Origin of the sequence: Priestia megaterium (assembly GCF_041941685.1) — a bacterium.
Classification (GTDB): domain Bacteria; phylum Bacillota; class Bacilli; order Bacillales; family Bacillaceae_H; genus Priestia; species Priestia megaterium_C.
The window spans coordinates 40001-92500 of record NZ_CP130958.1 but is presented as its reverse complement, the minus strand read 5'-3'; the positions used below and the strand labels follow the sequence as shown (position 1 = coordinate 92500).

The following is a 52500-nucleotide window of genomic DNA, read 5'->3' as shown; positions in this document are numbered from 1 at the left end:
CTCCGCCTTATCAGCTTAACCTTGCATGGGATCGTAACTCGCCGGTTCATTCTACAAAAGGCACGCCATCACCCGTTAACGGGCTCTGACTACTTGTAGGCACACGGTTTCAGGATCTCTTTCACTCCCCTTCCGGGGTGCTTTTCACCTTTCCCTCACGGTACTGGTTCACTATCGGTCACTAGGTAGTATTTAGCCTTGGGAGATGGTCCTCCCAGATTCCGACGGAATTTCACGTGTTCCGCCGTACTCAGGATCCACTCAAGAGGGAACGAAGTTTCAACTACAGGGTTGTTACCTTCTTCGACGGACCTTTCCAGGTCGCTTCATTTACTTCGTTCCTTTGTAACTCCGTATAGAGTGTCCTACAACCCCAAGAGGCAAGCCTCTTGGTTTGGGCTAATTCCGTTTCGCTCGCCGCTACTCAGGAAATCGCATTTGCTTTCTCTTCCTCCGGGTACTTAGATGTTTCAGTTCCCCGGGTCTGCCTTCAATATCCTATGTATTCAGATAAAGATACTGTTCCATTACGAACAGTGGGTTTCCCCATTCGGAAATCTCCGGATCAAAGCTCACTTACAGCTCCCCGAAGCATATCGGTGTTAGTCCCGTCCTTCATCGGCTCCTAGTGCCAAGGCATTCACCGTGCGCCCTTTCTAACTTAACCATTAGCGAATAAATGGTACAACATAATGTTGTGTTATTTATTGGTTTGATTAAAGAAAAGTTTCACTTTTCCTCAGCAATTACTGTTATCTAGTTTTCAAAGAACAATCGCAACCAAAATTCTTCTTATTAGATAAGAAGAAAGTAGTGTGCTTTCTATAATTGAGAGATTGAACTCTCAAAACTGAACAAAGTGTCAAAACGTACGTCATGTAAAAATCCTTAGAAAGGAGGTGATCCAGCCGCACCTTCCGATACGGCTACCTTGTTACGACTTCACCCCAATCATCTGTCCCACCTTAGGCGGCTAGCTCCTTACGGTTACTCCACCGACTTCGGGTGTTACAAACTCTCGTGGTGTGACGGGCGGTGTGTACAAGGCCCGGGAACGTATTCACCGCGGCATGCTGATCCGCGATTACTAGCGATTCCAGCTTCATGTAGGCGAGTTGCAGCCTACAATCCGAACTGAGAATGGTTTTATGGGATTGGCTTGACCTCGCGGTCTTGCAGCCCTTTGTACCATCCATTGTAGCACGTGTGTAGCCCAGGTCATAAGGGGCATGATGATTTGACGTCATCCCCACCTTCCTCCGGTTTGTCACCGGCAGTCACCTTAGAGTGCCCAACTTAATGCTGGCAACTAAGATCAAGGGTTGCGCTCGTTGCGGGACTTAACCCAACATCTCACGACACGAGCTGACGACAACCATGCACCACCTGTCACTCTGTCCCCCGAAGGGGAACGCTCTATCTCTAGAGTTGTCAGAGGATGTCAAGACCTGGTAAGGTTCTTCGCGTTGCTTCGAATTAAACCACATGCTCCACCGCTTGTGCGGGCCCCCGTCAATTCCTTTGAGTTTCAGTCTTGCGACCGTACTCCCCAGGCGGAGTGCTTAATGCGTTAGCTGCAGCACTAAAGGGCGGAAACCCTCTAACACTTAGCACTCATCGTTTACGGCGTGGACTACCAGGGTATCTAATCCTGTTTGCTCCCCACGCTTTCGCGCCTCAGCGTCAGTTACAGACCAAAAAGCCGCCTTCGCCACTGGTGTTCCTCCACATCTCTACGCATTTCACCGCTACACGTGGAATTCCGCTTTTCTCTTCTGCACTCAAGTTCCCCAGTTTCCAATGACCTTCCACGGTTGAGCCGTGGGCTTTCACATCAGACTTAAGAAACCGCCTGCGCGCGCTTTACGCCCAATAATTCCGGATAACGCTTGCCACCTACGTATTACCGCGGCTGCTGGCACGTAGTTAGCCGTGGCTTTCTGGTTAGGTACCGTCAAGGTACGAGCAGTTACTCTCGTACTTGTTCTTCCCTAACAACAGAGTTTTACGACCCGAAAGCCTTCATCACTCACGCGGCGTTGCTCCGTCAGACTTTCGTCCATTGCGGAAGATTCCCTACTGCTGCCTCCCGTAGGAGTCTGGGCCGTGTCTCAGTCCCAGTGTGGCCGATCACCCTCTCAGGTCGGCTATGCATCGTTGCCTTGGTGAGCCGTTACCTCACCAACTAGCTAATGCACCGCGGGCCCATCTGTAAGTGATAGCCGAAACCATCTTTCAATCATCTCCCATGAAGGAGAAGATCCTATCCGGTATTAGCTTCGGTTTCCCGAAGTTATCCCAGTCTTACAGGCAGGTTGCCCACGTGTTACTCACCCGTCCGCCGCTAACGTCATAGAAGCAAGCTTCTAATCAGTTCGCTCGACTTGCATGTATTAGGCACGCCGCCAGCGTTCATCCTGAGCCAGGATCAAACTCTCCGAAGAAATGTTTGATTTGCTCAATTAAAAAATAAAAATTAACGTTGACGTTTGTCGCTTTGTTCAGTTTTCAAAGTTCAACCGCCGCTCTTAAGCGACTTTACTATCTTATCAAGTTATCAACGTAATGTCAACAACTTTTTTATTTTTTTGTTGTTTTCGCTTGTCTGCGTTAGCAACAGATATAAATATACCAAATCAATTTCATAAAAACAAGAGGTAAATTAAAAGTTTAAATTTTCTAATATTATTAACTAAAAAAGATGGCCGTAGCCATCTTTTTTTAGCGTTGACGCATATGTGGGAATAATAGTACATCACGGATTGACGGTGCATTTGTTAGTAACATAACAAGGCGGTCAATACCGATTCCTAGACCACCTGTAGGTGGCATACCATATTCTAATGCCTCAATGAAGTCATCATCCATCTCATGCGCTTCATCGTTTCCTTGTTCTTTCTCTTTCAACTGAGCTTCAAAGCGCTCACGTTGGTCAATTGGATCATTTAGCTCTGTAAATGCATTCGCGTGTTCACGCGCAACGATAAACAGCTCAAAACGGTCAGTAAAACGCGGATCTTCCGCATTTTTCTTAGCCAATGGAGAGATTTCTACAGGATGTCCGTAAATGAACGTTGGTTGAATTAACTGCTCTTCTACTTTTTGTTCAAAGAATTCATTTACAATATGTCCATATTGCATATGTTCAGTGATTTCTACCCCGTGTTCTTTCGCTAAAGCACGAGCTTCTTCAACAGATGTCTCTCCCCAGAAGTCTACGCCCGTATATTGTTTAATAGCATCGACCATATGAAGTCTTGTCCACTCTGGAGTTAAATCTACCTCTTGATCGCCATACTGAATCTTTGTTGTGCCAAGTACTTCTTGCGCAATGTGTGCAATTAAGTTCTCTGTCAAAGCCATGATATCTTTGTAGTCCGCATACGCTTCGTACAATTCGATCATTGTAAATTCAGGATTGTGACGTGTAGATACACCTTCATTACGGAATACACGGCCAATTTCATATACTTTTTCTAATCCACCTACGATTAAACGTTTTAAATGAAGTTCAATCGCAATACGCATATAAAGTTCCATATCAAGCGCATTGTGGTGTGTCACAAACGGACGAGCTGCTGCTCCACCTGCGATTGAATGCATCATCGGTGTTTCAACTTCTAAATATCCATGATTATCTAAGTAACGGCGCATCGATTGAATAATGCGGCTTCTTGAGATAAATGTTTGTTTACTTTCTGGGTTTGTAATTAAATCTAAGTAACGTTGACGGTAGCGCTGTTCAATATCTTTTAAACCATGATATTTATCTGGAAGTGGACGAAGCGCTTTTGTTAGTAACGTAAAATCTTTTACTTTAATAGAAAGTTCGCCAACTTTTGTTTTGAATAAAACACCTTCAACCCCTACCAAGTCACCGATATCTACGCTGCTGAAGATTTCGTACTGTTCTTCGCCAATTGCATCTTTACGTACATAAAGCTGAATTTGTCCTGTTAAATCTTGAACGTGAGCGAAACCTGCTTTTCCTTTTCCACGCTTTGTCATAATACGACCAGCTAATGACACAGGCACTTCATTTTCTTCTAACTGTTCTTTTGTTAACTCGTCATACTCACTAATTAATTGCTGTGATGTATGTGTACGTTCAAAACGTTGACCAAACGGATCAATACCTTGATCTCGTAGGTTGCTCATTTTTTCGCGACGAACGAGAAATTGATCATTTAATTCTTCATGACTCATCGTTTACTCATCTCCATCGTATAATTAAGTTTTCCGAAACAGAAAAAAGGCCAGCATGTTTACTGGCAACTACTACGTTTCTTTAAAATTATTATAGGTTCAGTCGTTTCTCTATGTCAAATCGCTTTATTCTTGCTGCGCTTCCCTTTTTCTTCGATTTCTCTAACAAGCTACCGAATAAACCACCAACCTGCGAACCCAAATCTCAAAGTTTTCACTATGAACTCTACTTTACGCCAATATAAAAATGAATCAACTAATAAGATTCAATTTCACTTATGTAAATCATTACTATTATTTTCGAACATATCTAGTATGCCGGTTGTTTGCTTTCGAAATAATTTTACATCTTTTAAATCCGATAAACGTGTTGTGATGATTTCAACTTTTTCTTCTGCTACAGGGAGAATAAAAGATGGAGCTAGTTCGTTTAGAGGAACCATCACAAACGCTCGTTCAAACATTCGGGGATGAGGGACGCTCAGTCTATCCGTATGAATGATTTCATTACTATAAAGTAAGATATCTAAATCAAGGGTTCTAGGTCCCCATACAATCTCTCTTTTTCGACCTGCCGCTTGTTCAATGACTTGCAAACAATCTAAAAGGTGCTCTGACGAATACGTTGTTTGTATTTTTACTACCATGTTTAAAAAGCTTGCTTGATTCGTATACCCGACCGGGGCCGTTTCATAAATAGATGAAACGGCCACTACCTTAATCTCAGAGTGTTTCATCAAGCCAGTAACTCCTGACTTCAAATGTTCCATTCGATTTTCAATATTTGATCCTAATGCAATATATGCTTCTGTTGTCATTCAACGGCTCCTTTTAATTTCAATAGCTACCGATTGATAATAACCGGGAATTGGCGGATCGGGCTTATATACCTTTACTGTACAAGCCTGCACGAGTTCGTAATTAGCAAGCAATTCAGATGCAATCGTTTCGGCCACCGTTTCAACTAACTTGAACGTGCGCTTCTCTACAACTTCCTGGCATGTTTGATATAAATCTGCATAGCTCACCGAGTATTCTAAATTGTCCGTAGTACCAGCTTGTTTTAAATCCAGTTCTACAGCTAAATCCACATGAAAACGCTGCCCTAATTTATTTTCTTCCGGAAATACACCATGATATCCATAGAAACGCATATCATTCACATAAATTTTATCCATCTTTAGCCTCTCCTTTCGCTTTTATACATGTAGCTCGTGTCGACTCATTAGCGACATCGTGTAAGAGCGATACTCTTTTTGCAACTGAGCTGTCAACGTATGGTCTCCTACTGAAAACTGCTTATCCTTTATACTTCGAAGAGGTACGATTTCTTGAATGGAATTTGTAACGAAAACTTCATCACCCTCCAAGAGCTGTTCTACCGTAAATAAGCCTTCTACAACCTCTATGTTTTTCTTTTGTAAAAGCGTAAAGATAAACTGTCTCGTAATTCCATTTAAGATACCTGTTTCAAGAGACGGCGTATATACACAATCATCTTTTACAAAAAATAAATTTGACACAATGCCTTCGGCTAAGAACCCTTCTTTTGTTAAAAAGATACCCTCTTTATTTAAGTCTGAACCAACTTCTCGCTTAGCTAGTACATTATTTAAATAATGATGAGACTTTAACCTCATGGTTCCTTCAGGCGTATTTCGTTTCGTCTCAAGAATAAGCCCCTCTTTTACAAGGGGGCTCGATGGATGAGGCATTGATTTCATATATACGATTGTAGATGGCTTGTCGTATTCTTCCACCTGCAAGCCAATTCCGCCATTTCCTGCTGAGACATTTAATCGAACATACGCATTTCTCTCATTGTTTTTCATTAACAGACTATTAATGATTCCCAACACGTCCTGTGTAGAGTAGTCCCATACAATATTTAATTCACGTAAGCTGCTACGCAGTCGATCCAGATGGTCTTCCACTAAAAATGGATGACCTTCATAAACTCGTAACGTTTCAAACAGCCCTAGGCCGTACATATATCCGTGATCAAACGGAGAAATAGTGGCTTCAGACGCAGGCTTTACTTCGCCATTTACGTATATATACATATCATTACACTCGCTTTTTTTCGTAAGTTTCAATAAAATTCTTCAGCATTTCTTTACCGTAAGAAGTCATGATAGATTCAGGATGGAACTGTACTCCTTCAATAGGTAATGATTTATGGCGAATCGCCATAATTTCATCTTCTGCTGTCCACGCTGAAATCTCAAAGCAATCCGGCAGTGAACTTTTTTCTACAATCAAAGAATGATATCGCGTTGCCGTGAACGGATTATCAAGACCTTTAAAGATAGTACGGCCATCATGATGCATTTCAGATGTTTTACCGTGCATTAATTTATCCGCACGAATCACATTCCCTCCAAAAGCTTGCCCAATCGACTGATGCCCTAAGCATACGCCGAATATTGGAATCTTACCTGCAAAATACTCGATGGCTTCTAGACTGATTCCCGCTTCGTTAGGACTGCATGGTCCCGGGGAGATCATCAAGAAATCTGGATTTAGCACTTCAATTTCAGAAAGTGTAATTTCATCATTTCTTTTTACAAGAAGCTCATGCCCTAGCTCACCTAAATACTGTACTAAATTAAACGTAAAAGAATCATAATTATCAATCATTAATATCATCTTTACTCACCCTCACTCAGCTCATTTTCGCTCTGCTCTTTTGCTTTCCATAGTGCAATTGCTTTTTTCAGTGATTCTTTGTATTCGTGTTTCGGATTTGAATCAATCACAACGCCCGCACCAGCCTGCACATAAGCTTGGTCGTCTTGAATAATCATAGTGCGAATCGCAATATTTAATTCCATATCTCCATTAAACCCAATCCAACCAATCGATCCTGTATAAATTCCTCGTCGAACTGGTTCAAGTTCTTCAATGATTTCCATTGTACGAACTTTAGGTGCTCCAGTAATCGTTCCTCCAGGAAAGACCGCATCTACGATATCTACAAAATCTTTGTTGCGCGCGAGCTTGCCTTTTACATTAGACACAATATGCATGACATGTGAATATTTTTCAATAACCATAAACTCGTCAACATGCACGGTACCATATTCGCTTACTCTACCAAGATCATTACGCTCCAAGTCAACAAGCATCACGTGCTCTGCACGCTCTTTTTCGTTATGAATAAGCTCATCCGCTAACTGTTGGTCTTCTTGATCATCCTTACCTCGAGAGCGCGTTCCCGCAATCGGTCTCGTACTGATTTCATCACCGGCTTTTTTCACTAATAGTTCTGGTGAACAGCTCACAATGTGAAATTCTTCTGTCTGCATATAAGACATGTAAGGAGACGGGTTGATTTTTCGTACCTGTTCGTAGATATGCATAGGATGAGTTTGAAGCCGTTGAGACTGTCGAACAGATAAGTTCACTTGAAACACATCGCCTTGCCCGATGTACTCATGTACGCGAGTTGTGGCATCTGAAAAAGCAGCTTCAGACATCGAAACCTCACTCTTTTCGGCAACACGATGAATCCGCTCATATGAGAGTCCTTCAGCACTTGCCTCCATCCAGTCCTTTTTGTATTGATCAATACGCTTATGTGCCTGCTCTTTACAATCTGCTTCGTCATTAACGATAATCCAGAGCTTTTCCTTTTCTTGATCGTATACAAATACGTCATCGAAAATAAGGAAATAAACGTCCGGCGTTTTCAATGAATCTTCAGCAAGGTCAGGTATGGTTTCTACATAGCGGATATAATCATAGCTAATAAAGCCAATTGCTCCACCTTGAAAAGGAGGAAGATCTGGATTCACCTCTGCTTCAAACTTCTTCATCCAGTCTCGCATAAGATGAAGCGGATTACCTTTTTGAACAGTAACTTGGCCATCCGTTTTGATATGAAGCTCGTTTTGTTCGCCTCGCAAAATGGCTACAGGTTTTAATCCCATCATTTGAAACTTTCCGCCTCGACCGCTTTCAAGCAGGATATGATTCGGTTCCTCTTTTGACAACTCTTGATATTTTTTGAACCATTGGTTTTTAGAGATAGAAATAGATTCGCCCCAAGTCATTCTTTGCTGCATTTGTTCACTCTCCTAAAAATAAATCACCTGCTTTCATTTTACATGATTCTTAGATGAAAAAAAACAGCTTCATATAGAAGCTGTTTTTTTATCGTTTTTATGCTTGTGTTTGTTCCTCGAATTGGAACAATGGAGTACTTAGGTAACGCTCACCGTTACTTGGAATAATCGCTAACACTTTTTTACCTTTCCCAAGCTGTTTTGCAGCTTTTAACGCAGCATAAATCGCAGCCCCAGAAGAGATACCTACTAGTACACCTTCTGTTTTTGCTACTTTACGGGCATATTCAAAAGCTTGGTCGTTTTGAACAGCGACAACTTCGTCATATACTTCCGTGTTAAGCGTATCCGGAACAAAGTTTGCACCAATTCCTTGAATTTTATGAGGTCCTGGTTGACCACCGCTTAAAATCGGAGAATCAGCTGGCTCTACCGCATAAATTTTGATATTTGGGTACTTTTCTTTTAACACTTCACCAGCACCTGTAATAGTACCGCCAGTACCGATACCTGCCACAAATCCATCTAGCTGATCGCCAAACTGCTCGATAATTTCTTTAGCCGTTGTTTGACGGTGCACTTCTGGGTTCGCCTCGTTTTGGAACTGCTGAGGAATAAAGTAGCCGTGCTCTTTTGCAAGCTCAGTTGCTTTATTAACCGCCCCTTTCATTCCTTCTGGACCTGGTGTTAACACTAACTCTGCACCGTACGCACGAAGCAGATTACGACGCTCAATACTCATCGTTTCAGGCATTGTTAAAATAGCACGGTATCCTTTTGCTGCAGCTACCATTGCTAAGCCAATTCCTGTGTTACCACTTGTTGGTTCAATGATTGTGTCGCCAGGTTTTAACACACCTTTTGCTTCCGCATCTTCAATCATTGCTAATGCGATACGATCTTTTACGCTGCTTCCTGGGTTCATAAATTCTAATTTTAAATATACATCCGCCATATCTTCTTCAACTAGACGGTTTAGTTTTACGATTGGTGTTTGACCAATTAACTCTGTAATTGAATTTGCAATACGTGCCATATGACCACTCCTAATACCAACTAATTTTATTGATTTTGTATACAATTTATCAGATGTTTTCTAAATTGTCAATCATTTTGTCTTTTTATTTACCTAATTTTGTTATATTTTTAGATCAATATATACAGAAATAGAACTTAATATCTATAAAAAAAGGCGCTCATTTATAAAATGACGCCTTTTAAGAATCTTTTATTTCATTTAGATTGCTTGTTCTTTCATTTCTTCAAGCTGCTTTTTATCAAAACGATATGTCTCATTACAGAAATGACACTGGGCTTCAGCTTGGCCGTCTTCCTCAATCATCGATTGAATCTCTTCTTGTCCTAAGCTGATAATAGCATTGGCAATTCTTTCTTCTGAGCACTGACATTTGAACTCTACAGGCATTGTCTCCAGAAACTTTACATTTTCTTTTCCAAGAACTTCTTCTAAGATTTCCTCAGGAGAAAGACCTTTTTGAATCAGTTTTGAAATTGGCTCAATCGTCTGTAATCGTTGTTCAATAGCTGTAATCGTTTTATCATCTGTTCCTGGCAGAAGCTGAATGATAAATCCGCCCGCAGCTAAGATCGTGTTATCAGGGTTAACAAGTACACCTACACCTACTGAAGATGGGACTTGTTCAGATGTCACAAAATAATACGTGAAATCCTCTCCTAATTCTCCCGATACAATAGGTACTTGTCCGTTAAATTGATCACGCATTCCGATATCTTTTACGACACTTAGTGTGCCATCTGTACCTACAGCACGTGCTACATCTAATTTCCCATGCTGATTTAAATCGAAGTGCGTTTGTGGATTCGTTACATATCCACGCACTTCCCCTTTAGCATTGCTGTCTACTAAAATAACGCCAATTGGGCCGCGGCCTTCAATTTTAATTGTTAGCTTTTGCTCACCCTTTAGCATAGCCCCCATCATGACTCCCGCAGTCATTGAACGTCCCAATGCTGCAGAGGCTGTAGGCCATGTATAGTGACGGCGCTGCGCTTCTCCAACTGTATCCGTTGTTTTTACTGCATAAGCGCGAACTTGACTATTGTAAGCTAGTGCTTTTACTAAATAGTCACCCATAATATACACCTCTTACTCCATATTTTTTGTATAAATTATTTGCAATCCTTTTAAAGTCAAAAATGGATCCACAATATCAATAATATCCGACTCTTTAGCAATCAATGTTGCGAGTCCTCCAGTAGCAATAACTTTAGGATTTACTGTTGCTTGCTCTTTCATTCTTGCTACAATTCCTTCTACTTGTCCAACGTATCCATATAAAATACCTGCTTGCATCGCAGATACTGTATTTTTCCCCACAATGCTATTTGGTCGCGCAATTTCAATTCGCGGAAGCTTAGATGCTCTTGAATAAAGAGCTTCTGTCGAAATATTAATACCAGGGGCAATCGCACCACCCATATATTGCTTATTTTCATCAATATAGCAATACGTGGTTGCGGTACCAAAATCAACGATAATTAAAGGGCTTCCGTATAGCTGAATTCCAGCAACAGCATTTACAATACGGTCTGCTCCCACTTCACGCGGATTTTCATATTTAATATTTAAACCCGTCTTAATTCCAGGACCCACAACAAGCGGCTTTAAATGAAAATACTTTTGACACATTCTCTCCAATGCAAACATAATAGGAGGAACAACAGAGGAAATAATAATACCATGAATATCTTTAAAAGATAAACTAACGTGCTCAAGCAAGGCTTTGATTGTCATGCCATACTCGTCTTCTGTTTTATTACGGCTTGTTTCTACACGCCAGTGATACTTTAATTCATCTCCATCGTATACACCTAATACCGTATTCGTATTTCCAACATCTAATACAAAAATCATTTCAATCACCACTTTATATAAATTCAGTATTCACACTGAAACCATCATACCATAACTGGTAAATAGACGTGTATATTCTAGATAAAATAGGAATATAATGAGACGATTCTCTAGTGGATATCCTACTTATCCACCATATATACGAAAACCTTTTACCAAACCTAACTTTTGCCCATTAAAAAATCAGTGGAAAATATCTCCACTGATTTTTATTGTCTTATGCTTTTGGCTCTTCATCGTCTGTCTTTGTTTGGATGTTTACTTTAACATCTTTATCTGTTACGTGACTAGAACGATCTGGAAGAGTTCCATGATCTACTAAGTGGTTGATTTGCTCAGCGTCTAACGTTTCTACTTCTAACAATGTTTGAGCTACAAGCTCTAACTTGTCACGGTTTTCCGTTAAGATCTGCTTAGCACGCTCATAGCTTTCTTTAATGAAACGTTGGATTTCATTATCAATTTCATGAGCAATCGCATCACTGTAGTTTTGTTCACTGTGTAAATCACGACCTAAGAATACTTGGCCTTGTTGTGACTGACCGAATTGCATTGGTCCTAACTTTTCACTCATACCGTATTCTGTTACCATTTTACGAGCGATGCTTGTTGCACGCTGGAAGTCATTGTGAGCACCTGTACTCACTTCGCCGAAAATAATTTCCTCAGCTACGCGACCACCAAGCAATCCAACAATTTTATCCAGCAGCTCTGGCTTCGTCATAAAGTAGCGATCTTCTTTTGGTAACATAACAGCATATCCACCAGCTTGCCCACGTGGAACAATGGTTACTTTATGTACCATATCAGCTTCGTCTAATACGACACCGATAATTGTATGTCCTGCTTCATGATAAGCAACAATATTGCGTTCTTTTTTAGAAATAACTCGACTTTTCTTAGCTGGACCTGCAATTACGCGGTCTGTTGCTTCGTCAATGTCAACCATTTCAATTTTCTTTTTGTCCTGTCTAGCAGCTACTAAGGCAGCTTCGTTTAACAAGTTTTCGAGATCTGCACCTGAGAAACCTGGCGTACGCATAGCAATTGCTTTTAAGTTTACTGATTCATCTAAAGGCTTATTGCGAGCATGTACTTTAAGCACTGCTTCACGGCCATTTACATCTGGACGATCTACCGTAATTTGACGGTCGAAGCGGCCTGGACGTAATAACGCTGGATCTAAGATATCCGGGCGGTTTGTTGCTGCAATGATAATGATACCTTCGTTAGCACCAAAACCATCCATCTCAACAAGCAATTGGTTCAATGTTTGTTCACGCTCATCGTGTCCGCCACCAAGACCTGCGCCACGTTGGCGACCTACAGCATCGATTTCATCAATAAAGATAATACATGGAGCATTCTTCTTCGCATTTTCGAATAAATCACGAACACGAGAAGCACCGACCCCAACAAACATTTCAACAAAGTCTGAACCACTGATAGAGAAGAAAGGAACGCCTGCTTCACCAGCAACAGCTCTTGCTAATAATGTTTTACCAGTACCAGGAGGTCCCACAAGTAAGACACCCTTCGGAATTCTTGCACCTAGCTCTGCGAATTTACGAGGATCTTTTAAGAACTCAACAACTTCCACAAGTTCTTGCTTTTCTTCGTCTGCACCAGCTACGTCTTTAAATTTAACCTTTTTCTTTTCTTCACTGTAAAGCTTAGCCTTACTTTTACCAAAGTTCATAACGCGGCTTCCGCCACCTTGAGCTTGGTTCAGTAAGAAGAAGAATAGGATGAAAATAATAACAAACGGAATGATTGACGTAAAGAACGTTACCCAGCCGCTTGTTTCATCAGCAGGTTTAAAATCAACTTCTACTTGATTATTTTCTGAAGCAGCGTCAATACGATCAAGTGCTTTGTCACCATCTACGATGTAAGTTTGGAACGTTTGATCCTTTTTATAAGAATCTAACTTCCCTTGCACAACATACACGCCTCTTTCAGGCTTCATAGAGAGTGATTTCACATCACCTTTGTCTAAGTGTTGAACAAATGTATCGTATCTCATTGGTTCTGCTTTTTGATTAGAGCCACTAAAGAAGCTTACCACGCCAATAATGACTAAAAATATAAGTAAATAAAAGATGGTATTACGGAAGATCCGATTCATTTCTTACCTCCTCCCACGATAAACAAATACTGTATTCAATACTAACATAGAACATTTATCCTATCCAATAAATTGCACTTGGATATGTGCTTATTAATTGCTGTATACTTGCGGTTTAAGAACCCCAATATACGGCAGGTTACGATATTTTTCTTGATAATCTAATCCATACCCTACTACGAATGCATCAGGTACTTCAAATCCAACGTAATCTGCTTTAATAGATGCTTTACGACCTGTTGGTTTGTCTAAGAGTGTGACAATCTTAATTGACTTAGCTTTACGGTACTTGAATAACTCTACAAGATAGCTAAGCGTTAAGCCGCTGTCGATAATATCCTCTAAGATAAGAATGTCTCGACCTTCAACTGATGTATCTAAATCTTTTAGGATTTTTACTTCACCAGAAGAAACCATCGCATTGCCATAACTTGATACATCCATAAAATCCATTTCTAAATATGTATCAACACGCTTAATTAGATCAGACATAAAAGGCATAGCGCCTTTCAATACACCGATTACCAAAGGAAAACGGTCAGCGTATTCCTCAGATAATAGCTTACCCAATTCTTTTACTTTCTGTTGTATTTCTTCTTCTGAAATCAAAATTTCTTGAATATCCTGCTTCATTCCTTACTTGCCTCCTAGAAGTTTTCGCTACTTATAGTATAAAATAACATATCTGGACTTATGTGTATGCAGTTCATAAGCAGATTTTTTCAAACCAGGTAGCCACAAAATAGTTCCTTGGCTATCTTCCACTACCGGCCAATGATCTCTGAATTGTAAAGGAATTTTTTCATCGATAAAAATATCCTTTACTTTTTTATGTCCCTTCATGCCCTTTACTCGCATTTTATCGCCATTTTTTCGTGTCCTTACCTTTAATGATTGTAAATCATGAGCTTCATCTAAAAGAAAAACATCGTTTCCTTTTATATCTTCGACTTTATTATGTATTTCACAAATAAGCTGGTGACCATTTGGAAGCTCGACGACCCCTGGAATCGGAACAATAAATTCATATGGCTCGATGTTCCCCTCATTAAAGGTGAAAAGACAGTCGTTGTAAGATCGGATAATGCGCAAACCATTTGGAAAGTCAAGCGTACCAGACGGTTTTTTACTTTCACAAAATCCTACTAACATGTCAACATGCGCTGAGGAAAGGGTTGGAGGAATTTCTTTATAGAGATAGTTTAATATTAGTTGAATACCACGCCTTTGTAAAGGCTTGCGTATCCTTAGAAAACAATCTCTATCAATGAGAATTTCATTTTGCAATTTCTTTCTCATTACTTTATTCATCACATCGGTCGTTAATTCCTCTAAGTATGCTTGATCTTCATGCAAGTTCTCGCTAAATTGTTGAAATTTTTCATGTACAGCGGCGTTTTCTTGCTTTAAAAATGGCAAAACGTAATGACGAAACCGATTTCTCGTGTACGAATCTTTCTCATTACTCGGGTCAATCCGAGGGGTAAGCCCATGTAGCTTACAGTAGCGATTGATTTCTTCTTTCGTTACGGCTAGGAACGGCCTAATAATAAATCCATCCCCATATGGCCGCTTGGGCTGCATCCCTGCGTATCCATTCATCGTACTGCCTCGAACCATTCGCATTAACATCGTTTCAATCTGATCATCTCCGTGATGTCCTAATGCAAGAAGATTTGCTTTGTGCTTCTTCATAACATGAGTAAAAAATGTATAGCGGCATTCTCTGGCTGCTACTTGAGAAGATAACTTTCTTTCCTTCTGATAGGCAGTAACATCAATCTGCTTCGCCTCACATTTAATATTCAATTGTTTGCAGTAGTTCTGCACATATTCCATATCCTGCTGTGACTCTTTGCCCCGGAACATATGATCAACATGAGCAGCAATAATCGTGAGAGATTTTTGCTCTTTCAGACTCCATAAGAAATGCAGCAGTGCTAAAGAATCAGGACCACCAGAAATACCTACAACCACCGTAGAGCCTGCGGATAATAACTGATGTTTTTTCATAAAATTGTTCACTTGCTTTTCCATAGGAATGACTCATCCTTATAATGTACACGCAATAATGTATCATTAATTTACTTTATACGAATGACTATAAGGAAAGTTTCACAATTTCTCCAAACTTTATAGCACTTGAATAAATAGATACAAAATATAAATCAACATTACAGACGTACAAAGTAGTAGCGTCTCTAACACGTGAGAACGCTTCTTCTTTACTTTAACACGAGGGGCAGACGGTTGACGAACGTTTTGAGGCTTTGTTCCTTTACTTTTTGCCCCTCTTCTTTTTTCGACCGATAACACCTCTGTTTTCATTTCTTTAGCTGACTTATACTTTCCCGTAACCGCTTGATACAAAACGTCCCCGAAAGGTTCCAACTGCTTTGTTGTTAATATAAATTGTTTTAATTGTTCAGCCGGTTTGTCTGTTTTATTAATTCGCTTGCCATAAGCTGCGTGAATCAAAACCATAGATACAGCAAACAAATCATAGGTTGGTTCTGCTTTTCGGGAGCCAAGCCCCCAGTGCGCTCGATCATAAAAGTCGGTAAATTCTTTTATTGACCGCCCTTGCAGAGTTGTTCCTCCGACGTCAATCCATCGAACTTTTACGGGGTTAGATGTTACGACCAGGTTTTCTGGTTTTAAATCACCAAATACCCACCCTTCTTCGTGAAGGTTTTCCAAGTCTGTTAAGAGCTGACTTGCAAATACTTGCAGCCATTCTGTCCCTCTTGTGGAGATAAAGGAAAGGAGAGGCTGCCCTTTCACATACTCCATTACATAGAAAGAAAGAGCGTGAGAACCATAGCTCCAATCATCTACATCAAGTAAGCGCGGTCCTAGCACTTTGTCTTTGACTTGAGAGAGCTTTTTTAATACATTCACTTCTGCTGTAACGGACATGTTGGAAAAGCTTATTTTTAACGCCGCTAGCGTTCCGTTCACTAATTGAACTAAATAGACAACTCCAGTTGCCCCCACGCCTAATTTCTCAAGAATTTTATAATGGACGTGATGCCATTTTCCTTGAATTTCTGTTCCCGGAGATAGGTTACATACCTGATTCTTCAATGTATTGTTCATTATTTTTTAACAACCCTCTCAATGAGCGCTTTTTGGTGAAATAATGAGTAGCCTCTTTGATAGCCGGTCCAGTAGGCGTAATACCTCCTGCTGTTAGTTTCGGAAAAATCGTTGAAAGCGACTCTAACCTTGGATTCCAGTCCATTAGCTTCTCTACATCTTTCTTTTTCCCAGGAAATAAAAAGATTGAAAATTGATTATGCCCCATGCGAGCATTCAAGCTTAACGATAAATCTAACAGCGACTCCTTTACAGTAGGAAGCTTATTTTTCATACTTCCGCTCATGTCAACTAAAATAAGAATCTCTAAGTCAACCGTTTCCCCAAGTTCATCAACAACTTCCATGATTTCTCCTCGCTTCTCAGGAGATAACTCTTCTAATCTTGAATTAGACGAACCTAGAATGTGCTGAAGTTCTTTATTTACAACGCCTTGAAGTGTTTGCGTCATTGCTTGCCTTGTAACCATTTGAACAGTTTGAGACAGCTGTTTTACGTAAACAATTTGACTCACGCCACCGCCTGACATGGCAATGCCCTCTATTTCATTCGTGCTTTGCTCATCAATTGTATCCTCTTCCATCACACCAATAACGTTTACACTAATCCCTTGTTCTTTAGCTAGTGCTGCCATTGCTACCGGATCTTCACCTGTATTCGAACCACCGTCCGTAATGACCAACATCTGTTTCAATGTACCTTTTTTCATAAAAAAATCCCCTCCTCATTATCAGTATTAACATGATAGACGAGGAGGAGATAAAATATACTTCTATCTAACTATTGTGCTTTTTTACGATAAGCGTAAGAAGGGATCGATGACCATTTCGGGGTATTGTGCTGAAGTTTTGCCACAACTACCGTCATATCATCTTCAATTAAACCTGATTTTGTTCGAATAACTTCTTCCATAATTAAGTCTGCAATTTCTTGTGGATCGTTTGTTTGAAGCTCACCAATTTTTCGCTTCATCCACATTTCGTAGTTCTCAACGTGTCTCGGTCCTTCAAATACGCCGTCACTCATCATAATTAATAAGTCTTCCGCCTTCATTTGTTCATTCACAACATCCACTTCAAATTCTTCAATAATGCCCATTGGCAAATTGCTTGCCTGTATTTTAATAACCTTATCTCCACGTTTGATGAAGCTTGGCGTAGAACCGATTTTCAAGAAGTTTACATTGGCATCTTGTAAGTCGATCATCGCTAAATCTAACGTAGAAAAGATCTCATCGTTTGTACGCAGCGATAAAATAGAGTTAATCGATTTAATTGCAATTGTCTCTTCTATTCCTGTTTGTAAAATTTGCTTTAATAGCTGAAGCGTTTCGCTGCTTTCATAGTGGGCACGCTCTCCATTCCCCATACCATCGCTAATAGCTAGTGCATACTTACCAGCGTTTAGCTCAATCATGGAGTAGCTGTCACCGGATACAAACCCTCCGCCTTTAGCAGCATGTGCTACGCCTGTATCAACAACGTACGCTTTTGTACAGCCAAATGAAACGTGGCAATAGCCTTGAGGATATTTAGCACATTCTTCGTTCTTTACTACAATACTTTCACCTAAAATATCTGTAAGCATTGGCGCAATAATCTTCTCGCATTCTCCTCTTCCGTGACAATATGGCACCCACATTTCAATATCTACATTTCCAGGTTCTAAGCTATAAATTTCAATTTGATTGATTTCCATCCCAAAGTTACGAAGAGCTTCTAAAATCTGTTCTTCTTGTACATTTAAATTTTCGCGCTCTCGCTTAATTTCTTTTGCAAAATTCCCCATGACTTCAGAAACACCGTGAAGCTGTTCTGCTACAATCCTTCTACTTTCTTGAATTTGGGCTTTTAAGTGCTGATTGGCTTTAAAATACGTAAGTTCATGCTCAATCACATCGATGACTTTTTTCGATTTCACACAATGTTTGTCCATTTCTCGAATTAGTCTTGGGTTTTGTTCAAGAGTGCCATTATCAACTTCAAGCATAATTTCCTTCATATATTCATAGGTTGTATCAAACTGCTGTGCCCAACATTGTTCTTTTTTAAAACAAAATTGGCACGTTCTTTCGGTAACGCTGCTTAAGAAATAATCAACTTCTTTATCCGCGCTTGGCTTTTCATCATAAAACCCATTTTGCGTAAAGCTTTTGGAAAGTGCTTGAAAAACATTTGAGAACTGTTCTACGCGATTCGCTGTTACATCTCGGATCTTGCGCACGTACTGCTGTTGTTCAAGCATGTTTTCAGATGTCCCTGGTACGAGTTTACTTAAGTTTTTCAAAACAAAAGATGGGGTTAATAAAAATAGGACAACGGCCGTCAGTGATTCATACAAATTAGTCGTCAATCCTTGATCTGCCTGAGCATATAGGCCAATTAGCAATGAACCAACAACCAGCCCAAGAGCTGCCCCTAGCTTTTTGCCGTCTTTTAAAAGTCCTCCAAGCAAGCCGGAAAAAGCGAGTAAACTCATTTCGTACAAACTAGAAACATTCGCGAAACTTAAAATTAAACCGGTTACGACCCCTACCGTAGCTCCTATCGTGGGGCCAGATACAAACGCAAAAACTAATACTAAGTAACGAGATAATATATGTTCAGCCGAAAGCCCGTAAATCATCCACCCTATTGTCCCCGTCATAACAGATGCCAACAAAATAATTAGAGAAATCACTTCTTCTGTTTTTAATGATTGTTTTCGCTTTCGGTATGAAATTAAAGGCACGCTTTGTAAGAAAATCATTGTTAAGATAAAGCTCAACCCTGCTTCTACTGCCACAAATGTAAAATCATACATGGTGAATTCCTTGGTAAACACATAAAAAATAGTTAGTTTTGTAAGTAACATCGCGCTAAATACAGTGAACGGCAGCTTCTTTAACGGATCCATTGTCAGTATGCCGCTAAATCGATGAATTAGTAAGAAAACAAATAGTGTAGCAAATACGGTACCTCCATTTTGAATGGAAACACTAAATGCCCCTGCCAATACGGCTAAACTTGCTAGCGGTGCTTTTTCTTTCTTTATAGCCATTACAGCTGCAAAGAATGGCAAAGCAAATGGCATGATTTTCATTAAAATTAACGCTCGTCCTAATAAAAAACCTACGACTAGCAGCAACAATCCCCATTGAAATAACACCTTTTCCGTTTTCATACCCGCCTTTGTAAACACACGGGACATTTCTAATCTAGTTCGGTTAAATACCGCCTCTGTTGTTGGACTTGCAAAATCTCTTTCCGTCTTTTGCATTCTCCCACCACCCGCTAATTATACTTATTCGTTATTATATCGCGGCGAAAGGTGAAATTTTGTCAAACGGACTAGCAAAATACCTATAATCGTTCGACTATTTTCTAGTATTATATTGAAAACTATACAAAAAGATGTACAATCTTACATGGCAATTTAAAAAATATCAGAGATACTGTTTGCCTCAGAGAAAGCCTATGCTCATCATTCTTTTTTAAAAGCAAATAAAAGTCTATAAAAATAACAAAAAGTTATTGACAATAACCCTGCTTTTTTATATTATTATAAATGTCTTTTAGAGAACGTATAATGGCGGTGTAGCTCAGCTGGCTAGAGCGTACGGTTCATACCCGTGAGGTCGGGGGTTCGATCCCCTCCGCCGCTACTCGAATAACGGCCCGTTGGTCAAGCGGTTAAGACACCGCCCTTTCACGGCGGTAACACGGGTTCGAATCCCGTACGGGTCATCAAAAAGCATGTACAACAGTACATGCTTTTTTTCTACTCTTTTTTATATATAAAAAAAGCACCTTTTAGATAAAAGGTACTTTTCAAAAACTCGCTATCTATTTGATATAAGCAGCAAGTTAACCGCGTTTTGCACCGCGTCCACCGCGTTTTGATTCGGTATGGCGTTTTAGGGAAGATAAACGTTCTTCACTGTCTTTTAAGAAACGATTCATTTTTTGTTCGAATGTTTCTTTTGTACGGAAATCATTACCGCCACCACGATTGTTATTACGTTGTGGGCGTGAATCACGTGGACGGTCTGAGCGTGGCGCTCTTGCAGGACGCTCTGGTCTTTCTGGACGTTCTGGTTTGTCTACCGCTTTCTTAATTGAAAGACCAATTTTACCATCTTTCTCAACGTTAATTACTTTGACTTCAACTTCGTCACCCACTTTTAAATGGTCGTTAATGTCCTTTACGTAATTATCAGCTACTTCACTGATATGAACCAAGCCTGTTGAACCTCCTGGTAACTCAACAAAAGCTCCAAAGTTCGTAATACCTGTTACCTTTCCCTGTAACTTGCTGCCTACTTCGATTGACATAAAAAAAATGCTCCTCCTTAAATGATAAAAGAAATCAATTTATTATATTATACAAAAAGCAAAAATACACTGTCAACGAACCATACGTTTAGTCTTTTTTTACATTAAAGATAATTTCCCCGTCTTCTGATAAAAAATAATCTCTGCGGGCAATCTTTTTAATATAATCATCGTCATTTAACTTGACGATTTCACCTTTTAACTGTTTTTGCTTGCTTTGTAATTTTGTCAGCTGTTGTTCTAATTTCACCTTCTCAGCTTTTTTGTTCTCAATAGCTGAGGTTTGCGTAATTAAAGCTGATACCATCAATCCACCAATGATTAAGGCCAACACTCCGAAAACAGTCAAACGCCTAATTAAACCGATACGCTTTCGATCTGTATTTTGTTTAATTTGCTCTTGTTTATGGCTATAATCAGTATTTAACTTCGCGACCTTTTTTTTCGTACCGCACTCATTGAATTAGTCGTCCCCCTTGTTTTTTAAAGTGTTCACCCATGCAACGATTCTCATTATCATATTCTTTGCACGATTGTAAATTCCTTCTATATACCGAAAACCCATATGTAAAAATCGTTTTACAGGTTTAGGCATCATTCTCCAAAATACGAAAAGAACCCACCTGGTCGGTACGTAAATAAGCTTTAGACAGAATACGAGCAGCTTATGAACAGCTCGGTAGATCCCTAAAGCGACTACAACTAAAATATGAATAAAGAAGCGGATAGGCTTGACCAAAAAAATATTACTAAGCGTTAAAACACCTCGATATAAACTTAATACGCTCGAGACAGTAAATGTTAATACTTTTAAATACAGTGATTGAAATAAGCTTTGATACGCGGCAAAGCCGCAAAACAAAGCAAGAAACGCATACAAACGCAGTTCTCCTTCATTCACTAAAAACAACACATAAAAAATGAGAAGAGCTTGCACCATCCAAAACAATACGTCATTCACAAATACAAACCAGGGGCGTGATTTAGAGCGATTAACAAAGTAACGATAAGTATCGAGAGAAGCACCTAAACCGCTTCCCATCGATACCATCGCAAGCATTGTATAGAGCTGAATGTTTAAACTCATCGAAACAACTTACTAAAGAATCCTTTAGCCTTCTCCGATTGGTTCTCATCTAAGTAAACTATATCAAAGATTTTTCCTTTTATCGATACAATTCCTTGATCAACGTCTAAATTTTTCATTTGCAGATTTTGCCCTCTAACTGACAAGAAACCCATCACTGTTTCAAGTAAAAATTCCTCATTGTCAAAGCTCTCTACCTGCTTCACACCCGTGATATCTAAGAGACGCCGACCCTTCATCACTAAATCATGATTTGGAGTATGGTCTTTGTTTGAATTGCTTGTTTCGTAAAATTGGCTCATATCTTCATCCCCACCTCATTCATTAAGAGCATTCGCTCTTGTTATCTGTTGTTTAAAACATATGAATGAGAAAGGTGATTTAGAACAAGCCTTCATCAGTTATACTTCAGATGAAATACGTTCTTCTTTGACAATTGAGTACAAATTAGCTGCTTCTTCTTTTTTAGCTGCTTCTTGAAGAGCCTCTATTTTAACGGTAATTTTCTTCGTGCCAAATGTGATCGCTAATTCATCTCCTACTTTCACATTTGTGCTTGCTTTTGCAACGATACCATTAATGGTAATACGGCCCTTGTCTGATACTTCTTTTGCTAATGTACGGCGCTTAATTAAACGTGATACTTTTAAAAATTTATCTAACCTCATAATTCCCTCACCTTTCTGTTTTACAAACCTGTTTTTTTAGCTTCTTCCCAAAATTCATCTAACTCTTCTAACGAAAAAGATTCAAATGGTTTTTCAGAAGCTCTCACTTTTTCTTCAATATATTGAAATCGATTTAAAAATTTTGTATTCGTTTTAGCTAATGCAGCTTCAGAGTCGATTTTATAGAATCTTGCAATATTCACTAAAGCAAATAAAATATCTCCAAATTCATCGCTCATTTTTTCTTTATCAGCATGCTGTACTTCCTCTTGGAATTCAGCAAGTTCTTCCTGTACTTTTTCCCACATAGGTTCAACTTCTGACCAATCGAAACCAACTTTTGCAGCTTGTTTTTGGTATCCATGCGCTTTCATTAAAGAAGGCATAGCCCCAGGTACAGAAGCTAACAGAGAAGAAGGTTCCTCTCCTTTTTCTTCTTTTTTAATTTCATCCCAATTTTTTAAGACCTCGTCTGCATCATTTACGCTTACTTCACCAAATACATGCGGATGGCGCCTTACCATTTTCTCTGCAACACTGCGAATGACATCATCAATTGAAAACATTCCTTCATCTTCACCGATTTGTGCATGAAGCAATACCTGCAGCAATACATCACCAAGCTCTTCAATCATATTATCGTCATCTTGACGGTCAATTGCATCTAATAACTCATAAGACTCTTCTAACAAATATCGCTTGAGCGATTCATGCGTTTGTTTTTGATCCCAAGGACATCCGTTTGGTCCTCTGAGCGTGGCAATAATCCTTCTGAATGCGTCAAATTGATGGTATAAAATTGTTTCATCTGCTACTGGAGGGACATAAATAGTCGTTAAGTTATTGAGCGACATTTCTCTATCCAATTCATACAGCTTGACCGGCTGGATTTTTTCTTCACTGCTTCCCGCTGCTGTTACAATGTAAACGAGGTAATCATCAGGAACGTGTTCCATCAGCGTTAGCTTTACCTCTGAGGCAACGAACTGATCGTACACTTGAGCAATTAGAACATGACCGGTTAACTCTATTTCGCTTCGCTTTAAATCTGTTCCGTCTAGCAGCTGAAACCCTTCGATAGGATCGATCTTTAGCGCACCAAAAATTGGGTCTAAGAAGCTTTGTCCTCCTTTAATTTCAACAGGAATGCCTCGTTCTTTTCCTTTTTGTAAAAGTAATTGAACCGTACGTTCTGCCACTAAAGGGTGCCCCGGAACGGCATACACCACTTCTTCTATTGAAGCTTTATCGATTAAATCATTTGATATATGTTCATATACCTCTTCAAATGCATCATAAGATTCGTATACGTCATCATAGGATACATACGTCAAGCCTTCACTTTCTAATTCTTTGATTACAGGATGTTCTTTTGTGCGCATATAAATATGCTTTTCCTGCTGTAGCGAGCGATAAATGCCTACAGGTAGCTGTGCTAAATCGCCTGCTCCTAAACCAATAACTGTTACTTTACCTGTCATTGCTTCACCTTCTTATTTATTTTTTAATACGTATTTAGCTAAAACACTTCCCATTGGAAGTAAACGTAATTCCTCTTCGGTAAAAATATGTTGTTTCATAATGATAAACAAATAAAACAAACCGCCTATTAAAACACCCGCTCCTGTTTCACCCACTTGTTTGCTTGTATCTAAACCATTAGACCATACAAAGTGATGTAAACAAAATAAATAGCTTTGCAAAAGAACGACCATTGCTATGCCCGTTATAAAAATACCTCCACTCGCCTTTTTCGGAACAAGAGGTACAGCTAGCTTTTTATACAGACAAAATAGATTGATTGCTGCAACGATAGCGAATCCAGTTGAGGAAGCAATGGCTGCTCCTATGGTTTGAAAATCTGGTATTAGCCAAAGATTCAATATCAGTTTGACTGCCATGCCAGCGATGACGGCTATTACAGGCGCGAAAACAGCGCCCATCCCCTGCAGCACAGCTCCAGCAGTTGCTGCTACTGTTGTAAATATAACTAACAAGCTCAAAATTTGTAAAACGTCCGTTCCGTGGGAGTCACCGTATAAAAGCATATTAATGGGTTTCATCAGCGCAATCAAGCCAAAAGCTGCTCCAACTCCAACTACAAGCGATAGACGAAGAGACAGCTGAACTTTTTCAACCACAAATGACAGGTTCTTTTTCGCAATGGCTGAAGAAATAACAGGTACAAGCGAAAGCGAAAAAGCTGTACCTACTACTGTACCTAATTGAATCAACGGAAGACCGCGGTCGTAAATACCTTTTAAAATTTGTGCTGCTTCTTCAGCCATGCCGTGCGCCGTTAGACTAGAATATAAAGTAAAGGAGTCAATAAGCTGGATAAACAGCAGACCCATACCGCTAATACAAATTAATAAGCCTTGAATAACAAGGATTTTAAATATTCTCTTGATGTCTGCTTTTTTTATGCGTTGAAATATTCCCTTAGAATTTGTCTTTGTTCTAAAAACAAATAAAAATAAAATAATAAGGGATGTTATACCGCCTGTTATAGAACCAAAAATAGCTCCCGCCCCTGCAGTATATAAATCATAACCATGTTGGATCAAGAAAATAGATAGATACAAAATAGTCCCTACCCGTACAACTTGTTCTGCAATTTGAGACAGCGCTGTAGGAAACATATTATGTAATCCTTGATAATAACCACGAATAACAGCAATAAATGGAATAAGTAAAAAGGAAAATGAAATAATTTGAATGAGAATCGTTAACTTACGATCTCCCATCCACTCGGCAATCGTTTCTGCGAAAATATATTCGAACGCAAATATCGTGCAGCCTACTACAAACAAAAAAGCAAACGAAACTTGAAGTATTCCTCGGATTTCCTTTCTCCGATTTGTTACCGCATACTCAGCTACTAACTTTGAAATAATTACAGGGAAACCATATGTACCTAGCTGTAGCGCAATTCCATATAGCGGATAAACTTGCTGATAGATATAAAACCCTATATCTCCCGCGATATGGTGATATGGAATACGATAAGTGGCACTTAAGATTTTCGTAAATAAACCTGCGAGCGTTAAAATAACGGCGCCATTAAAAATAGAATAGAGCTTTGATTGTTTCTGCATTCCTACACCTTTCACCTGCAGCTTGTAATGATATGAACAACTCTTTTTATTAGCCGCTAACCGTAATAGAATAGAGCTTTGTTCTTATAAAACATCCTGCACTTTCCAATAAATAAAATACCGTACCATTATATCATGTTCTCTTTATTTCTAAGGTAAGACAGCATGAAAAAAGGCAGCAGAAACTGCTACCTTTTCAGTAAATAATGTAAAATAAAGATAATTACGCTTACTGCTCCATTTGACGAGATAAGAAGCTAGCTGCTGTTTCGGCTGCTTTATGCTCTACTTCACCAAGAGACTTATCTTTCGAGAAAATGACAACAGCTCCAATCGGATCTCCATTTGCAATAATCGGACCGATTGTGTAAGAAGAAATATTTTCTTCATATCCATCGACAAATTCAAGGTTTTTCCCATCAGTTACTAAAGAAGAACTGCGGCTTTCCATAACAGATTCCACTAACGAACTAATGTTTTTATTTAAGTATTCTTTTTTAGAACTTCCCGCTACCGCAATAAATACATCGCGGTCACAAATAAGTACAGGATGACCTAAGCTATCGTATAACGCTTCGCCATACTCTTTTGCAAAGTCTCCCAATTCACTAATTGGCGAATATTTCTTTAAAATAACTTCTCCATCCCGATCGACGAAAATCTCTAGCGGATCTCCCTCTCGGATGCGAAGCGTTCTTCTAATTTCTTTTGGAATCACAACGCGACCCAAATCATCAATACGACGAACAATACCTGTTGCTTTCATTCATTGAAGCCTCTCTTTCATATGATGATTAAAATAGTTGGTGAATATCACTGATGGCTATATGATAAAAGGTTCACCTTTGTTGAGGTTAGTATTCTTCACTCTACAACTTCTATTCACCAACCATCTCTTTTTTTGTTAAAAAGTGTGCTTTTATTAAAAAAATGTCCAAAAAACCGCCAAAACATGGGGATTTGGATATTTTTATTCTGACTATACAAAAGAGGCTGGGACATAACTAAACCTATCTCGCCTAAAGACGAATAAATAGGAGAAATGAGGTGAACCGCTTGAGACACCGCTACTGATTTACGTGCAAGACTTCGCTTTCCGCGGGCAGCCGGTGATCACCATATCAATAAAAAAACCGAACGAGTTGGATTCTTTATCAAGAACCTCAATTCATCGTTCGGATTTTCCTTTAACTAAAATACTTTTGTCTTGCCTGTTTTAATTCGTAACTTGTTCTTTTTTAACAGTGGCTACTCCTTTTACTAACTGATACACAATATTGAGCCATTCTTTTTGAGCAAGTCCTTTTACATTAACCACTAATTTTACTTTCTTGCCTTCCATGCCTAAGCTGACCATTCTGCCAAATTGATCACCTAGCATGAATAATTTTTGGCCGTCTACCGTTGAGCTCGCTTCTTCAGACAGCAGAATAGAAATTTCTTGTTTTGACTGAAGAATAGATTCTACTAAGTTCTGCGTTGCATATACTTTTGTTTCAGCTACTTTAAACAAATACTCAACCTCAGCCGGATACTCTCCAAAACGATCAATCATTTCATCCTGCAATTCTTGAATATCTTCTAGTGCTTCAATTCCTCTAAAGCGCTTATACATCTCAATTTTCAAGCGGCCGTCTGTAATGTACTGATCAGGAATATAAGCGTCTAAGTCCAGATTCATTTCCACATTAAATTTCACACTTTCTCCGTCAGACCCGCGTCTTTCCTCTATCGCTTCTTTAAGCATTTGTGAGTAGAGATCGAAACCGACGGAATCGATAAATCCATGCTGCTGAGCACCCAGTAAGTTTCCGGCACCACGTATTGAAAGATCACGCATAGCAATTTTAAAACCAGAACCTAATTCGGTGAATTCTTTAATAGCTTGCAGACGCTTTTCAGCTACTTCTGTCAGTACTTTGTCTTTGTGATACGTAAAGTACGCATATGCCACGCGATTTGAACGACCTACACGCCCTCTTAATTGATACAGTTGTGATAATCCCATCTTATCAGCATTATTGACAATAAGCGTATTTACATTGGGAATATCTACTCCTGTTTCGATAATGGTTGTACTCACAATCACATCATATTCGCCTTCTAAAAAGCTTAAGATAACCGCTTCGAGTTCGGTTTCGTTCATTTTTCCGTGGGCATACGTTACCCTAGCATCAGGCACGAGCATCGAAATTTCTTCTGCTTTTCGTTCAATATCTTCTACGCGATTATATAAAAAGTAAACTTGGCCATCACGCGCTAACTCACGCTCAATCGCTTCACGAACTAAAACCGGATTATACTCCACTACATATGTTTGAACCGGAAAACGATTTTCAGGCGGCGTTTCAATAACAGACAAATCCCTTACGCCCAACATAGACATATGTAATGTTCGTGGAATAGGTGTTGCTGTAAGTGTAAGGACATCAACGTTTGCTTTCATTTGCTTGATTTTTTCCTTGTGCGTTACACCAAAACGCTGCTCTTCATCGATAACTAACAACCCTAAATCTTTATAAATCACGTCTTTAGATAGTAAACGATGTGTACCAATCACTACATCTACGGTCCCGTTTTTTAGCCCTTTAATTGTTTCTTGCTGCTGTTTACGGCTGCGAAAGCGGCTCAATAGCCCAATGTTGATTGGATAGTCTTGAAAACGCTCACGGATGGTTTCATAGTGCTGCTGAGCTAAAATAGTGGTTGGCACTAAAATAGCCACTTGTTTTCCATCTGTCACAGCTTTAAATGCAGCACGAATGGCTACTTCTGTTTTTCCATATCCAACGTCTCCACAAAGCAGACGATCCATTGGTCTTTCATGTTCCATATCCTTTTTAATTTCTTGTACAGAACGAAGCTGATCTTCGGTTTCTTGATAAGGGAAAGCTGTTTCAAATTCTCTCTGTAAATCGCCATCCGGGGAAAATGCATAACCTTTACTTGCTTCACGCTCTGCATACAGTTTAATTAAGTCATCAGCGATGTCTTGAACAGAAGACTCAACTTTTCGTTTCACTTTCTTCCAGTCATTTCCGCCAAGTTTATATACTTTTGGCTCTTTCCCTTCAGAGCCTACATATTTTTGTACTTGATCAATCTGTTCAACAGGAACGTACAGCTTGTCAGAGCCTTCATATTTGATATGGATATAATCTTTATGATTACCGTTAATCTCTAACGTTTCCATTCCTAAATAACGACCAATACCGTGGTTCACGTGAACGACATAGTCACCTACGTTTAACTCTGAATAGCTTTTAATACGCTCTGCATTGGAGAGCTTTTGACGACGCTTTGATTTCTTTACCCGTTTTTTAAACAATTCTTCCTCGGTTAAAACAGCTAATTTTTGCATCGGTAGTTCAAAGCCCATTTGTAAATCGCCTTCAATAATTTGAACAAGACCTGGCACAAGCTGACCATTTCCATCTAAAATAGATGAATCAATATCATAATCTGCTAGCACACCTTCAAGTTTTTTCACTCGCTCTTTATCTGCTCCTAAGAGGACTACCGTATAATTAGCATTTTTCCAACGTTCAATTTCACTTTTTAATAAGTTCATTTGGCCGTAAAACTGCTGCATCTGCTTACATGAAATATTAATAATATTTTGCGGACTCGTATACGATACGTGCTTCAAAAATAACGATAAGTATAAAAACTGATGTTTTGCTCGCTGAATAAGAGATGGGAGCTTATGAGATAATTGAACGTCTCGAACAATTTGCCCCTGTCCTAATAATTCGGTTATCCATTCAGCTTCCTCTGTTTCAAGCTGATCAGACGTTTCTTGAATTCGAGTGGTCTCATCAAAGATGACAAGGCCGCCTTCTGGTAAATAATCTAGTAAACTAGCAGGCGATTCGTAGAAGAATGATAAATACTTGAACATATTTTCAAGAAGTTGACCTTGACGCAGCTGTTCGATTTCACCTTTAATATTTTCTGTTAAGGTAGCTTTTAGCGCCGCGTTTTTCACTTGTTGCAGCGTCGAAGCCAGCTGTGCTTCTAGTTCTTCAATTCCTTGGGCCACTTCATTTTGGTTCACAATGATTTCCGTAGCAGGGCCGATTGAAATTTCTTTTAACTGCTCTTGAGAGCGTTGATCCTCGATTGTAAAAGTACGAATGGAATCAATCTCCGTATCAAATAGTTCAATTCGGACAGGTAGCTCTTCTGTTAACGGATAAATATCAATGATTCCTCCGCGCACACTAAACTCACCCGGAGCTGAAACCATCGATGCCCGCTCATAACCCAACTCAACTAACCTTTTTAAATAATGATCAACGTTGATGTCAATTCCCATTTGAAACGGCAGCTGTGTTTGCTCCCATCTTGCTTTAGGAGGCAGCAGCTTTCGAATTCCTGCAAGCGGTGTTACAACTACTCCACCTGTATGTTGACTCCAATAATTGAGTACTTCAATTCGCTGAGCCTTTAATTCTGGACTTGCAATCCCCACTTCTGTAGCAACTAAATCGTTAACAGGGTATAAGAAAACGTCTTTTTCCGGTAAAAGATGCAAAAGGTCTTCATACACTTTTTGAGCTTGATATAAATTATGAGTCACTACTAATAAGGGGTATTTTTTATCCTCATTTAAGAGTGCCATTAATACAGATCGAGCTGAACCGGAAATTCCCGTTACTAACTGTTCTTTCAAACCTTCTTCTAAACTGCTGACAACAGCTCCAATTTCTTTATTTTCTTCAAATTGCTGTCTAATCCCTCGCAAAGGAATTCCCTCCTCCCATGATATGTCTAAACTAAACAGAAAAACGCTTTGGTTTGAGACCAAAGCTTTTTATTGTATAAATGTTTCGTACTGATGATAGTCTGGATTTCGTTCTAGCGCTTCTTGACAGTCTTCACAAATAATTTTAACCACGATATCTCCACTATTATGGTAGTGAATAAAGTCTTTTCGTTCATCTGCGGTTAGGTGATTAAAACCGAGTGCTTCTGTATTGTGAGCTGTCTTTTCTATCATACCGACTTTTGCGCCACAATGTCTACAGAAATAATGAATAGACATACAAATCCTCCCAAATCTTTTAGTGTTAGTATGGACGATTGAGAGAAATTTTATTCTACTTAATTATAGCGATTCATTACTTCTAAGAACGGTTTACCTAAAAAATCTTCACTCGCGTGTACAGACGTTTTCATCGCTTCTTCCATATGAACCATTTCATCTTCTGTAAAGCGCCCTAGTACGTAATCAACTACTTTCATACCGTTTTTCGGACGATCAATTCCAATACGAATTCGGTTAAACTCTTGGGTTTTTAAATGCTGAATAATTGATTTTATTCCGTTATGGCCGCCCGGACTTCCTTTTGTACGCAATCTTACTTTTCCGCACGGTAAATCTAAGTCATCGTAAATAACAAGCAAGTCTTCGACGTCTATATCAAAATAGTCCATTAACGGGCGAATACTTTCTCCTGATAAATTCATATATGTTAGAGGCTTTAATAATATGACTTTTTCTCCTTTTATTATACCTGTTCCATATATTCCGTTAAACTTTGTTTTATCTAATGAAATCATAAACTGTTCAGCAATTTTATCAATTGCCATAAATCCTATGTTATGACGAGTACGGTCATATTCTTTTCCAGGATTCCCTAAACCAACGATTAATTTCAAAATAGATACTCCTTTCCACTCTATGTAAGTTGTACATAATAGGTAAATGTCTTTAATGTTTTACATTACTATATAGTATCACTTTTATTATAATCAATTCACACAAAAAGACGTAACCTTTTGGTTACGTCTTTTTATATTATTCTTCGTTATCTTTTTCTTTTGTTGCTTCAACATTGCCTTCAGCATCCTGAACTTCGCCGCTGTCCGGCTCTTCTTCCTGCTGAGGAGGTAGGACAGAAGCAACTGTATCTTCTGCATCATGCGTAATTTCTAGCTTTTTACCTACCTTAATATCCGCTACTGTGATTGTATCATTAATTCCTAAATCTGATACATCTACATCAATAGATGATGGGATATCTTGCGGCAAGCCTTTTAATGAAATTTCATATAGAGACTGCTGTAATACGCCGCCTTCTTTTGTTCCTTTTGCTTCTCCTACTAGAGATAAAGAAACTTCAGTATCAATTTCTTTCTTCATGTCGACCACTTGGAAATCGGCGTGGACAATTTCGTTTTTTAATGGATCAGTTTGAATGTCATGTAACATTACGGAATATTTTTGCTTATCCACTTGTAATGTTAACACTCCATTGCGTCCTGCTTCACGAATAGTCTTAATAAAATCAGCACTGTTTAAGTAAATAGGTGTGGATTCTGTTTTATTTCCGTAAACAACCGCTGGGAAGTTTCCTTCGTCGCGAATCTTTCTATTTGTAGAATTTTTGAAATCCGTTCTTTTATTTGCTTGAATTGAAATACTCATTTTATTCACCTTCCAGTATGTTTTCTACTTAAAATGTACCCTTTTTAGAAGGTTGCTAAACATGAAACCCAGTTTGAACAGTAATATATCTTTGTTCCTTCCGTCCAAAGCGCTTTAAAATCAAGGGTTAGCACATTTAAATTTTTTTCAAAAAAACCTCTTTCCATTTGGAAAGAGGTTCTGTTTATCAATCAAATAATGTACTAACTGATTGCTCTTCGTGAACACGAATAATCGCTTCACCGATTAACGGAGCTACTGAAAGTTCTGTTACTTTATCAATTTTCTTATCTTCTGTTAAAGCAATAGAGTTTGTTACAGCTAGCTCTTTGATTGTAGAGTTTTGAATACGCTCAATCGCAGGGCCTGAAAGCACTGGGTGTGTACAACAAGCATATACTTCTTTTGCACCTGCTTCAATTAATGCACTTGCACCAATTGTAATTGTACCAGCTGTATCAATCATGTCATCAATCAAGATTGCTGTTTTGCCTTCCACTTGTCCAACAATGTTCATAACTTCTGCTACGTTTGGACGTGGGCGACGTTTGTCAATGATAGCGATCGGCGCTTTTAGACGTTCCGCTAAACGGCGAGCACGCGTTACGCCACCGTGGTCCGGAGATACAACAACAACGTCATCAAGGTTTTTACTCTTGAAGTATTCACCTAAAATTGGAACACCTACTAAATGGTCAATTGGAATATCGAAGAAACCTTGAATTTGAGGAGCGTGTAAATCTAATGTGATAATACGAGTAGCTCCCGCTTTTTCAATGATATTTGCTGCTAATTTGGCAGTGATTGGTTCACGTGCACGAGCTTTACGATCCTGACGAGCATAGCCATAGTAAGGCATAACGATGTTAATTGTTTTAGCTGATGCACGTTTTAATGCATCAATCATAATTAATAATTCCATTAAGTGTTCGTTAACTGGAGCACTTGTTGATTGAATGATAAATACATCACAACCACGGATACTTTCTTCAATGTTAATTTGAATTTCACCGTCACTGAAACGATCAACCGAACATTTACCTAATTCCACACCAATTACTTTTGCGATCTCTTCAGCTAAAGCCTTGTTTGAATTTAGCGTAAATAACTTTAAATTTTCATCAGCATATACATTTGACATTTTATTGTGAAACCTCCGTCAGGATTTTTTATTAATATCAAGCTTTTCAGCATAGTTTTCTTTATTTACCTGTTTCGCACGAGCAATTGATAATGCTTTTCCTGGCACATCATCCGTTACGGTTGAACCAGCTGCAACATAGGCGCCTTCACCAATTGTTACAGGTGCAATTAAGTTTGAGTTACATCCTACGAATGCCCCATCTTCAATCTTTGTTAAAAATTTATTTTTCCCATCGTAGTTAACTGTAATAGATCCGCACCCTAAGTTTACACCTTTTCCGACCTCTGCGTCTCCAATATAACTTAAATGAGAAGCTTTGCTACCTTTGCCAAAAGATGCTTTTTTAATTTCTACAAAGTTTCCTACGCGCACTTCATCTCCAATTAATGATTGAGGACGAATATGTGCAAATGGGCCAATTGTGACTTCGTGACCAATTTCACTATCGTGAGCAACAGAATGGCGAATAGAAGTATTATTACCTATTTTGCAATCTTTAATTTCACTGTTAGGTCCTACTTCACAATTCTCTCCAATTACAACTGTTCCTTGCATAACCGTACCAGGATAAATAATCGTATCTCTGCCAATGACAGCATCTGCTGAAATGTACGTGTTAGAAGGATCCACAATCGTCACTCCATTTAACATATGCTGCTTGTTGATGCGCTTTTTCATTGTTTCTTCTGCTTGAGACAGAGCAAATCGATCATTAACGCCCAATGTTTCAGCAAAATCGGATGTTTGATATGCAGAAATAATTTGACCTTCATTTTTTAGAATTTCGATAACATCAGGTAAATAATACTCTCCCTGTACATTATCATTTGAAACTTTTGAAAGTGTCTCAAATAATTTCTCATTATCAAAACAATACGTACCAGTATTAATTTCCTGTACAAGACGCTCTTGTTCCGTGGCATCTTTATGCTCAACAATCTTTTCAACAGACCCTTGTTCATTTCGAATGATGCGTCCATATCCTGTTGGATCTTCTGCATGAGCTGTTAAAATAGTTGCCATTGCATTTGTTGCTTCATGATGCTTTAATAAAGATTCAATTGTTTCAGCTGTAATAAGCGGAGTATCTCCACATACAACAATTGTCGTACCTTTTTCATGTGCAAGTAAAGATTCTGCTTGCATTACTGCATGAGCTGTTCCTAACTGCTCTTCTTGTAAAGCAAATAAGCTTTTATCTCCAACATGTGATTTCACTTTTTCGGCACCGTGACCTACAACTGTAATTAAATTTGTTAAATCCAAACGTGATAACTGATCAATTACGTGTTGCACCATCGGTTTGCCACACACAGGGTGTAACACTTTATATAAAGATGACTTCATACGTGTACCCTGACCAGCTGCCAATATGACTGCATATCTTTTTGACATAACAGGCCTCCAATTTTACCTTTTTATCCATTAAGAATATTATATCAAAAATGACAGCATTTCAAGGAATCATTTATAAGTCATGAATTTTATTTTTTGGTAATGCTAAAGTTTTACAAAGGTGTGAAATTATATAAGTGGTAATCAAAAAGAAAAGAGCCTACTTTTCAGTAGACTCTTAATGTATCATATGTTTACGAAGCACCCGCTTCTTCGAATTCAACTTCTACCTCACCTAAACGATGATATTCTGCTAGAACAGCATCTTGAATCTTTCCGCGAGTATTTGAATTGATTGGATGTGCAATATCACGGAACTCACCATCCGGTGTACGTTTACTTGGCATGGCTACAAATAAGCCATTATTACCATCAATCACACGAATATCATGAACAACAAATTCACCATCTAATGTGATTGAAGCAATCGCTCTCATACGTCCTTCAGTGTTCACGCGGCGTAATCTTACGTCAGTTACTTCCATCTTGTTCACCACCTTTTTCTATGCGAAGCTTTACATACTTAATTCCACAGAATTTTGTGTTTTCCTGCTATTCAGAAAAAATTTTTAGAAAATTTTCGCAAAAAAAGTGAACAATTGGAAGTTACTTGCTTTTTGTTAGAAATTTGTTAATTTAATTACCCTTTAACGAGCGCAATAACTTCAATTTCAACAAGTACATCTTTAGGTAGTCTCGCTACTTCTACACATGAACGTGCCGGCTTATGGTCGCCAAAGTAGTCACCATAGACTTCATTTAACGCTGCGAAGTCGTTCATATCTTTAATGAACACGGTTGCCTTTACAACTGTATTTAGAGAAGCTCCAGCTTCTTCAAGAACTGCTTTTAGATTTTCAAATACTTGCGTAGTTTGTACTTGAACATCTCCTTCGACCAACGTACCATCTGGACGAAGTGGAATTTGACCTGAACTGTAAAACAAGTTATTCACAACAATTCCCTGTGAATATGGACCAATAGCTTGCGGTGCATTTTTTGTTTGAACCTGTAACATATGTTCCTCTCCCTTACTTGATCAAATATATTTTAAGTAATTGCCTTCTTGTACACGAATTTGTTTATCTTTAATATTTACATCTGTTAATTGTACAAGGGACACATACTCATCCACTAAACGTTCTTCAATATCTTCTGATTCTACTAAAACTCCAATACCAGCAACAGTTGCATCGAACTCTTCAAGCAAGCTAACCATTCCATTTACAGTACCGCCAGCTTTCATGAAATCATCAATGATGAGTACATTTGACCCCACCGCTAAACTTCTTTTAGCTAACAGCATTGTTTGAATGCGCTTAGATGAACCCGACACGTAGTTAATACTAACGGTCGATCCTTCAGTTACTTTACTGTCTCTGCGCACAATAACAACGGGCACGTCTAAATACTGAGCAACCGCATACGCAATAGGAATACCTTTTGTTGCTACAGTCATCACCACATCGATTTTGCGGTTAGCAAAAAGCGATGCATACAAGCGACCGATTTTATTCACAACGCGGGGGTTCCCTAAAATATCAGTTAAATATAAATATCCACCTGGCAGTAAACGCTCAGGTTTTTCAATCAACCCACATAATTCTTGAACAAGCTGACCGGCTTCTTCATTCGTCATCTTTGGAATGAATTTAACTCCGCCGGCAGCCCCTGGTAGCGTAACCAAAGTTCCGATACCCTGCTGTTCAAAAGTTTGTTTAATAATCGCCATATCTTCGCTAATAGATGATTTTGCGGAATCGTATTTATCTGCAAAATACGTAAGAGGGATAAGGCGCTGAGGGTTTTGAATGAAATAGTTGGTCATATCAATTAATCGTCCACTACGTCGAAACTTCATAACATCCTCCTGAAATCCGAATATTGTAATGTAAATATAACATTAACATACGGATTTATTCAAGCGTTATTCGTTCACCTAGTAGCCTAACTGCATAAACTTTATCACAAAAGCCACGTAATCCATTATAAATGCGATGCATACGTGAATCATGCTGTACAAGTCCAAATACAGTTGGCCCACTGCCGCTCATGAGCACAGCATCGGCGCCAAAACGCTTTATTTGTTCTTTAATGAGAGCTACTTCCGGATGCATTTTCAGCGTTACTGCTTCCAATACATTTCCTACAAGGCTACACATTTGATCATAATTTCCTGATTGTATGGCGTGAACCATCTCATCTACTTTAGGATGATCCATCTCTTCAATTTTTAAGTTTCGATATACATCTGCTGTAGAAACACCTATTTCAGGCTTAGCCAAAATCACCCAGCAGCTTGGAGGTGCCTCAATATGCTCTACAATCTCTCCGCGCCCTGTAGCAAGAGCTGTCCCTCCATACACGCAAAAAGATACGTCAGAGCCAATCTCAGCCCCTATTTCTGCAAGTGTGTCTAATGATAACCCTAATTCCCATAACGTATTTAAACCGCGTAATGTAGCAGCCGCGTCACTGCTGCCTCCAGCTAATCCAGCAGCTACTGGAATATGTTTATCAATTAATATATTTACACCTTTTGAAATGTTATAACGTCGCTTCAAAATCTGCGCTGCCTGATAAGCGAGATTTCGCTGGTCATCTGGAACAAAGCGATTATGAGAATAGATAACAATTCGTCCATCTTCACGGTCAGAAAGTTCAATTCTGTCCGCTAAATCAATTGTTGTCATAATCATCTTAACTTCATGGTAACCATCTGGACGTTTATGTAACACATCAAGTGACAAATTTATTTTAGCCGGTGCTTTCACCATTAATTTCAACTTACTTCACCTACTTCATCTTATCGAGTTTAACGCTATTTTATCATAAAATGAACAAGATATAGCTGTTCATTTAAACATCTTTGTTTAATCCTCTGTTTTATCTTTCATTTTGGGACAAAAAAACCGAAGCGGTTATACACTTCGGTTTTCCTCATTTCACTTTAAATAGTCGTATAAGCATTGATTTTTACTATGCTATTGCTTTAGCTGCTGCTGTGCAAGCTCTACAGCTCGCTTCACCATATTGCCTGCGTCTTTTGCCCGAATAGCGCCCCAGCCTTCTGCTTGTACAGTATCGTAAAAACCAAGTTCTTTAGCCAGTTCTTCTTTCAGCTTCGATGACATAATCCCTCTACGCCTTGACATTGCACATGGCTCCTTTACGTATAAAATGAAATTTCAACCTGAATCTCCTCGCTCTTTTACATAAGAAACGCGAGGACGATATGTATAGTATGTATAAAAAATAATGCATATATAATTTGAAAAAAAGACCAATAAAAAAGCAGTAAACCAATGTCCACTGCTCATCACCACTTGCTATATTGCCTATGTCATTCTTAGAAAAATTTTAGTTGCACTGTTTCCGTTAACACATCTGCGTAACTATACGAAACGCGCTCCAAAGAGTTTTCCTCTTGATCTAATTCAACGATAAAAACAGATGGGTACGTTTCTGTTAATACACCTGAACGTTCTACTGTTTTTCTACGACCACCGTTTGCTTTTAAAGTTAATCGTTGGCCTAGGTGCAAATCCAGCGCTTGCTTAATATCAGACAAAGTTTTCGCCATATTGGTCCACCTCACTATGTATAGTGTAACACATGTTAGAAAAATAGTCAAAAACATAAAATTATAACAATCTATCTCTAATTGTGTCAATAAATAATTTTCAACATGAATCTACATTTCGCTGTTAGTATGCGCGTTTTTCAACGAAATATGTATATCTTTAGCAAATATTGAAAATGATTTTGTGTAATTAAGCGTATACTTTGGCTTCATACGAAAAAACAACTGGTTGCACATCATGCGTGTACATGCTGTAACCAGTTGTTTTTATTTCTACTCATCGCTTTCATAAGGCATGCCAGTGCGAAGCAGCCCTTTTGTTTCTACTCCTCCTAAACCTTTAGCACCCGTTAATGTATTACGTAAGACGTCCCATACATTAATACGATCCGTGAAAGGAGTAAAACTTAGTTTTGCTACTACATACACAGGGTCAAGCGCATGAATATTTACACGTGAAGGTGAACTAGCAAAGTTTGCTCCAGCTTGAATCAATAATTCAAAATGCGATTGACAGGCACCTGCAAAGATCACCAGCTGATCTAAATTACCAACTCTTTTTCTTGCTTCTTGGACTGTTTGAATATAGTGCTTGGAATGTCTATAAGCAAGGAGATCATCTTTATTTCCTTTTCCTTTGGAATAGGCATCATGGCCTGTCAGCACCAGAATATCGGGTCTTACATCCTCAATTAGCTTTCCAACTTTCTCCGGCATTTCTGACTCGACGCAATGAACACCATAAACAGGAACACCAATTTTTTCGTAAACCAACAAACATTTACGTAAATAATTAGGGTCTCCGTCTACGTGCAGGACCTTTCCTGGAATTTGAAATAAGCGATGTGAATGGCTGTATCCATTTGTCATGCTATATTCAGTTTTCTCTCGAACGAGCCGATAATCCTGTTGAATAAGCTCCAAGGATCTTTCTAAAAGTTCTTCTTCTTGTTTTTTTCTTTGATCCTGTTCTTTAGCATCCACAACCTCTAGATCTGTACAAGGAGCGTCGGCAATCAACCGAACGTCTTCTCCTATTAAAGTCGCATATTTCCCCGCTTCGCTGTCATTAATAGCTATAACACGAAAAAGCAAATCTCTTTGATAAGAAGGTCGTGTAACTATATCACCAATCTTGATGTTCATATGCTTCACTCCGTCTTTGCTACTTCAAAAATAAATTCTCTTCATAGCCTATGACTTCATGATAAAAATGTGATGATTTAGCGAAATGATTTTAAAAGTTGATCACTTAGCTTTCCAAATTCTTGAATAGATAACGTTTCGCCTCTTCGTTTCGGATCAATTTCAGCAGTTGAAAGTGCTTGCTCAATGTCCGCTTTTTTCTGCTTCCCATTTGGCAAGTTGTTCACTAGATTGTTTAAAATTGTTTTTCGACGTTGTCCAAAACTTGCTCGTACAACTTGGAAGAAGAATGCTTCATCTTGTACTTCTACCGCGGGCTTTGGTCTTCTCAACAATCGAATAACAGCTGAATCTACATTAGGCTGCGGATTAAACACTGTTTTAGGCACAATCATAACCGTCTCAGCCTCTGTATAGTATTGAATCGCAATAGAAAGTGAACCGTACTCTTTTGTTCCCGGTTTAGCTGCTATACGATCGGCAACTTCTTTTTGAAGCATAACGACGATTCCACGTACCGGGATTTGCTCTTCTAATAATTTCATCAAAATGGGTGTCGTCACGTAATAGGGTAAATTCGCAACGACCATTAAATCTTCTATGTTTTCGAATTCTTGTTCGAGCGTCCCTTTTAAATCCGCTTTTAACACATCTTGATGAATGACTTTTGCATTTGAGTAAGGAGAAAGAGTATCAGCTAAAATCGGAAGCAAACGCTGGTCGATTTCAAATGCCAGTACTTTTTTTGCGCGCTTTGCTAGCTGTTCAGTTAAGGCCCCGATACCAGGTCCAATTTCAATAGCTCCCGTTTCTTCTGTTATTTCCGCATGTTCAACAATACGATGTAAAATGTTCGTATCAATTAAAAAATTTTGTCCCAAACTCTTTTTAAATGTAAAACCGTATTTCTTTAAAATTTCCTTGGTTCGATTAGGCGTTGCAATATCTTTTAACACGATCCCTTTTCCTCCTTATTTATCTGCTCAACAGCTCTGATAAAGTCCTCTTTTGAAATTTGGAACATCTGTAATCGTTTATGGAGCTGCTTTCCGTTGGCATAGCCAATTTTTAATAACTTCCCTATTCTTTCACGTCGAGACTTGGCTTTACTATCTCCTATCAAACGAGCTACGATTAAATCCTCTTGAGAAATCTCGATAGCTGCCCCCATCCACTCTTGCTTCACATCTTTTAGTGCTTTTTGAATAGACGCAATAGAAGCATGTTCAACTCCAATACCTTTGCCATTTTTAGGGCGAGCCTCTTCTTTATCTAAGAATGCATGTTTACATCCTGGAACACGTTCTGAAACAATATTTCGAATTCGCTGTCCTGGATAATCTGGATCTGTAAAAATAATCACGCCTCTTGTTTTTTGAGCTAATTTTACTTTCTCAATAGTTTCTTCATTTACAGCTGATCCATTTGTCTCGATGGTATCCGCATCCACTGCACGTTTAATCGCTACAGTGTCATCTCGGCCTTCTACTACAATAATTTCTTTAATCTTCATTGCTTCCTCCAAAACATTCAGTTTTGTTCATTTGCTTTTCAGTAAAAATGAAATGATCGTTACGCACATCATTTTTCTTCTATGAAATCAACGTTTTATCTTATTATCAACTAAATTAAAAAGCATTTACCTGTTATTTTAACTGAAAAAGGCAGAGGATAACATTCTCCTCTGCGCCTATCTTTACTTTAACACGAAAATGATTGTTATATGAGAAAAAGTTTTAATCATTAATGCCAAATAGCTTTTTGGCGTTAGCTGTTGTAATATCAGCTAATTCTTCATACGTTATACCTTTTAACTCTGCAATTTGCTCTGCTACGTATGAAACATAACCAGGTTCATTGCGCGTGCCGCGGAATGGATGAGGAGTCAGATAAGGACAGTCTGTTTCAATTAATAGTTTATCTAAAGGAAGCTCTGTAGCAACTTCTTTTGGCTTTTTCGCATTTTTAAAAGTAACAGGTCCGCCAAAAGAAATATACATATTCATATCCATACACTGATTCGCTACTTCAATACTGCCCGTGAAGCAATGCATAATCCCACCTACTTCTTCTACGTGCTCTTCTTTTAAAATGGTTACCACGTCTTCCGTTGCATCACGATTATGAATAATGATAGGTAAATTCACTTTGCGAGCTAAGCGAATTTGACGGCGAAATACGTCTTTTTGAACTTCTTTAGGGGATTTATCCCAATGGTAGTCTAATCCCATTTCTCCTAAAGCAACAACTTTCGGATGCTGAGCTAACTCTTCAATCCAAGCTAAGTGCTCATCCGTCATATCAACTGCATCTACTGGATGCCATCCTACACTAGCATAGATAAAGTCATACGTTTCAGCTATTTGAATAGCCTTTTTGATGGTAGGTTCATCGAATCCAACAACTACCATGTTTTGAACACCTTTTTCTAACGCACGATTAATTACTTCTTGCAAATCATCTTCATACTGTTCTGCGTTTAAATGAACATGTGTATCAAATAACATCTAATCGATCCTTTCCATGAATAAAAGGGGGTCCTCGCATGTTACACGTGAAACACCCCTTTTACCTCTACTTATTTTATCTTCGTGCCGTTTGCTAAGTTTTGATCTACGCTTGCTAGTGAAAGACCATTCTCATCTTCCCCCGCTAAAATCATTCCTTGTGATAGTTCACCGCGCAGTTTCACAGGTTTTAAGTTGGTTACACAAATTACTTTTCGACCTACTAATTCTTCAGGCTTATAAAACTTGGCAATACCTGATACAACCTGGCGTTTTTCATAGCCAAGATCAAGCTGCAGCTTTAATAGTTTATCTGCCTTTTTAACTGGTTCTACTTGCGTAACTTGCGCTACACGAAGCTCTACTTTCATGAAATCATCAATTATAATCTCTTCAGAAGGCTCTTCCTTCACAACAGGTTTTTCTTCCTTTTGAGCACTTCCTTGCATCTGCTCTTTAATAAACGCTACCTCTTCTTCTCGATCTAGACGAGGGAACATTGGCTCACCTTTTTCTACTTTTGTGCCTTCTTTAAGCATATTAAAACGCGTCGTGCTTTCCCACGTTTTTAATACATCTTCTTTTACACCAATCTGAGCAAAAATTTTCTCAGGCGTACGCGTTAAGAATGGCTGCAGTAATACCGCAATGTGACGAATTGATTCAGCTAGATGTGTCATAACGGAAGCAAGTTCTGCACGCTTATTCTCATCTTTTGCTAACGCCCAAGGCTGCGTTTCATCAATGTATTTATTCGTGCGGCTTACATATTGCCAGATAGAAGCAAGAGCCACTGAAAACTCCATATCTTCCATCGCTTCTTCATATTTATTCACTGTATCTTTTTGAGCTTGGACGATAAGTGCATCAAACTCTGTTACATTGCCTTCATAAGTCGGAATAACACCATCAAAATACTTATTAATCATCGCCACTGTACGATTAACTAAGTTCCCAAGGTCATTTGCTAAGTCAAAGTTAATACGTTCAACAAACGCTTCTGGTGTGAATACACCGTCTGAACCGAATGGGACTTCACGAAGCAAGTAGTAACGAAGGGCATCTAGTCCATAGCGGTCAATCAATGTCACTGGGTCTACTACATTCCCTTTTGACTTCGACATCTTTCCATCTTTCATTAATAACCAGCCGTGAGCAAATACTTTCTTAGGAAGTGGCAAATCAAGTGCCATCAACATGATTGGCCAATAAATAGTATGGAAACGTACGATTTCTTTTCCTACTAAATGTACGTTAGCCGGCCAATATTTTCGATAGTTTTCATCGTTTTCTGTATCATACCCAAGAGAGGTGATATAGTTAGAAAGCGCATCAATCCATACGTAAATAACGTGTTTTGGGTTACCTGGAACTTTTACCCCCAATCAAACGTCGTACGAGAAACAGCTAAGTCTTCAAGGCCAGGCTTAATAAAATTATTGATCATTTCGTTTTTACGGGACTCTGGTTGAATAAATGAAGGGTTTTCTTCATAAAAAGCTAGTAAACGATCTACGTATTTCCCCATTTTAAAGAAATAGGACTCTTCTCGAACGAGCTCTACAGGGTGTCCGCTATCCGGGCTTTTTCCGCCTACAACTTTTCCATTTTCAACGATTGGATCTACTAGTTGATGCTCTGTATAGTACGTCTCATCGGGAACTGAATACCAACCTTCATACTCATCAAGATAAATATCACCTTGTTCTAAAAGGCGCGCGAAAATCTTTTCCACGATTTCTTTATGTCTTGGTTCTGTTGTACGGATAAAATCATCATACGAAATATCCATCTTATCCCACAGCTCTTTGATTCCAGATACAATATCATCTACGTATTGCTGAGGTGTCACGTTTTTCTCTTCTGCTTTTCGCTGAATTTTTTGACCATGTTCATCTGTACCTGTTAAATAACGTACGTCAAACCCTCTCAAACGTTTATAACGAGCCATTGCATCTCCCGCTACCGTCGTGTATGCATGCCCTATATGTAATTTACCACTCGGATAATAAATCGGCGTAGTAATATAAAATGTATTATTTCCATCTGCCATGTTCATAACCTCCAACATTCCATTTCAACATTTTGATTTATATGTATGTAATCATATAAACCCTGTCTTCTTATTCTACTATCTATCATACTATTTTACATGATAATTTCAAAACATTCTCTTCCTATATACACGGGAATATGACGGATTCACTTCATTTTTAAATAATCGTTATTTTCCCAAAAAATAATCCTGTTAATTGTATCAGCTTCGCCCTATTTTTATATAAAATATACCCTCATTCAAAAAGTCACTTTGATGAAGACGACAAATAGGTCTAATTTTGTCGTTTTATGTCGAATTACATTTACCCTATCTTCATAATAGTTAATATCAAGCTATTTAGACGATTAATCTTTTTTCCAATGAAACCCCTTGTCATTCCTTGACTGACAGTCACAATTAGCTTGTAAACAAGTCGAGAAAAAATTTTTTCCCAGCTACATTTTTTTACATATAAAATGATTGACTAGTTTTGGAAACGCTGGTATTATGAAAGTACGTTGAAATTGTCGAATAATGACGAAAGTAATAACATAGAAAAATGATTACTGAGAGGAGAACGATTAACATGAAATCTACAGGTATTGTTCGTAAAGTTGATGAATTAGGACGCGTAGTAATTCCAATTGAATTACGTCGTACATTAGGAATTGCAGAGAAAGATGCTCTAGAAATCTATGTAGATGAAGAGCGCATCATCTTAAAAAAATACAAACCAAACATGACTTGCCAAGTAACAGGTGAAGTATCTGATGATAACATTCAACTTGCTAGCGGCAAATTAATTCTAAGCCGTGAAGGTGCAGAACAAATCATGAAAGAACTTCAAGATTCTTTACAAGCTTCTAAATAAAACGAAAAGCTGTCTATGATAGACAGCTTTTTTTAATGTACGTGATATTCACTATAAATTTCTCGCTTTGACACATCTCGATCTTTTGCCACTTGCTTAATAGCTTCTTTGTTTGAAAGTCCTTCTTCTACATAGTGATCAACATGCTCGATAATGGTGAGCTGTTCCCACCATAGATTACTTTCATCTGGCGCTTCTTCATTTGTCCCTTCAAGAATTAAGCAGAATTCGCCTCTAATATCTGTGGCATTTGTCCATTCAATTGCTTCTAATACACTTCCTCTTAAAAATTCTTCATAGCGTTTTGTTAACTCTCTACATAACACAATAGATCGGTTCCCTAAAATTTCTTCTATACTCTTTAGTGTTTCTTTTAATCGATGAGGGGCTTCATAAAATATCATGCTTTCCTTAATATACTGAAGCTCTTGAAGTTGTTCTTTACGCTGTTTTTTATTTCTGTTTAAAAATCCATAAAAATAAAACTGCCCCGTAGGTAGTCCCGAAGCAATTAAAGCTGTTAATGCTGCGTTAGGCCCCGGCAGCGGAACAACCGTATACCCTTCTTTAACGGCAGCTACCACTAACTCATAACCAGGATCTGAAATACAAGGCATGCCCGCGTCGCTTACTAAAGCAATATTTTTTTCACTGTCTAAGTCGCTTAACAGCTGTTCACTTTTTGTATGTTTATTATGTTCATGATAACTTGTAATAGGCGTATCGATCTCAAAGTGGTTACATAGTTTTTTCGTTTGTCTCGTATCTTCTGCGGCAATATAATCAACTTCTTTTAAAATTCGAATCGCACGAAATGTCATATCCTCTAAGTTTCCAATAGGAGTGGGAACTAAATATAAAACGCCTCGTTCATTCGATACATCATAACTTTTTTGTGATTTCATTCTGCTTTTCTTGCTCCCTTCGAATGTAAGCCTGTTTTTGCACTCTGCTTAACTGTTTGAACCAATATTCTTTTTGCATAGCTTCTGTTTTAGAAGTAAACACCTCATGCCAAATTAATGAAACAGGCCTTCTTGCTCTCGTATATTTTGCCCCTTTTCCTTCATTATGGACAGAAATACGTTTTTGCAAATTATTCGTGTAACCAGCGTAATACGTACAGTCCTTGCATTCAACTACATAAAAATAATGATTATTTTGTTCCATATAAAATCCTTTTTAATTCGTCCGTGTATTCATCATTATTTTGGTAGACCACCAGCGGAGGAAGAATCTTTAAATCTGGACTTCCATCCTTCGTACCTTCAATTAAAAGTGTATTTGCTTCTTTCCCATCTTTAGGATAGACAAACTGAAGTCTCTTTGGCTCTAAACGGTACTGCCTCATTAACGTAACGATATCTAATAGTCTTCCTGGACGGTGAACTAATGCCACTTTTCCGCCTTGCTTCACTAGTTGACTGCTGGCTCTAATCACATCTTCCAACGAACAATGAATCTCGTGGCGAGCGATTGCAAAGTGTTCGTTTTCATTTATCTCTTCTTTATTGGATGTGGTGAAATAAGGAGGATTACATGTTACAACATCATATTTTCCATAACCCAGTTCTTGAGGCGCATTTTTTAAATCACCGTGTATCATTTTAATCTGCCCGTCCAGCTGATTATACGCAATACTTCTTTGCGCCATACTGTGTAGCCGCTCTTGAATTTCTACACCAATGATTTTTCCCTTTGTTCGTTTAGATAAAAACAGTGGGATTACACCGTTTCCTGAACATAAATCAACCAAGTTACCTTTACGAATTGGGACATAAGCAAAGTGAGATAAAAGCACAGCATCCAATGAAAAGGAAAAGACAGACGGACTTTGAATAATGCGCATCTCCTCATCGGCTAATAGATAATCTAAACGTTCATCTCCATATAACTCAACCATAGTCGTTCTTCTCCTTGTACATCTATTATTTATATCTTTTACTCATAAAAAGAACCTCTCCAAAAGGGAGAGGTGTTGTTACTTTTTATTTAAAAATGACAAGCAAAACAAACAGTCTCCATCTTTACGCACACTTCCATAATGAATGTTACAAATATGAAAACCCTCTTGGTAAAGGCGAGCCAAATTGTCATATCCTTCTCCGATATCAATTTGTTTTTGCTCTTTTGTTTGAGCGCTTGCTTTTGAATGTCTATTTTTCAGCTTCGTTTCGAAGTTTGTCTGGTCAAGGCGACGGCGCAAATGATCATTTTCTATTTGCAGGTGATGATTTTCTTCAATTAGCTCAGCAAGATGCTCTTTCAACTCACCTAACTGCTTATATAAATGACCAATTTGTTCCTCCATGTTTGTCACCGAATCAAAAATCTCTTTTTTATCCACCTTTGCCCACCTCGTTAATCTGTGGCTTGAAACGAAACAGCACCTTCATTATTGATCTCATCCAGAGTATACTCTAAAATTTGTTCGTGATCTGACAGTTCCACTTGAATAATTCTTTCCAAAATATTCAAACCCACTACACGTCCTGAACCATCTGAAGTTTTAATTGTTGAGCCTATATCAGGAAGCTGTTCTTTTGCCGTTTCATACTCATCATTTTCATATTTTAAACAACACATCAAACGTCCGCATAAACCAGAGATTTTCGTTGGATTAAGCGATAGGTTTTGGTCTTTGGCCATCTTAATAGAAACCGGCTCAAAATCACCTAAAAACGTTGAGCAACATAGCATACGTCCACAAGGGCCTATCCCGCCCAACAGCTTTGCCTCGTCTCGTACACCGATTTGACGAAGCTCAATTCGCGTACGGAAAATAGCAGCTAAATCTTTAACTAACTCTCTAAAATCAATACGGCCGTCTGCTGTAAAATAAAAAATGACTTTATTACGATCAAACGTATATTCTACATCTACTAACTTCATATCTAAATCGTGTGATTGAATTTTTTGCACGCATACGTCATACGCTTCTCTAGCAGCTTGTTTATTTTCATCCACAATCAGCCTGTCTTTTTGTTCGGCAATGCGGATTACTTTTTTCAAAGGAAGTACGACATCGTGTTCACTTACTTGCTTTTTATTAATAACCACTCTACCAAATTCAACACCACGAACTGTTTCTACAATAACAAACTCACCATCTGGAATTGTAAGTTCTCCAGGGTCAAAATAATATATTTTTCCCGCTTTTTTAAAGCGAACGCCTACTACATCATACAAGCTTTTATCCCTCCTGCAAATCCAACACCAGCTGTTCCATTAATAACTGTAGATTCATATTTGAATTTAATTTATTTTTGGCCTTCAAGATAACCTCTAAGCGATAAATCGCTTTTTCCTGCGTTGTCTGAAGAGCTTGCTGTTTTAATTCTTCTATTTTATGACGATAGACGATTTTAGACTCTTGTCCAACTTGCAGCGTCAACAAATCACGATAAAGAAGCATCAATAAAGTTAAACCAATATGAGCTTGTTCTTTTTCTTTAAAATGTGTTACCCACTTTTCATGAATAAAAAGAAGAGCTTGTTGAGGTCTCGTTGTTAACACTTCATATAATTGTATCACTAACTTTATTGCAAGTCCAAACCATTCATCTTTACTTAATTCAATTGCTTCATCAATGCTGTTTGTTAAATTAGACAAGATGGACGCATCTACTGCGGAAAGGCCATTTTCTACTAGTTTTTCAGCTAACTGTTCTGGTGTAAGAGATCGAAATGATATTACTTGGCAACGTGAGATAATCGTATCTAATAAGCGCTGTATATTTTCCGTTAATAAAATTGCATACGTTCCGTTGCCAGGCTCTTCTAAAAATTTCAGTAAACTATTTGCTGCGCTTACTGTCATTTTATCAACATGATTCACAATATATAACTTTTTATTAGATTCAACACCGGTTTTTGTGAATTCTGATTGCAAGAATTGAATTTGCTCTTTTTTAATCGATAGACCAGCTGGCTCAATCAAGTGAATATCTGGATGATTACCTGAATCAATTCGCCGGCAGTTACTGCACTCATGACATGGCCTATGATTAACTGGATTTTGGCAAAACAGCGCTTTAGCAAACAAAAAACTAATTTGTTTTTTACCTGTTCCTTTGCTTCCTTCAAATAAATAAGCATGAGCAACTCGCTCTTTAAGTAAGCTGTTTTGCAAAATCTTTAATACGTTCGGCTGAAGATCTTCAAGCTGTTCCCATGTATTTCCCATTCAATCATCACTTTCTATTTAAAATCTTCTCTCTCAAAATTGATGAAATTGATCTACTGGTAGTACGAATACTGTAGCTCCGCCCACTTCAACTTCAACAGGATACGGAATGTATGAATCTGCATTACCGCCCATCGGTGCCACAGGAGAAATCATCTGTCTGCGGTTTTCACATTGGCCCTTAATAATATCAAGTACTTCATCTACTTTATGATCATCTGTACCAATCATAATTGTTGTATTCCCTGATTTTAAAAATCCGCCCGTACTTGATAATTTGGTTGAACGAAACCCTCTTTCTACAAGTGCATTTAAAAGCTTTGAGCTATCTGAATCTTGAATAACGGCCATTACTAATTTCATGAATAACACCTCATTTTACTTTTTTGTTAAGAATAGTATAGCAAGAATAACGATCATCTGTATTTATTTTAAAATCAATTTTATTTGTTTATAAGCTTCTTCACAGACTTTTTCAACGGATTGATTTGCATCAATTCGTCGAATACGCTCTGGAAATTCACTCAAAAGAGATAAATATCCATCTCGTACTTTGTAATGAAAGTCTAAGGATTCTAAATCTAATCGATTAATCTCATCTTTTCGACCTTTATTAATTCTTTCTAATCCTACCTCAGGCTCAATATCAAAATATAAAGTGGCCTGTGGCATCGTTTGCTCAATAGCAAATTGATTGATAGCAAAAATATCTTCTACGCCTATACCCCGCGCATTTCCTTGATAAGCAAGTGAGCTATCAATAAAACGGTCACATAATACTATATTCCCTTTATTTAGCTCAGGAATCACTTTTTCCACAAGATGTTGTCTTCTAGCCGCAGCGTAAAGAAGTGCTTCGGTTCTGGCATCCATTTCCGTGTTAGATGGATTTAAGATGATTTCACGAATTTGTTCAGCAATTCGTATGCCTCCAGGCTCTCTTGTTAATACAATGGTATAGCCCTCTTGTATTAATTTTTGTTGAACCATATGGATGATGGTCGTCTTACCAGCACCCTCTGGGCCTTCGAATGTAATAAACGTTCCTGACATGTATAAATTCCTTTCTCTATTTAAATACTTCTATCTTTCCTTCTTCCATACAAGAGCCGCCTTGAATATGACCGTTTAACCTTTGAATATGCAAAATATAGTCAATATGATTGCTCGTAATCATTTCTCCCTCCATTAAAATAGGAATTCCAGGAGGATATGGAATAACAGATTGTGCGCTTACACACCCAATCGCTTCTTCAAACGAACACATATGCTTTGTCCTTAGTTTTCTTTCTTCCATAGGCAGGAGAACCGTTGCTCTTGAAAAACGAAATGGTTTGATTATTGGTTTTTCATATGACTTACGCTGTATATTCTCTACTGCTTGTCCAACCCGCTTAATTGTATCATTAAAATCCCAACTGCTGCTCAAAGGTAGAACAAACAATACATAGTTAACGTCAGCTAGTTCTGTATAAATATCTTGCTTTTCCAGTTCCTTTTGCAAATGATATCCTGTTGCCGCCGAACAAGTCAACGTCATTTTCAAAAGGTCGTTAGCAGTTTGATCTGTTTCCACATCAATAGTTGAAAGTGTATCAATCTCATTAATCTTTTCAGCAAACGAATGAATATTGTCAGTCATTCTATCAATATCATGCTGAGTAAACTGCTGCAGATAATATCGTGCTAAATCGAGAGAAGCCATAATAGGATATGAGGGACTGCTTGACTGCAGTACTTGTAGGTAATGCCGAACGCTTTTCTTATTTATCAATGTCCCCTGCATATGTAAATAAGAACCCATAGTCATAGCTGGCAGCGTTTTATGTGCTGACTGAACAACAAGATCCGCTCCATACGTAACAGCTGAAGAAGGAAAAGGATTGCCTAAAATAAAATGGGCTCCATGAGCTTCATCAATAATTATAGGAATATTGTAGCTATGAATAAAGTCAATAATCTCCTTTAAATCTCGCGCCACCCCGTAGTAAGTAGGATTTGTTAATACAAATGCTTTTATATCCTCAGAATGCTCTAAAGCCGCTTTAATTGTTTTAATGGATACACCTGTACTAAGATATGTTTTTGAATCTATTTCAGGAGCTAAAAAAATAGGTGATGCCTTTGATAAAGCAATAGCATTAAAAATAGATTTATGAGAATCTCTTTGGACAGCAATTTTATCTCCTTCTTGACAAAGAGATAAAATCGCAGCGAGATTGCCTACAGTAGAACCATTAACTAAAAAAAAGCTTTCATCTACTCCATACAACTTTGCCGTTAACTCTTGTGCTTCTTTAATAACAGAGTCTGCTTCATGTAAATCATCTAATCCGCTAATTTCGGTTAGATCGTATTGCAAAAAGTCTGCGTAAGAAGACTGAATATGTGAAGGTAGAATTTGACCATTTTTATGGCCGGGCACGTGATAAGAGAGTGACCTCTTTTCGCTGTGCCTTACTAAACGGTTATATAAAGGTAAATATGTATCCATATATCCATTCCTTACTTTTTGTAAATATAACATTGTTAACTTGATAAAAGAATATGTAAGTATTTTTCCTATCAAAATTCATTTTTCTTTCATTATAACAAACTTAGATGATTTTTTTGAACCATATAAAGAAGCCCTTATAAAAAAGGGCTTTTAGTAAGAAAACGCTCCTGATATTCTCTTTAATTGATCTACTAACAATTGATAACGAAAATGAGATGAATCCACCTCTACAATCTCTACCTCGCAGTGTTGGCATATAAAGCTGGAAAACACCTCAATACCCTTTGTATGCTGTTCATGACAAACGGAACATGTTTTAATTTGTTTTTCCATTACTCTCCACCTCCACTAAATAAGTATCGACAAGATGTAACTTCTTTATGCAGTTCATTTACCTCATTTTATGTAGATAGCTTATACTCTGTGAATAATAAAAAAAGGACTAGCTAAAATAGCTAGTCCTTTTTAGGTGCCTGGCAACGTCCTACTCTCACAGGGACAAAGTCCCAACTACCATTGGCGCTAAAGAGCTTAACTTCCGTGTTCGATATGGGAACGGGTGTGACCTCTTCGCTATCGCCACCAGACAAGAGATTGCTCTCTCAAAACTAGATAACAGTTCGCTGAGTAAAGCTTACGCTTTTAAAGTTTGGTTAAGTCCTCGATCGATTAGTATCAGTCAGCTACACATGTCGCCACGCTTCCACCTCTGACCTATCAACCTGATCATCTTTCAGGGATCTTACTAGCTTGCGCTATGGGAAATCTCATCTTGAGGGGGGCTTCATGCTTAGATGCTTTCAGCACTTATCCCGTCCACACATAGCTACCCAGCGATGCCTTTGGCAAGACAACTGGTACACCAGCGGTGTGTCCATCCCGGTCCTCTCGTACTAAGGACAGCTCCTCTCAAATTTCCTACGCCCACGACGGATAGGGACCGAACTGTCTCACGACGTTCTGAACCCAGCTCGCGTACCGCTTTAATGGGCGAACAGCCCAACCCTTGGGACCGACTACAGCCCCAGGATGCGATGAGCCGACATCGAGGTGCCAAACCTCCCCGTCGATGTGGACTCTTGGGGGAGATAAGCCTGTTATCCCCGGGGTAGCTTTTATCCGTTGAGCGATGGCCCTT

At 38.5% G+C, this 52500-nt stretch carries 50 protein-coding genes, 2 tRNA genes, 4 rRNA genes and 1 pseudogene (2 of these 57 only partly in view); 3 read left to right on the top strand and 54 right to left on the bottom strand.

Annotated elements, in window-relative coordinates; genetic code table 11:
- The 17 genes from Q5794_RS00510 to spoIIE all read right to left on the bottom strand — a co-directional run.
- Positions 1 to 667 (bottom strand): 23S ribosomal RNA (locus tag Q5794_RS00510); it reaches 2269 nt to the left of the window's first position.
- A gap of 225 nt (positions 668 to 892) precedes the next feature.
- Positions 893 to 2444: ribosomal RNA gene (locus Q5794_RS00505) — 16S ribosomal RNA — on the bottom strand.
- Together the 16S and 23S rRNA genes form the textbook arrangement of a ribosomal RNA operon.
- Positions 2445 to 2721: 277 nt before the next feature.
- Entirely contained in the window at positions 2722 to 4206 is a 1485-nt protein-coding gene (gene lysS / locus Q5794_RS00500) for a lysine--tRNA ligase (RefSeq protein WP_013054894.1), read from the bottom strand.
- Positions 4207 to 4478: 272 nt separating this feature from the next.
- Entirely contained in the window at positions 4479 to 5024 is a 546-nt protein-coding gene (gene folK / locus Q5794_RS00495) for a 2-amino-4-hydroxy-6-hydroxymethyldihydropteridine diphosphokinase (protein ID WP_374988582.1), read from the bottom strand.
- Complete coding sequence (folB, locus tag Q5794_RS00490; RefSeq protein ID WP_013054892.1) at positions 5025 to 5384, bottom strand: dihydroneopterin aldolase; 360 nt, start codon at positions 5382 to 5384, stop codon at positions 5025 to 5027.
- 21 nt (positions 5385 to 5405) lie between these two features.
- Positions 5406 to 6269, bottom strand: a complete 864-nt coding sequence (gene pabC, locus Q5794_RS00485; protein ID WP_214988702.1) for an aminodeoxychorismate lyase — start codon at positions 6267 to 6269, stop codon at positions 5406 to 5408.
- Between the two features lie 4 nt (positions 6270 to 6273).
- The gene (gene pabA / locus Q5794_RS00480) at positions 6274 to 6855 is read right to left on the bottom strand and encodes an aminodeoxychorismate/anthranilate synthase component II (RefSeq protein WP_013054890.1); all 582 of its coding nucleotides are present in this window, start codon (positions 6853 to 6855) and stop codon (positions 6274 to 6276) included.
- A gap of 2 nt (positions 6856 to 6857) precedes the next feature.
- On the bottom strand, positions 6858 to 8273 hold the full coding sequence (pabB, locus tag Q5794_RS00475; RefSeq protein ID WP_214988701.1) for an aminodeoxychorismate synthase component I: 1416 nt from the start codon (positions 8271 to 8273) through the stop codon (positions 6858 to 6860).
- Positions 8274 to 8370: 97 nt separating this feature from the next.
- On the bottom strand, positions 8371 to 9309 hold the full coding sequence (gene cysK, locus Q5794_RS00470) for a cysteine synthase A (protein ID WP_013054888.1): 939 nt from the start codon (positions 9307 to 9309) through the stop codon (positions 8371 to 8373).
- Positions 9310 to 9510: 201 nt separating this feature from the next.
- Complete coding sequence (gene hslO, locus Q5794_RS00465) at positions 9511 to 10389, bottom strand: Hsp33 family molecular chaperone HslO (protein ID WP_013054887.1); 879 nt, start codon at positions 10387 to 10389, stop codon at positions 9511 to 9513.
- Positions 10390 to 10401: 12 nt separating this feature from the next.
- On the bottom strand, positions 10402 to 11169 hold the full coding sequence (locus tag Q5794_RS00460; RefSeq protein ID WP_013054886.1) for a type III pantothenate kinase: 768 nt from the start codon (positions 11167 to 11169) through the stop codon (positions 10402 to 10404).
- 217 nt (positions 11170 to 11386) lie between these two features.
- The gene (gene ftsH, locus Q5794_RS00455; protein ID WP_214988699.1) at positions 11387 to 13297 is read right to left on the bottom strand and encodes an ATP-dependent zinc metalloprotease FtsH; all 1911 of its coding nucleotides are present in this window, start codon (positions 13295 to 13297) and stop codon (positions 11387 to 11389) included.
- 93 nt (positions 13298 to 13390) lie between these two features.
- Positions 13391 to 13930, bottom strand: a complete 540-nt coding sequence (gene hpt, locus Q5794_RS00450; RefSeq protein ID WP_013054884.1) for a hypoxanthine phosphoribosyltransferase — start codon at positions 13928 to 13930, stop codon at positions 13391 to 13393.
- A 27-nt stretch (positions 13931 to 13957) separates the two neighbouring features.
- Positions 13958 to 15334, bottom strand: a complete 1377-nt coding sequence (tilS, locus tag Q5794_RS00445; protein WP_214988697.1) for a tRNA lysidine(34) synthetase TilS — start codon at positions 15332 to 15334, stop codon at positions 13958 to 13960.
- 96 nt (positions 15335 to 15430) lie between these two features.
- Positions 15431 to 16396: a serine/threonine protein kinase gene (locus tag Q5794_RS00440; protein ID WP_034654932.1), complete on the bottom strand. Its 966-nt coding sequence runs from the start codon at positions 16394 to 16396 to the stop codon at positions 15431 to 15433.
- Positions 16365 to 17105, bottom strand: coding sequence for a VWA domain-containing protein (locus tag Q5794_RS00435; protein ID WP_214988694.1), 741 nt, complete (start codon positions 17103 to 17105; stop codon positions 16365 to 16367). Before Q5794_RS00435 ends, Q5794_RS00440 begins: the two co-directional genes overlap by 32 nt.
- A 71-nt stretch (positions 17106 to 17176) precedes the next feature.
- Positions 17177 to 19654: a stage II sporulation protein E gene (spoIIE, locus tag Q5794_RS00430; RefSeq protein ID WP_192998235.1), complete on the bottom strand. Its 2478-nt coding sequence runs from the start codon at positions 19652 to 19654 to the stop codon at positions 17177 to 17179.
- 311 nt (positions 19655 to 19965) lie between these two features.
- Between spoIIE and Q5794_RS00425 the strand changes: the two genes are divergently transcribed.
- Together Q5794_RS00425 and Q5794_RS00420 are read left to right on the top strand one after the other, a co-directional pair.
- Positions 19966 to 20039 (top strand) — tRNA-Met (locus Q5794_RS00425).
- 10 nt (positions 20040 to 20049) lie between these two features.
- Positions 20050 to 20121: transfer RNA gene (locus Q5794_RS00420), tRNA-Glu, on the top strand.
- 120 nt (positions 20122 to 20241) lie between these two features.
- Here Q5794_RS00420 and Q5794_RS00415 read toward each other — a convergent pair.
- The 25 genes and pseudogenes from Q5794_RS00415 to metG form a co-directional block, all read right to left on the bottom strand.
- The gene (locus Q5794_RS00415; protein WP_013054879.1) at positions 20242 to 20709 is read right to left on the bottom strand and encodes a S1 domain-containing RNA-binding protein; all 468 of its coding nucleotides are present in this window, start codon (positions 20707 to 20709) and stop codon (positions 20242 to 20244) included.
- 88 nt (positions 20710 to 20797) lie between these two features.
- Positions 20798 to 21043, bottom strand: a complete 246-nt coding sequence (locus Q5794_RS00410) for a septum formation initiator family protein (protein WP_372780677.1) — start codon at positions 21041 to 21043, stop codon at positions 20798 to 20800.
- Between the two features lie 129 nt (positions 21044 to 21172).
- Positions 21173 to 21796, bottom strand: coding sequence for a spore cortex biosynthesis protein YabQ (gene yabQ, locus Q5794_RS00405; protein WP_029325203.1), 624 nt, complete (start codon positions 21794 to 21796; stop codon positions 21173 to 21175).
- Positions 21793 to 22098 (bottom strand): sporulation protein YabP, encoded by a 306-nt coding sequence (gene yabP / locus Q5794_RS00400; protein WP_013054876.1) that lies wholly within the window; start codon positions 22096 to 22098, stop codon positions 21793 to 21795. Before yabP ends, yabQ begins: the two co-directional genes overlap by 4 nt.
- A gap of 99 nt (positions 22099 to 22197) precedes the next feature.
- Positions 22198 to 22464, bottom strand: a complete 267-nt coding sequence (locus Q5794_RS00395; RefSeq protein ID WP_013054875.1) for an RNA-binding S4 domain-containing protein — start codon at positions 22462 to 22464, stop codon at positions 22198 to 22200.
- A gap of 20 nt (positions 22465 to 22484) precedes the next feature.
- Positions 22485 to 23945 carry a nucleoside triphosphate pyrophosphohydrolase gene (gene mazG, locus Q5794_RS00390; protein ID WP_214988693.1) on the bottom strand — a complete coding sequence of 487 codons (1461 nt, stop codon included), beginning with the start codon at positions 23943 to 23945 and terminating at the stop codon, positions 22485 to 22487.
- A gap of 12 nt (positions 23946 to 23957) precedes the next feature.
- Complete coding sequence (locus Q5794_RS00385) at positions 23958 to 25562, bottom strand: polysaccharide biosynthesis protein (RefSeq protein WP_192998232.1); 1605 nt, start codon at positions 25560 to 25562, stop codon at positions 23958 to 23960.
- Positions 25563 to 25791: 229 nt separating this feature from the next.
- Entirely contained in the window at positions 25792 to 26328 is a 537-nt protein-coding gene (spoVT, locus tag Q5794_RS00380) for a stage V sporulation protein T (protein WP_013054872.1), read from the bottom strand.
- Positions 26329 to 26778: 450 nt separating this feature from the next.
- Entirely contained in the window at positions 26779 to 30309 is a 3531-nt protein-coding gene (gene mfd, locus Q5794_RS00375) for a transcription-repair coupling factor (RefSeq protein WP_374988581.1), read from the bottom strand.
- 69 nt (positions 30310 to 30378) lie between these two features.
- The gene (locus Q5794_RS00370) at positions 30379 to 30609 is read right to left on the bottom strand and encodes an anti-sigma-F factor Fin family protein (RefSeq protein ID WP_013054869.1); all 231 of its coding nucleotides are present in this window, start codon (positions 30607 to 30609) and stop codon (positions 30379 to 30381) included.
- Positions 30610 to 30668: 59 nt separating this feature from the next.
- A complete protein-coding gene (gene pth / locus Q5794_RS00365) occupies positions 30669 to 31226 on the bottom strand; it encodes an aminoacyl-tRNA hydrolase (protein ID WP_052500310.1) in 558 nt (185 codons plus the stop codon).
- Between the two features lie 139 nt (positions 31227 to 31365).
- Positions 31366 to 31995, bottom strand: coding sequence for a 50S ribosomal protein L25/general stress protein Ctc (locus Q5794_RS00360; protein ID WP_214988689.1), 630 nt, complete (start codon positions 31993 to 31995; stop codon positions 31366 to 31368).
- A 187-nt stretch (positions 31996 to 32182) separates the two neighbouring features.
- Positions 32183 to 33136 carry a ribose-phosphate diphosphokinase gene (locus Q5794_RS00355; RefSeq protein WP_013054866.1) on the bottom strand — a complete coding sequence of 318 codons (954 nt, stop codon included), beginning with the start codon at positions 33134 to 33136 and terminating at the stop codon, positions 32183 to 32185.
- Between the two features lie 18 nt (positions 33137 to 33154).
- The gene (gene glmU / locus Q5794_RS00350) at positions 33155 to 34534 is read right to left on the bottom strand and encodes a bifunctional UDP-N-acetylglucosamine diphosphorylase/glucosamine-1-phosphate N-acetyltransferase GlmU (protein WP_374988580.1); all 1380 of its coding nucleotides are present in this window, start codon (positions 34532 to 34534) and stop codon (positions 33155 to 33157) included.
- A 194-nt stretch (positions 34535 to 34728) separates the two neighbouring features.
- Positions 34729 to 35019, bottom strand: coding sequence for a septation regulator SpoVG (gene spoVG, locus Q5794_RS00345; protein WP_013054864.1), 291 nt, complete (start codon positions 35017 to 35019; stop codon positions 34729 to 34731).
- Between the two features lie 155 nt (positions 35020 to 35174).
- On the bottom strand, positions 35175 to 35552 hold the full coding sequence (locus tag Q5794_RS00340) for a RidA family protein (RefSeq protein WP_192998229.1): 378 nt from the start codon (positions 35550 to 35552) through the stop codon (positions 35175 to 35177).
- A gap of 21 nt (positions 35553 to 35573) precedes the next feature.
- A complete protein-coding gene (gene purR, locus Q5794_RS00335) occupies positions 35574 to 36395 on the bottom strand; it encodes a pur operon repressor (RefSeq protein ID WP_013054862.1) in 822 nt (273 codons plus the stop codon).
- A gap of 55 nt (positions 36396 to 36450) precedes the next feature.
- Positions 36451 to 37320: a 4-(cytidine 5'-diphospho)-2-C-methyl-D-erythritol kinase gene (gene ispE / locus Q5794_RS00330; protein ID WP_013054861.1), complete on the bottom strand. Its 870-nt coding sequence runs from the start codon at positions 37318 to 37320 to the stop codon at positions 36451 to 36453.
- A 198-nt stretch (positions 37321 to 37518) separates the two neighbouring features.
- Positions 37519 to 37689, bottom strand: coding sequence for a small, acid-soluble spore protein, alpha/beta type (locus tag Q5794_RS00325; RefSeq protein ID WP_013054860.1), 171 nt, complete (start codon positions 37687 to 37689; stop codon positions 37519 to 37521).
- A 194-nt stretch (positions 37690 to 37883) separates the two neighbouring features.
- Complete coding sequence (gene veg, locus Q5794_RS00320; protein WP_013054859.1) at positions 37884 to 38117, bottom strand: biofilm formation stimulator Veg; 234 nt, start codon at positions 38115 to 38117, stop codon at positions 37884 to 37886.
- A gap of 273 nt (positions 38118 to 38390) precedes the next feature.
- Positions 38391 to 39263: a sporulation peptidase YabG gene (yabG, locus tag Q5794_RS00315; RefSeq protein ID WP_025601509.1), complete on the bottom strand. Its 873-nt coding sequence runs from the start codon at positions 39261 to 39263 to the stop codon at positions 38391 to 38393.
- 77 nt (positions 39264 to 39340) lie between these two features.
- Entirely contained in the window at positions 39341 to 40219 is an 879-nt protein-coding gene (rsmA, locus tag Q5794_RS00310; RefSeq protein WP_098548156.1) for a 16S rRNA (adenine(1518)-N(6)/adenine(1519)-N(6))-dimethyltransferase RsmA, read from the bottom strand.
- Positions 40213 to 40776, bottom strand: coding sequence for a ribonuclease M5 (rnmV, locus tag Q5794_RS00305; RefSeq protein WP_192998228.1), 564 nt, complete (start codon positions 40774 to 40776; stop codon positions 40213 to 40215). Before rnmV ends, rsmA begins: the two co-directional genes overlap by 7 nt.
- Positions 40777 to 40999: 223 nt before the next feature.
- Entirely contained in the window at positions 41000 to 41770 is a 771-nt protein-coding gene (locus Q5794_RS00300) for a TatD family hydrolase (protein ID WP_214988685.1), read from the bottom strand.
- A 71-nt stretch (positions 41771 to 41841) separates the two neighbouring features.
- Positions 41842 to 43823, bottom strand: a pseudogene (metG, locus tag Q5794_RS00295) (methionine--tRNA ligase).
- A gap of 565 nt (positions 43824 to 44388) precedes the next feature.
- Between metG and Q5794_RS00290 the strand changes: the two are divergent.
- Positions 44389 to 44679, top strand: coding sequence for an AbrB/MazE/SpoVT family DNA-binding domain-containing protein (locus tag Q5794_RS00290; protein ID WP_170836841.1), 291 nt, complete (start codon positions 44389 to 44391; stop codon positions 44677 to 44679).
- A 32-nt stretch (positions 44680 to 44711) separates the two neighbouring features.
- On the opposite strand, the gene rsmI is transcribed toward Q5794_RS00290, so the two are convergent.
- The 12 genes from rsmI to Q5794_RS00230 form a co-directional block, all read right to left on the bottom strand.
- Positions 44712 to 45584 (bottom strand): 16S rRNA (cytidine(1402)-2'-O)-methyltransferase, encoded by an 873-nt coding sequence (gene rsmI / locus Q5794_RS00285; protein WP_192998225.1) that lies wholly within the window; start codon positions 45582 to 45584, stop codon positions 44712 to 44714.
- Positions 45562 to 45849, bottom strand: coding sequence for a GIY-YIG nuclease family protein (locus Q5794_RS00280; protein ID WP_013054850.1), 288 nt, complete (start codon positions 45847 to 45849; stop codon positions 45562 to 45564). Before Q5794_RS00280 ends, rsmI begins: the two co-directional genes overlap by 23 nt.
- Entirely contained in the window at positions 45836 to 46582 is a 747-nt protein-coding gene (locus Q5794_RS00275) for a tRNA1(Val) (adenine(37)-N6)-methyltransferase (RefSeq protein WP_116741793.1), read from the bottom strand. Before Q5794_RS00275 ends, Q5794_RS00280 begins: the two co-directional genes overlap by 14 nt.
- A 78-nt stretch (positions 46583 to 46660) precedes the next feature.
- A complete protein-coding gene (yabA, locus tag Q5794_RS00270; RefSeq protein WP_013054848.1) occupies positions 46661 to 47026 on the bottom strand; it encodes a DNA replication initiation control protein YabA in 366 nt (121 codons plus the stop codon).
- Positions 47027 to 47040: 14 nt separating this feature from the next.
- Entirely contained in the window at positions 47041 to 47868 is an 828-nt protein-coding gene (locus Q5794_RS00265; protein ID WP_013054847.1) for a stage 0 sporulation family protein, read from the bottom strand.
- 4 nt (positions 47869 to 47872) lie between these two features.
- Positions 47873 to 48865: a DNA polymerase III subunit delta' gene (gene holB / locus Q5794_RS00260; protein ID WP_098623013.1), complete on the bottom strand. Its 993-nt coding sequence runs from the start codon at positions 48863 to 48865 to the stop codon at positions 47873 to 47875.
- A gap of 33 nt (positions 48866 to 48898) precedes the next feature.
- Positions 48899 to 49228, bottom strand: a complete 330-nt coding sequence (locus Q5794_RS00255; RefSeq protein WP_013054845.1) for a cyclic-di-AMP receptor — start codon at positions 49226 to 49228, stop codon at positions 48899 to 48901.
- Between the two features lie 63 nt (positions 49229 to 49291).
- Entirely contained in the window at positions 49292 to 49918 is a 627-nt protein-coding gene (gene tmk, locus Q5794_RS00250; RefSeq protein WP_043979046.1) for a dTMP kinase, read from the bottom strand.
- Positions 49919 to 49934: 16 nt separating this feature from the next.
- Positions 49935 to 51359, bottom strand: a complete 1425-nt coding sequence (locus Q5794_RS00245) for an aminotransferase class I/II-fold pyridoxal phosphate-dependent enzyme (RefSeq protein ID WP_214988682.1) — start codon at positions 51357 to 51359, stop codon at positions 49935 to 49937.
- 153 nt (positions 51360 to 51512) lie between these two features.
- Positions 51513 to 51695 carry a sigma factor G inhibitor Gin gene (locus tag Q5794_RS00240; protein ID WP_013054842.1) on the bottom strand — a complete coding sequence of 61 codons (183 nt, stop codon included), beginning with the start codon at positions 51693 to 51695 and terminating at the stop codon, positions 51513 to 51515.
- Positions 51696 to 51833: 138 nt separating this feature from the next.
- Positions 51834 to 51949, bottom strand: a 5S ribosomal RNA gene (rrf, locus tag Q5794_RS00235).
- A 62-nt stretch (positions 51950 to 52011) separates the two neighbouring features.
- Positions 52012 to 52500: ribosomal RNA gene (locus Q5794_RS00230) — 23S ribosomal RNA — on the bottom strand; it runs 2447 nt beyond the window's last position.

What these genes read in the sequence shown, in the direction of transcription:
- spoIIE (WP_192998235.1), bottom strand. Translation starts at nt 19,654, where the DNA reads ATGCAAAAGACGGAAAGAGATTTTGCAAGTCCAACAACAGAGGCGGTA.
- Q5794_RS00415 (WP_013054879.1), bottom strand. Translation starts at nt 20,709, where the DNA reads ATGTCAATCGAAGTAGGCAGCAAGTTACAGGGAAAGGTAACAGGTATT.
- lysS (WP_013054894.1), bottom strand. Translation starts at nt 4,206, where the DNA reads ATGAGTCATGAAGAATTAAATGATCAATTTCTCGTTCGTCGCGAAAAA.
- pabC (WP_214988702.1), bottom strand. Translation starts at nt 6,269, where the DNA reads ATGTATATATACGTAAATGGCGAAGTAAAGCCTGCGTCTGAAGCCACT.
- rsmI (WP_192998225.1), bottom strand. Translation starts at nt 45,584, where the DNA reads ATGAAATCACAAAAAAGTTATGATGTATCGAATGAACGAGGCGTTTTA.
- folK (WP_374988582.1), bottom strand. Translation starts at nt 5,024, where the DNA reads ATGACAACAGAAGCATATATTGCATTAGGATCAAATATTGAAAATCGA.
- Q5794_RS00300 (WP_214988685.1), bottom strand. Translation starts at nt 41,770, where the DNA reads ATGTTATTTGATACACATGTTCATTTAAACGCAGAACAGTATGAAGAT.
- Q5794_RS00395 (WP_013054875.1), bottom strand. Translation starts at nt 22,464, where the DNA reads ATGAGGTTAGATAAATTTTTAAAAGTATCACGTTTAATTAAGCGCCGT.
- tilS (WP_214988697.1), bottom strand. Translation starts at nt 15,334, where the DNA reads ATGGAAAAGCAAGTGAACAATTTTATGAAAAAACATCAGTTATTATCC.
- Q5794_RS00360 (WP_214988689.1), bottom strand. Translation starts at nt 31,995, where the DNA reads ATGAGTATTTCAATTCAAGCAAATAAAAGAACGGATTTCAAAAATTCT.
- Q5794_RS00440 (WP_034654932.1), bottom strand. Translation starts at nt 16,396, where the DNA reads ATGAACAATACATTGAAGAATCAGGTATGTAACCTATCTCCGGGAACA.
- Q5794_RS00325 (WP_013054860.1), bottom strand. Translation starts at nt 37,689, where the DNA reads ATGTCAAGGCGTAGAGGGATTATGTCATCGAAGCTGAAAGAAGAACTG.
- Q5794_RS00240 (WP_013054842.1), bottom strand. Translation starts at nt 51,695, where the DNA reads ATGGAAAAACAAATTAAAACATGTTCCGTTTGTCATGAACAGCATACA.
- hslO (WP_013054887.1), bottom strand. Translation starts at nt 10,389, where the DNA reads ATGGGTGACTATTTAGTAAAAGCACTAGCTTACAATAGTCAAGTTCGC.
- folB (WP_013054892.1), bottom strand. Translation starts at nt 5,384, where the DNA reads ATGGATAAAATTTATGTGAATGATATGCGTTTCTATGGATATCATGGT.
- holB (WP_098623013.1), bottom strand. Translation starts at nt 48,865, where the DNA reads ATGGGAAATACATGGGAACAGCTTGAAGATCTTCAGCCGAACGTATTA.
- rnmV (WP_192998228.1), bottom strand. Translation starts at nt 40,776, where the DNA reads ATGAAGATTAAAGAAATTATTGTAGTAGAAGGCCGAGATGACACTGTA.
- tmk (WP_043979046.1), bottom strand. Translation starts at nt 49,918, where the DNA reads ATGTCAGGAACGTTTATTACATTCGAAGGCCCAGAGGGTGCTGGTAAG.
- Q5794_RS00280 (WP_013054850.1), bottom strand. Translation starts at nt 45,849, where the DNA reads ATGGAACAAAATAATCATTATTTTTATGTAGTTGAATGCAAGGACTGT.
- purR (WP_013054862.1), bottom strand. Translation starts at nt 36,395, where the DNA reads ATGAAGTTTCGACGTAGTGGACGATTAATTGATATGACCAACTATTTC.
- Q5794_RS00255 (WP_013054845.1), bottom strand. Translation starts at nt 49,228, where the DNA reads ATGAAATTAGTAATGGCCGTTATTCAAGATTCAGATAGCTCAAAGCTT.
- Q5794_RS00245 (WP_214988682.1), bottom strand. Translation starts at nt 51,359, where the DNA reads ATGGATACATATTTACCTTTATATAACCGTTTAGTAAGGCACAGCGAA.
- glmU (WP_374988580.1), bottom strand. Translation starts at nt 34,534, where the DNA reads ATGTCAAAAAGATATGCAGTCATATTGGCAGCTGGTCAGGGTACACGT.
- yabQ (WP_029325203.1), bottom strand. Translation starts at nt 21,796, where the DNA reads ATGAGTTTAAACATTCAGCTCTATACAATGCTTGCGATGGTATCGATG.
- spoVG (WP_013054864.1), bottom strand. Translation starts at nt 35,019, where the DNA reads ATGGAAGTAACTGACGTAAGATTACGCCGCGTGAACACTGAAGGACGT.
- hpt (WP_013054884.1), bottom strand. Translation starts at nt 13,930, where the DNA reads ATGAAGCAGGATATTCAAGAAATTTTGATTTCAGAAGAAGAAATACAA.
- yabP (WP_013054876.1), bottom strand. Translation starts at nt 22,098, where the DNA reads ATGAGCCAATTTTACGAAACAAGCAATTCAAACAAAGACCATACTCCA.
- veg (WP_013054859.1), bottom strand. Translation starts at nt 38,117, where the DNA reads ATGGCGAAAACTTTGTCTGATATTAAGCAAGCGCTGGATTTGCACCTA.
- Q5794_RS00275 (WP_116741793.1), bottom strand. Translation starts at nt 46,582, where the DNA reads ATGGTTGAGTTATATGGAGATGAACGTTTAGATTATCTATTAGCCGAT.
- Q5794_RS00340 (WP_192998229.1), bottom strand. Translation starts at nt 35,552, where the DNA reads ATGTTACAGGTTCAAACAAAAAATGCACCGCAAGCTATTGGTCCATAT.
- Q5794_RS00460 (WP_013054886.1), bottom strand. Translation starts at nt 11,169, where the DNA reads ATGATTTTTGTATTAGATGTTGGAAATACGAATACGGTATTAGGTGTA.
- spoVT (WP_013054872.1), bottom strand. Translation starts at nt 26,328, where the DNA reads ATGAAAGCAACAGGTATTGTTCGTCGTATTGATGATTTGGGTCGCGTT.
- pabA (WP_013054890.1), bottom strand. Translation starts at nt 6,855, where the DNA reads ATGATATTAATGATTGATAATTATGATTCTTTTACGTTTAATTTAGTA.
- mazG (WP_214988693.1), bottom strand. Translation starts at nt 23,945, where the DNA reads ATGACAGGTAAAGTAACAGTTATTGGTTTAGGAGCAGGCGATTTAGCA.
- Q5794_RS00370 (WP_013054869.1), bottom strand. Translation starts at nt 30,609, where the DNA reads ATGTCTATTCATTATTTCTGTAGACATTGTGGCGCAAAAGTCGGTATG.
- cysK (WP_013054888.1), bottom strand. Translation starts at nt 9,309, where the DNA reads ATGGCACGTATTGCAAATTCAATTACAGAGTTAATTGGTCAAACACCA.
- Q5794_RS00385 (WP_192998232.1), bottom strand. Translation starts at nt 25,562, where the DNA reads ATGCAGAAACAATCAAAGCTCTATTCTATTTTTAATGGCGCCGTTATT.
- yabG (WP_025601509.1), bottom strand. Translation starts at nt 39,263, where the DNA reads ATGAACATCAAGATTGGTGATATAGTTACACGACCTTCTTATCAAAGA.
- Q5794_RS00435 (WP_214988694.1), bottom strand. Translation starts at nt 17,105, where the DNA reads ATGAAAAAAGGTACATTGAAACAGATGTTGGTCATTACGGACGGTGGT.
- ftsH (WP_214988699.1), bottom strand. Translation starts at nt 13,297, where the DNA reads ATGAATCGGATCTTCCGTAATACCATCTTTTATTTACTTATATTTTTA.
- Q5794_RS00355 (WP_013054866.1), bottom strand. Translation starts at nt 33,136, where the DNA reads ATGTCAAATGTATATGCTGATGAAAATTTAAAGTTATTTACGCTAAAT.
- pabB (WP_214988701.1), bottom strand. Translation starts at nt 8,273, where the DNA reads ATGCAGCAAAGAATGACTTGGGGCGAATCTATTTCTATCTCTAAAAAC.